This window comes from Pseudoalteromonas sp. SG41-1 (assembly GCF_014164575.1).
Classification (GTDB): Bacteria; Pseudomonadota; Gammaproteobacteria; order Enterobacterales; family Alteromonadaceae; genus Pseudoalteromonas; species Pseudoalteromonas rhizosphaerae.
In genome coordinates, this window is sequence record NZ_JACJFL010000007.1 from 1 (window position 1) to 57,671 (window position 57,671).

51 protein-coding genes, 1 other RNA gene and 1 pseudogene (1 of these 53 running past the window's edge) are annotated in these 57,671 nt (G+C 40.5%); 18 read left to right on the plus strand and 35 right to left on the minus strand.

Translation table 11 applies throughout. From position 1 onward, the window contains the following. Window positions 1-840: 840 nt before the first annotated feature. The 3 genes and pseudogenes from H5203_RS22815 to ssrA all read right to left on the minus strand — a co-directional run. Window positions 841-1,170: pseudogene (locus H5203_RS22815) on the minus strand (tyrosine-type recombinase/integrase); the annotation flags it as partial. A gap of 20 nt (window positions 1,171-1,190) precedes the next feature. Then, the gene (locus H5203_RS06600; RefSeq protein WP_145237156.1) at window positions 1,191-2,195 is read right to left on the minus strand and encodes a Fic family protein; all 1,005 of its coding nucleotides are present in this window, start codon (window positions 2,193-2,195) and stop codon (window positions 1,191-1,193) included. Between the two features lie 185 nt (window positions 2,196-2,380). After that, window positions 2,381-2,737, minus strand: a transfer-messenger RNA (tmRNA) gene (gene ssrA / locus H5203_RS06605). Between the two features lie 300 nt (window positions 2,738-3,037). On the opposite strand from ssrA, the gene H5203_RS06610 reads away from it, so the two are divergent. Beyond that, the gene (locus H5203_RS06610; RefSeq protein WP_145237159.1) at window positions 3,038-4,663 is read left to right on the plus strand and encodes a DUF342 domain-containing protein; all 1,626 of its coding nucleotides are present in this window, start codon (window positions 3,038-3,040) and stop codon (window positions 4,661-4,663) included. Here the strand turns inward: H5203_RS06610 and rnt are convergent. Further along, window positions 4,647-5,342 (minus strand): ribonuclease T, encoded by a 696-nt coding sequence (gene rnt, locus H5203_RS06615; RefSeq protein ID WP_145237162.1) that lies wholly within the window; start codon window positions 5,340-5,342, stop codon window positions 4,647-4,649. The two genes, H5203_RS06610 and rnt, sit on opposite strands and share 17 nt — an antisense overlap. A gap of 217 nt (window positions 5,343-5,559) precedes the next feature. Here rnt and H5203_RS06620 point away from each other — a divergent pair, with 217 nt between their 5' ends. Further along, complete coding sequence (locus H5203_RS06620) at window positions 5,560-6,438, plus strand: OmpA family protein (RefSeq protein WP_145237165.1); 879 nt, start codon at window positions 5,560-5,562, stop codon at window positions 6,436-6,438. 40 nt (window positions 6,439-6,478) lie between these two features. Here H5203_RS06620 and H5203_RS06625 read toward each other — a convergent pair whose 3' ends face one another. Then, window positions 6,479-7,381 (minus strand): DMT family transporter, encoded by a 903-nt coding sequence (locus H5203_RS06625; protein ID WP_145237168.1) that lies wholly within the window; start codon window positions 7,379-7,381, stop codon window positions 6,479-6,481. Between the two features lie 387 nt (window positions 7,382-7,768). On the opposite strand from H5203_RS06625, the gene H5203_RS06630 reads away from it, so the two are divergent. Next, window positions 7,769-8,968 carry an aromatic amino acid transport family protein gene (locus H5203_RS06630; protein WP_145237171.1) on the plus strand — a complete coding sequence of 400 codons (1,200 nt, stop codon included), beginning with the start codon at window positions 7,769-7,771 and terminating at the stop codon, window positions 8,966-8,968. Window positions 8,969-9,039: 71 nt separating this feature from the next. Here H5203_RS06630 and H5203_RS06635 read toward each other — a convergent pair whose 3' ends face one another. Continuing rightward, on the minus strand, window positions 9,040-12,030 hold the full coding sequence (locus H5203_RS06635) for an EAL domain-containing protein (RefSeq protein ID WP_145237174.1): 2,991 nt from the start codon (window positions 12,028-12,030) through the stop codon (window positions 9,040-9,042). A 360-nt stretch (window positions 12,031-12,390) separates the two neighbouring features. Between H5203_RS06635 and H5203_RS06640 the strand changes: the two genes are divergently transcribed. Further along, the gene (locus tag H5203_RS06640; protein ID WP_145237178.1) at window positions 12,391-13,548 is read left to right on the plus strand and encodes a chorismate mutase; all 1,158 of its coding nucleotides are present in this window, start codon (window positions 12,391-12,393) and stop codon (window positions 13,546-13,548) included. Window positions 13,549-13,618: 70 nt separating this feature from the next. Here H5203_RS06640 and tyrA read toward each other — a convergent pair whose 3' ends face one another. The 6 genes from tyrA to ffh all read right to left on the minus strand — a co-directional run bounded on the left by tyrA (window position 13,619) and on the right by ffh (window position 18,950). Continuing rightward, a complete protein-coding gene (gene tyrA / locus H5203_RS06645; protein WP_145237181.1) occupies window positions 13,619-14,752 on the minus strand; it encodes a bifunctional chorismate mutase/prephenate dehydrogenase in 1,134 nt (377 codons plus the stop codon). Window positions 14,753-15,346: 594 nt separating this feature from the next. Then, complete coding sequence (gene rplS, locus H5203_RS06650; RefSeq protein ID WP_002962189.1) at window positions 15,347-15,706, minus strand: 50S ribosomal protein L19; 360 nt, start codon at window positions 15,704-15,706, stop codon at window positions 15,347-15,349. 33 nt (window positions 15,707-15,739) lie between these two features. Continuing rightward, complete coding sequence (gene trmD, locus H5203_RS06655; protein ID WP_145237185.1) at window positions 15,740-16,507, minus strand: tRNA (guanosine(37)-N1)-methyltransferase TrmD; 768 nt, start codon at window positions 16,505-16,507, stop codon at window positions 15,740-15,742. Continuing rightward, a complete protein-coding gene (rimM, locus tag H5203_RS06660; RefSeq protein ID WP_145237188.1) occupies window positions 16,507-17,043 on the minus strand; it encodes a ribosome maturation factor RimM in 537 nt (178 codons plus the stop codon). Before rimM ends, trmD begins: the two co-directional genes overlap by 1 nt. A gap of 17 nt (window positions 17,044-17,060) precedes the next feature. Next, window positions 17,061-17,309, minus strand: coding sequence for a 30S ribosomal protein S16 (rpsP, locus tag H5203_RS06665; RefSeq protein WP_145237191.1), 249 nt, complete (start codon window positions 17,307-17,309; stop codon window positions 17,061-17,063). Window positions 17,310-17,570: 261 nt separating this feature from the next. Next, on the minus strand, window positions 17,571-18,950 hold the full coding sequence (gene ffh, locus H5203_RS06670; protein ID WP_182819522.1) for a signal recognition particle protein: 1,380 nt from the start codon (window positions 18,948-18,950) through the stop codon (window positions 17,571-17,573). A 273-nt stretch (window positions 18,951-19,223) separates the two neighbouring features. On the opposite strand from ffh, the gene H5203_RS06675 reads away from it, so the two are divergent. From H5203_RS06675 to H5203_RS06685, 3 genes are all read left to right on the plus strand, one after another. After that, the gene (locus H5203_RS06675; protein WP_145237197.1) at window positions 19,224-20,030 is read left to right on the plus strand and encodes an inner membrane protein YpjD; all 807 of its coding nucleotides are present in this window, start codon (window positions 19,224-19,226) and stop codon (window positions 20,028-20,030) included. 61 nt (window positions 20,031-20,091) lie between these two features. After that, complete coding sequence (locus H5203_RS06680; RefSeq protein ID WP_145237200.1) at window positions 20,092-21,360, plus strand: HlyC/CorC family transporter; 1,269 nt, start codon at window positions 20,092-20,094, stop codon at window positions 21,358-21,360. Between the two features lie 136 nt (window positions 21,361-21,496). Next, entirely contained in the window at window positions 21,497-22,333 is an 837-nt protein-coding gene (locus H5203_RS06685; RefSeq protein WP_145237203.1) for a mechanosensitive ion channel family protein, read from the plus strand. 55 nt (window positions 22,334-22,388) lie between these two features. Here the strand turns inward: H5203_RS06685 and H5203_RS06690 are convergent, their stop codons facing one another. Together H5203_RS06690 and gshA are read right to left on the minus strand one after the other, a co-directional pair. After that, on the minus strand, window positions 22,389-22,997 hold the full coding sequence (locus H5203_RS06690; RefSeq protein WP_145237206.1) for a hypothetical protein: 609 nt from the start codon (window positions 22,995-22,997) through the stop codon (window positions 22,389-22,391). A gap of 140 nt (window positions 22,998-23,137) precedes the next feature. Beyond that, a complete protein-coding gene (gene gshA / locus H5203_RS06695) occupies window positions 23,138-24,715 on the minus strand; it encodes a glutamate--cysteine ligase (protein WP_145237209.1) in 1,578 nt (525 codons plus the stop codon). Window positions 24,716-25,202: 487 nt separating this feature from the next. Here gshA and H5203_RS06700 point away from each other — a divergent pair, with 487 nt between their 5' ends. After that, a complete protein-coding gene (locus H5203_RS06700) occupies window positions 25,203-26,750 on the plus strand; it encodes a PAS domain-containing methyl-accepting chemotaxis protein (RefSeq protein WP_145237212.1) in 1,548 nt (515 codons plus the stop codon). A 111-nt stretch (window positions 26,751-26,861) separates the two neighbouring features. Here the strand turns inward: H5203_RS06700 and clpB are convergent, their stop codons facing one another. The 3 genes from clpB to rluD form a co-directional block, all read right to left on the minus strand. Further along, window positions 26,862-29,438 carry an ATP-dependent chaperone ClpB gene (clpB, locus tag H5203_RS06705; protein ID WP_145237215.1) on the minus strand — a complete coding sequence of 859 codons (2,577 nt, stop codon included), beginning with the start codon at window positions 29,436-29,438 and terminating at the stop codon, window positions 26,862-26,864. A 97-nt stretch (window positions 29,439-29,535) separates the two neighbouring features. Then, the gene (gene pgeF, locus H5203_RS06710; RefSeq protein ID WP_145237218.1) at window positions 29,536-30,261 is read right to left on the minus strand and encodes a peptidoglycan editing factor PgeF; all 726 of its coding nucleotides are present in this window, start codon (window positions 30,259-30,261) and stop codon (window positions 29,536-29,538) included. Window positions 30,262-30,270: 9 nt separating this feature from the next. After that, complete coding sequence (gene rluD / locus H5203_RS06715; protein ID WP_145237221.1) at window positions 30,271-31,248, minus strand: 23S rRNA pseudouridine(1911/1915/1917) synthase RluD; 978 nt, start codon at window positions 31,246-31,248, stop codon at window positions 30,271-30,273. 141 nt (window positions 31,249-31,389) lie between these two features. Here rluD and H5203_RS06720 point away from each other — a divergent pair, with 141 nt between their 5' ends. Continuing rightward, complete coding sequence (locus H5203_RS06720; RefSeq protein ID WP_145237224.1) at window positions 31,390-32,151, plus strand: outer membrane protein assembly factor BamD; 762 nt, start codon at window positions 31,390-31,392, stop codon at window positions 32,149-32,151. An 82-nt stretch (window positions 32,152-32,233) separates the two neighbouring features. Here the strand turns inward: H5203_RS06720 and glnB are convergent, their stop codons facing one another. Further along, the gene (gene glnB, locus H5203_RS06725) at window positions 32,234-32,572 is read right to left on the minus strand and encodes a nitrogen regulatory protein P-II (RefSeq protein WP_145237227.1); all 339 of its coding nucleotides are present in this window, start codon (window positions 32,570-32,572) and stop codon (window positions 32,234-32,236) included. Window positions 32,573-32,767: 195 nt separating this feature from the next. Between glnB and H5203_RS06730 the strand changes: the two genes are divergently transcribed. Together H5203_RS06730 and H5203_RS06735 are read left to right on the plus strand one after the other, a co-directional pair. Beyond that, complete coding sequence (locus tag H5203_RS06730; protein WP_145237230.1) at window positions 32,768-33,313, plus strand: GspH/FimT family pseudopilin; 546 nt, start codon at window positions 32,768-32,770, stop codon at window positions 33,311-33,313. A gap of 146 nt (window positions 33,314-33,459) precedes the next feature. Beyond that, entirely contained in the window at window positions 33,460-33,921 is a 462-nt protein-coding gene (locus H5203_RS06735; protein ID WP_182734403.1) for a GspH/FimT family protein, read from the plus strand. Window positions 33,922-33,943: 22 nt separating this feature from the next. On the opposite strand, the gene H5203_RS06740 is transcribed toward H5203_RS06735, so the two are convergent. From H5203_RS06740 to murJ, 13 genes are all read right to left on the minus strand, one after another. Beyond that, complete coding sequence (locus tag H5203_RS06740) at window positions 33,944-34,366, minus strand: type IV pilin protein (protein WP_145237238.1); 423 nt, start codon at window positions 34,364-34,366, stop codon at window positions 33,944-33,946. Continuing rightward, window positions 34,350-37,559, minus strand: a complete 3,210-nt coding sequence (locus tag H5203_RS06745; protein WP_145237241.1) for a pilus assembly protein — start codon at window positions 37,557-37,559, stop codon at window positions 34,350-34,352. The genes H5203_RS06740 and H5203_RS06745 overlap by 17 nt, the downstream gene beginning before the upstream one ends. A gap of 10 nt (window positions 37,560-37,569) precedes the next feature. Further along, window positions 37,570-38,052, minus strand: a complete 483-nt coding sequence (locus tag H5203_RS06750) for a pilus assembly protein PilX (protein ID WP_145237244.1) — start codon at window positions 38,050-38,052, stop codon at window positions 37,570-37,572. Then, window positions 38,040-39,029 carry a PilW family protein gene (locus H5203_RS06755; protein ID WP_145237247.1) on the minus strand — a complete coding sequence of 330 codons (990 nt, stop codon included), beginning with the start codon at window positions 39,027-39,029 and terminating at the stop codon, window positions 38,040-38,042. Before H5203_RS06755 ends, H5203_RS06750 begins: the two co-directional genes overlap by 13 nt. Window position 39,030: 1 nt before the next feature. Further along, window positions 39,031-39,591, minus strand: a complete 561-nt coding sequence (pilV, locus tag H5203_RS06760) for a type IV pilus modification protein PilV (protein WP_182819523.1) — start codon at window positions 39,589-39,591, stop codon at window positions 39,031-39,033. Window positions 39,592-39,724: 133 nt separating this feature from the next. Next, entirely contained in the window at window positions 39,725-40,426 is a 702-nt protein-coding gene (locus tag H5203_RS06765; RefSeq protein ID WP_145237253.1) for a LytTR family DNA-binding domain-containing protein, read from the minus strand. Continuing rightward, window positions 40,423-41,463: a sensor histidine kinase gene (locus tag H5203_RS06770; RefSeq protein WP_145237256.1), complete on the minus strand. Its 1,041-nt coding sequence runs from the start codon at window positions 41,461-41,463 to the stop codon at window positions 40,423-40,425. Before H5203_RS06770 ends, H5203_RS06765 begins: the two co-directional genes overlap by 4 nt. A gap of 38 nt (window positions 41,464-41,501) precedes the next feature. Then, entirely contained in the window at window positions 41,502-42,431 is a 930-nt protein-coding gene (gene ispH / locus H5203_RS06775) for a 4-hydroxy-3-methylbut-2-enyl diphosphate reductase (protein ID WP_145237259.1), read from the minus strand. Beyond that, window positions 42,431-42,871, minus strand: coding sequence for an FKBP-type peptidyl-prolyl cis-trans isomerase (fkpB, locus tag H5203_RS06780; RefSeq protein WP_145237262.1), 441 nt, complete (start codon window positions 42,869-42,871; stop codon window positions 42,431-42,433). Before fkpB ends, ispH begins: the two co-directional genes overlap by 1 nt. Continuing rightward, entirely contained in the window at window positions 42,868-43,368 is a 501-nt protein-coding gene (gene lspA, locus H5203_RS06785) for a signal peptidase II (protein ID WP_145237265.1), read from the minus strand. The genes fkpB and lspA overlap by 4 nt, the downstream gene beginning before the upstream one ends. A gap of 9 nt (window positions 43,369-43,377) precedes the next feature. Further along, complete coding sequence (ileS, locus tag H5203_RS06790; protein WP_145237269.1) at window positions 43,378-46,206, minus strand: isoleucine--tRNA ligase; 2,829 nt, start codon at window positions 46,204-46,206, stop codon at window positions 43,378-43,380. Window positions 46,207-46,231: 25 nt separating this feature from the next. Continuing rightward, window positions 46,232-47,158 (minus strand): bifunctional riboflavin kinase/FAD synthetase, encoded by a 927-nt coding sequence (ribF, locus tag H5203_RS06795; RefSeq protein ID WP_145237272.1) that lies wholly within the window; start codon window positions 47,156-47,158, stop codon window positions 46,232-46,234. Window positions 47,159-47,267: 109 nt separating this feature from the next. Next, on the minus strand, window positions 47,268-48,806 hold the full coding sequence (gene murJ / locus H5203_RS06800; RefSeq protein WP_392352530.1) for a murein biosynthesis integral membrane protein MurJ: 1,539 nt from the start codon (window positions 48,804-48,806) through the stop codon (window positions 47,268-47,270). A 297-nt stretch (window positions 48,807-49,103) separates the two neighbouring features. Here murJ and rpsT point away from each other — a divergent pair, with 297 nt between their 5' ends. Further along, a complete protein-coding gene (gene rpsT, locus H5203_RS06805) occupies window positions 49,104-49,364 on the plus strand; it encodes a 30S ribosomal protein S20 (protein ID WP_145237275.1) in 261 nt (86 codons plus the stop codon). A 92-nt stretch (window positions 49,365-49,456) separates the two neighbouring features. Here the strand turns inward: rpsT and H5203_RS06810 are convergent, their stop codons facing one another. After that, window positions 49,457-49,840 (minus strand): response regulator, encoded by a 384-nt coding sequence (locus tag H5203_RS06810; protein WP_145237278.1) that lies wholly within the window; start codon window positions 49,838-49,840, stop codon window positions 49,457-49,459. A 109-nt stretch (window positions 49,841-49,949) separates the two neighbouring features. On the opposite strand from H5203_RS06810, the gene H5203_RS06815 reads away from it, so the two are divergent. The 3 genes from H5203_RS06815 (at window position 49,950) to smrA (ending at window position 51,457) form a co-directional block, all read left to right on the plus strand. Further along, on the plus strand, window positions 49,950-50,399 hold the full coding sequence (locus H5203_RS06815; protein ID WP_145237281.1) for a hypothetical protein: 450 nt from the start codon (window positions 49,950-49,952) through the stop codon (window positions 50,397-50,399). Window positions 50,400-50,498: 99 nt separating this feature from the next. Then, window positions 50,499-50,744, plus strand: a complete 246-nt coding sequence (locus H5203_RS06820; protein WP_145237284.1) for a hypothetical protein — start codon at window positions 50,499-50,501, stop codon at window positions 50,742-50,744. 134 nt (window positions 50,745-50,878) lie between these two features. Further along, the gene (gene smrA / locus H5203_RS06825) at window positions 50,879-51,457 is read left to right on the plus strand and encodes a DNA endonuclease SmrA (RefSeq protein WP_145237288.1); all 579 of its coding nucleotides are present in this window, start codon (window positions 50,879-50,881) and stop codon (window positions 51,455-51,457) included. Between the two features lie 30 nt (window positions 51,458-51,487). On the opposite strand, the gene H5203_RS22820 is transcribed toward smrA, so the two are convergent. After that, window positions 51,488-51,619, minus strand: coding sequence for a hypothetical protein (locus H5203_RS22820; RefSeq protein ID WP_259401915.1), 132 nt, complete (start codon window positions 51,617-51,619; stop codon window positions 51,488-51,490). Window positions 51,620-51,717: 98 nt separating this feature from the next. Next, window positions 51,718-52,638, minus strand: coding sequence for a glyoxylate/hydroxypyruvate reductase A (locus H5203_RS06830; RefSeq protein WP_145237291.1), 921 nt, complete (start codon window positions 52,636-52,638; stop codon window positions 51,718-51,720). 169 nt (window positions 52,639-52,807) lie between these two features. Here H5203_RS06830 and H5203_RS06835 point away from each other — a divergent pair, with 169 nt between their 5' ends. The 3 genes from H5203_RS06835 (at window position 52,808) to H5203_RS06845 (ending at window position 57,013) form a co-directional block, all read left to right on the plus strand. Next, window positions 52,808-54,520, plus strand: a complete 1,713-nt coding sequence (locus H5203_RS06835; protein ID WP_145237294.1) for a lysophospholipid acyltransferase family protein — start codon at window positions 52,808-52,810, stop codon at window positions 54,518-54,520. Between the two features lie 152 nt (window positions 54,521-54,672). Continuing rightward, window positions 54,673-56,286, plus strand: coding sequence for an ATP-binding protein (locus H5203_RS06840; RefSeq protein ID WP_145237297.1), 1,614 nt, complete (start codon window positions 54,673-54,675; stop codon window positions 56,284-56,286). A gap of 19 nt (window positions 56,287-56,305) precedes the next feature. Next, window positions 56,306-57,013, plus strand: a complete 708-nt coding sequence (locus H5203_RS06845; RefSeq protein ID WP_145237300.1) for a response regulator transcription factor — start codon at window positions 56,306-56,308, stop codon at window positions 57,011-57,013. Window positions 57,014-57,136: 123 nt separating this feature from the next. Here H5203_RS06845 and H5203_RS06850 read toward each other — a convergent pair whose 3' ends face one another. Beyond that, window positions 57,137-57,671: the 3' portion of a hypothetical protein gene (locus H5203_RS06850; RefSeq protein ID WP_145237303.1), read on the minus strand. 137 nt of this gene lie beyond the right edge of the window; 535 of the gene's 672 nt are visible here — the last part of the coding sequence; its start codon lies off the right edge, out of view — the gene reads right to left on this strand; it ends in the stop codon at window positions 57,137-57,139.

The window sequence follows — 57,671 nt, forward strand, 5'->3', positions numbered from 1 at the left end:
AATCAGCTAAAAGCAGAAACAAGCTTTAATAAAGGCATGCCCGCAAAACAGAAAAAAGCTATGCGCAGTACAGATTACCTTGAAAAGATATTGAAATCATAGATTTTTTTCATGCTCTTGCCCTGTTAAATAATCAAGCTATAATTATTTAACTACGACAATGTTTCATTGTCATGGTTTGGCAAATAACGCAAAAAGCCATTCCGACCATTGTGTGTTAGACTGGGAGCGAATTATGGACACTAATCGTGGCACAAATATATATTTATACGTTTTAAAGTTGCAAAACTCTAAACTCTACGTTGGGCAATCTATAGACCCCGAAAAGCGTATTTTAAAGGTAAGGGGTCCGCATGGACTAAGCTGTTTCCTCCCACAGAAATTATCAAACAATGGGACAGCACGTTTACAGACTGGAAACAAGCAGAAGTCGAAGAAAACCGAATTACACTCACCCTAATGCAAAAGTTTGGGTGGAAGAATGTTCGAGGTGGTTATTGGTCAAATACTGACGAAAATGCTACGTTTAAAGGGCTAAAAAAACATATCTCTTTAATAAGGAAATTTGGTTTAAATATAAATGAAGTTGCCTAACCCCCCAATTAGATGCCCAAACTTACCCTGTTAATTCCTTGCGAGCCGTCTCTATCAATTTGACTTTTCAGTTCTGGCTCACAGTTTAACTTTATTAATTCGTAGTTTTCTTCAAATGCTGATGACAAAGGTGCTTCATCATCGATGTCATCGTTTATTTTAATATCCCAATTGAGTTATTAGCTTTGCTCATAAATTAATGCCTAAAAAATAATAATTATTATAACTAACCTACTGATGACAGTTTTAAAATATTTTCGGCCCTAACTTAATAGCGTCTTCTAAATGACTAGGTGCAAAGTGCGCGTAAAACATTGTTTGCTCAATCTTTGCATGCCTAAGCATCTGTTGTAACACTAAAATATTCCCCTGTTCATCATAAAATGACTTGCGAAAGTATGTCGTAAAACATGGCTACACTGCCCCTTTGGTAAATTAATATCAGTTTTATTTACCGCCCTTTCGACAATCAGCAAATAGTGGCCCTGACTTTTGGGGAATCTCATTAAACAACTTTTCACTAATTGGTACTGTGCGGTTCTTTTTCCCCTTGATATTAATAAAGGTGATGCGGTAGCTATCGCCACGCTTAACATCTACTTTAGAGAATCATGAACTTGCCAATACCCCGTTTTTTTAGCGCCAATTCGTTTAATCAACCCTGCTTCTTTTAGAATTTTAATGCGCCTTTCAATTGTTCTTACTGATTTACCAAGCTCATCTGACAATTGCATATGTGTAATATGCGTATTGTTAGTTATTAGCTTAATAACTTCCTTGTCTAGAGCTGTGAGTTTTAAACCGTCATTTAAACCGTCATTTAAACCGTCATTTAATGGAGTGTTATTCGCTTCTAAGATTGCGTCATAAATCATCTGCAGCATAAACTCTATAAAAGGAGCGCTATCGGTTTGGTGAGTACTTTGGCGAATCGCTAAATAGTAATTATCTTGATGTTGATACACCATGCTTTCTACAGGAATATTCACAAACACCTCATGCCACTTAGACAAAATTAGTGTTTGCCATAAACGCCCCATTCGCCCGTTACCATCAGAGAACGGGTGAATAAACTCAAGTTCATAATGAAATACACAACTAGCAATGAGTGGGTGCACATCACTGTGTTTTAGCCATTGCAGTAAATCTGCCATTAGTTTTGGTACGCGCTCAGCTTGCGGTGCCATGTGTACAACTTGCTCACCGGACATCACCCCTACGCCTTCTTGACGATACATACCCGCATCTTTAACTAAACCTTTCATCATCAACTGATGTGCTGCTAGTAGGTGTTTACTATTTGCTGGTTGCCATTTTGCAAGTGCATCGTAGGTACTGATTGCATTATGTGCTTCTTGTACTTCTTTAGGTGGTGCAATTATCCGTTTGCCATCGAGTATCGCGGTAATTTGCTGTTGTGTTAAGGTGCTGCCTTCAATTGCCAGTGACCCCTGTACAGTGCGCATACGATTAACTTTACGCAACCGCAGCAGTTTCTCTTGCTCTTGTTGTATGGTTAACCTTCCTATTTGCTCACTGATTTGCGCAACTAGAGTCAGTATTTTGTTGCTGAGGGTAAAAGGCGGTGTGTATTTAGGCATTATTTATATTCATTACTTAGGTAGTTAATTGACCTGTGGTTATTAAAATAGCATTTTAAAACTTTATTTGTACAGAAAACCCGCTGTTTTATATAAATGAAATCCATAAAAAAACCCACCAACCTGATTGCTCAAATTGCTGGGTTTTTTAGGGTTTTTAAATCAACGAATTTAAAAACCGATATTGGTGGAGCTGGGGGGATTTGAACCCCCGTCCGAAAAGCCTCGACCGTCGGTACTACATGTTTAGTATTGTCATTTAATTAACCTTTAAGTCCCGGACAAACACGGTAAGTAAAGGCGAGGCCGCTTAGTTTTAGCGCTTCAACCCCGGCCAGGGTTTCCGTCGCGATCAGGTGTTAGGGTGACACTCCAAAATCCAGTCCACAAGAATACATGGAAGGAGCGCTAGCCAGCCTAAGCTGCTAGAGAGTAGTTATCGTCGTTTGCGATTACTTTAAATTGCGGCTTTTTAACGAGGCAAACCGCACCTCGACATGCACCTTGGGCTTCTTGAATTCCGTCGAATCCTAATCAGCCCCTGAATTAGTAAACTCATTCAGAGCGTGCAGCCAGTATAACCGAGTAACGCGCTGATACTCAAGGCCCTTTTATGCTTTATTTTATATTGCTATGGCGTTGCTGATTAAATATGCAAATATATGTTAATCCTCTTCATTGCACCAAACAATAAAATAACATTTACTTAACATTGCTTAGGGGTTATGCTCAGCAGCGTGTTAGTTTGAAAATACCCAAAAACGGTTTAGTCGAGCAGCATGTAAATTAAAGCATCTAAATAAAAATAATAAAAACAGGCATATTACATAGGAAATCGATAAATGTCGTTGTTTATACATAACCCTGTAACGGGTTTTGTGTCACTGCTTGAGCACCCTAAAAATAGTGGTTTCCCAGTGACTAGCGCGCAACTTATTGAGTTAATCGAACAGTCCCCGTTCGCTGATTTCGATATAGTCAGTGCAAATATTGGTAAGTTATTCTCACCGAGCAAAAACTATCAGGATGATTCTTTAATTGTTGCTCGTGCACTCGATGCGTCGATATTCATTCAGGTTGATGAAAAAAATATGGTCGCTGAAGCCACATTAACCACTGCTAAAGGTGGGGCCTTAATGTCGATTGACAAGGCTCGCGAAGCACTCGTTGATGCTGGCGTATTACATGGCATTAGCACTCGTGCACTGGACAATTTTTTAGGTCAGCAATTTGACAAGCCTGCGGGTGTTTCCTATAGAGCGATTGTTGCTCATGGTCGTAGACCAAAAGAAGGCAGCGACGCTAAATTTGTACGTTTGTGCGCTACAGCACAAGATCGTGTATTGAGTCCACAAGCAAAAGAAGGTGGTAAGGTCGATATGCGCAATTTAGGCGCGATCATCACTGTAAAACCGGGCACTCCTCTAATGCAGCGTGTTGCTGCAACTCCTGGGGAAGATGGTTATACGGTATTTGGTGATGTGCTGCCCGCCATACCAGGTAAAGATCTACCATTACAACCATTTGAAGGCACTAAACTCGATCCAACTAATCCCAATGTACTGATTGCAGATTGTAAAGGTGTGCCTGTCGCCCTCCCGCGTGGCATGCGCGTTGATGACGTGTTGTGTTTTGATAATGTTGATATTGGCACCGGTCATGTTGATTTTGACGGCAGCGTAATTATCAGTGGCGATATAAAAGATGGTATGCACGTGCGTGCCAGTGGTGATATCACGGTATTGGGATTTGTTGAATCAGGCCAGATCGAAAGTGCCAGTGCGGTCACAATTATGCTCGGTGCAATTGGTCGTAAGCGTGAAAATGACGAAGCGTTTACTTGCAAAATTAAAGCCGCTCGGACTATTTCAATTGGCTATGCCCAGTATTGCCATATTCATAGCGAACAAGATCTCTTTATTGAACGACAAGCATTACATTGTGACTTGAGTGCTCGGCGGTTGATCCGCGTTGGTAAAGCAAATAATCCGCGCGGTAAAATTATTGGCGGCAATATTTTAGATGCCATGCGAATTGAAACCGGAGAGCTAGGTGCCCCATCGGGCACAAAAACCCGAGTTTTCATCGCGCAGTATTGGCATGACTTGAGACAAAAACAATTGCAAATTGCCGATTTTGAAAAACTGTTAGCCACTAAATCCGCAGCATTAAAGCAAGCACGTAAAAAAGCAGTTAAAATTCCAGCACCAGCAAAACGACAATTATTTTTAGACAAAATTAGTGCCAGCGAGCAACAAATTAATATTCGTATTGCCAACACCAAACGTAAAAAACATCTAGTAAAACAAAAAATAGCACAGCTTTTAGCTACTAGCCGTTTAAAAATTAATGAGTTAATGCATCCCGGTGTGGAGCTAAAAATCGCAAAAGATTCAAAACACTTTTCGCGTATTTATCCGCCCCACTTAGTTAAAATGAGCGAAGGTAAAATTACTCAGTCGTTTTAACGGCTGAGTCTTCGTTGTCACCAGCTTGCTCTGCATCTTCCGGCACTTCTGCAGCTAAAGGCCAGCCACCCAGCTGTTGCCAACGATTAACTATCAAACAATATAGCTCTGCCGTACGTTCGGTGTCATATAATGCTGAATGAGCCTGTTTGTTGTCAAATTCAATGCCAGCTGCACGACATGCTTTAGCAAGTACCGTTTGACCAAGTGCCAAACCCGCTAATGAGGTTGTGTCAAAACTAACAAACGGATGAAATGGCGTACGCTTAATATTATTACGTTCTATTGCTGCATTTAAAAAACCATGGTCGAACGCCGCATTATGAGCCACTATGACTGAACGTTGACAACCCGCAGCTTTTTGAGCTTTACGTACCACTTTACAAATTTCTTTGATCGCTTCCTCTTCAGATACTGCGCCACGTAATGGCGAGAAAGGATCAATACCATTAAAATCAATAGCGGCTTGTTCAATGTTTGCGCCTTCAAATGGCTCAACATGAAAATGCACAGTATGATCAATACTGAGTAGGCCTTCATCATCCATTTTTAATACTGACACCGCAATTTCTAACAGTGCATCGGTTACTTTATTAAAGCCTGCAGTTTCAACATCAATAACCACCGGGAAAAAGCCACGAAAGCGTTTTGCGAAAAGAGTTTGTTCAGTATTTGCCATAGTATTCTTGGTTTGCCAGAGTAAGCTGGCTATTATGTCAAAAATCATAGTGGCTAGGCTAGCGCTTTACAGATTAAATTAACACTTACATTTAGGCATATAACTTGCTTTACTTAACTAGAACTAGAGCTAGCTAACGACACCTTGATGACTGTTAGCCTCTGTAAATGCAGCTTTTGCCAAGATATTGGCGTAATAAATTGTTGGAGATCCCGTAATGAAGCTTTCAATGCTGTTTATCAGTCTAAGCATTGCAACTGCATGCCTTTCAGATACGGCCAGCGCTGCAATGCGCCAGTACACAGCCACGGCAGATAACTCACAATGGGAAGTTGTAAAAACAACTCGCTTACAATGCCAATTAAATCATGAAGTTCCATATTATGGCGAAGCTATTTTCAGCGCTACCGCGAGCAAAAATAAAGACCTGCTATTTAACTTGGATATGGTTGTCCGTCCTGACAATTACAGTATTGCTGGTTTAAAAGCAGTCCCGCCAATCTGGCGAGCAGGTTTACCAGCACGTGATATTGCTGACATGAAATTACTACGAAAATTTGACGGCGAACTGGGTAACAAAACGGCATGGGAAATGTTGACCGAGCTTGAAAAAGGCTACCAACCTACTTTTTATTACCAAGACTGGCAAAATAGTGCCGATAAAATTGCCGTTGGCTTATCGAACATTAATTTTAAACAAGCCTATTGGGCATTTTTACAATGCCGCGATGAATTACTGCCATACAGCTTTGAAGATATTTCCTTCACGATTATGAATTATCAACCAAATACCAGTAAACTTACTAAATCATCAAAACAACGTTTAGATAAAATTGCTGAGTATTTAAAGTACGATACGACGATTGCGGCTATTTCGATTGACTCATACACAGATAGCTACGGTGGTCGTTGGAACAACTTAGAGCTGTCTAAAAAACGAGCTCAAGCGATCAAAGAATATATGGTGAGCCTAGGAATTGATGAAACTAAAGTTGAAACGCAAGGCTTTGGTGAAAAACGTCACGTAGCGACTAACGATAATATTTTGGGCCGCGATAAAAACCGCCGCTTAGTGATACAAATTGAGAAAATGTAGCTAAAAGAAGTAATGCCTTTTAGCTACATGACGACTGTTGTTAAGGGTTAAGCTTTTTAAACGTGGCTCTTTTTTTCAACCAACCATCACCAAACTGAAACACCGCTAAGCTCAGTAATATGATGGCAGCACCAATAAGTAATTGTTGATCAATTGCTTCATTATTTAACCAGCCCCCTAAGCCAATCGCAAAGCTTGGTGTGATCAAGGTGGTTAGCGCCACGGTACTAGCTGGTAATTTTTGTAACACATGAAAATAAGCAAGCGAACCAACCAATGAGCCAAACACGCCCAAATACACAATTGACCACAGTGATTTTACTGTCCACGTACTCGTATTGAGCTCACCATCGAACAACCACCAAGTAATAAAAAATAAGGGCGTAACAAATACTAATGCACCAAATGTGGTCGCCATTGGATGAATAGCAATTTTTATTCGCTTGATCATCACCCCACTTAAACTAAAAAAGCACACAGCCATAAATACGTAAGCTAAACCCTGCATTTGCATCAATGAGCCTTGCATGTGTTTTTCACTTACCAAAAATAACCCCAATAGCGCAAATGCTAACGCAATTAGTTTAACAACGCTGAATTTTGGCTCGTTGAGTAATCGCTGTGCTAATAAACCAGATAAAATTGGTGCCAGACCAAACATTAATGATATCAGCCCTGATGGAACTGTTTTAGCTGCCATATAACTCAACAGCATGCCACCATATATGCCGATACTCGAATAACCATACAAAAAACACGCACGACGGTGCCAAGGGACACGAATATTAGCAATCGCCACAACTAATGCAGCCAGCACTAATCCTATCGACATCCGTAACAATACCGCGAGCGTTGGTGTAACAGACTCACTGCTCCAAACAATTCCCAAAGGCGTTGTTGACCAAATTAAGACCATTAAAAAATATGATGCTTTAACGCTCACAAGCGGATCCTTTTAGCAAAGTGGCGATAACAAAGAGGAAGGAGATACAGCACTAACCGCTTTGAAATCGCGGTTAGTAAAAAACAACTTAACCGCAGCGCAGCAATGGGCGCACAACTGATAGATTCAGCCATGGGCGCATGGTTAGGGCTCGGTTAACTTGTTGCATATAAATAGTATTCTTAATAATAAATTGAATTTATAGAAATAGCAGAACTGGTTAATAAGTCAACTGCTAGAGTGGTTTTTATACCAAAAACTGACTTCACAATGATGGCTTGTAAATCATAAGTTACATTTAATTTCTTTGATTTGTAACAAAACTATTTAAGTTTGTGCCAACTAGTTATATCTTGCCTGCCTCTCACGATGTTTTAGGGGCAAAAAGTGCTTAAAAATAAAACAATAGGCAGCATGTTAATTGTTGCAGGTACCACTATCGGCGCAGGGATGTTGGCGCTACCAATCGCTTCTGCGGGACTTGGCTTTACAACCGCATTAGCATTAATTATTTCAATATGGGCGTTAATGACTTATACCGCATTATTAATGCTCGAATTACATCAACATGCTGATCGCGATGCCACGCTAAATACGTTAGCAAAATCATGGCTAGGTAAACGCGGCCAATATCTGGCTAATTTTTCGGTGATGTTTTTATTCTATGCGCTTTGCTCAGCTTACATTGCAGGTGGTGGTGCGCAACTACAAGAAAAAATAAATAACGGCTTTAGCCTCGATATTGCTCCGCAAGTAGGTTCAATCATTCTAGCGATTGTAATAGGCACAGTTGTTACCTTAGGCACCAGTAAGGTCGATAAGCTAAACCGAGTGTTATTTAGCATCAAAATTGTGGTACTGGCGAGCTTATTTTATATGTTAACCCCGTATGTTCATGGCCAACATTTACTCGAAATGCCCATTGAACAAGGCCTTATTTTATCAGCTATTCCGGTAGTATTTACCTCTTTTGGTTTTCATGGTTCGATCCCATCGATCGTTAAATATGTTGGTTTAGATATTAAAACCTTACGCCGTGTCATGATCGCCGGAGCAGCTTTGCCGCTGGTTATTTACATTTTTTGGCAGTTGATCAGCCAAGGTATGATGAGTCAAGCTGAATTACTAAAAAGCTCTGGCTTACCAGGCTTTGTGGCAAGTATTGCCAGTATCGCTAATAACGCAGCTGTTGCCACTGCAGTTAACCTATTTGCAGACTTAGCACTGGCAACATCATTTTTAGGGGTGAGCCTAGGATTATTTGATTTCTTTGCTGATGCCTTTAAAAAAGGAGATGGTAATAAAGATCGGATAAAAACAGCCCTCATTACTTTTATCCCGCCATTAGGATTTGCATTGTTTTACCCACAAGGTTTTATTATGGCGCTTGGCTATGCAGCTATCGCTTTAGTCGTACTAGCAGTGTTTTTACCCGTAGCAATGGTTTATAAGCAGCGTAGCAGCGATAAAGGCGGCTATACAGTGCGTGGTGGTAATTTTGGTCTGGCAGTAGCGGCGCTTTGCGGCGTGCTTATTATCAGCGCCCAAGGGCTGCAGATGGCAGGTTTAATCCCCGCGATAGGTTAATGCAAAAAGGCACCTAAATGGTGCCTTTTGGTATTTTAACTAACTTGAGTTAGATTAAACATGTGTTTAACTCAATCATCAAGCTTTGCAAATAGCTTTGGCAAATCTTGCTCTGCTATAGGCGGGCTGTAGTAATAACCTTGCACTATAAAGCAGTTATTGTTTTGTAAAAACTCCACTTGCTCTATAGTCTCAACGCCTTCGGCTACCACATTCAATTTTAGCTTTTGTGCCATCGCTATAATTGCCGCAGTGATCTCCATGTCATTTGGATCATCCGGTATATCTTTAACAAACGAGCGATCAACTTTTAAAATATCAACCGGAAAACGTTTTAAGTAGCTCAATGACGAATAACCCGTGCCAAAGTCATCTATCGATATTGACACCCCAAGCGCTTTTAACTGATGTAATTGCGAAATTGCCGCTTCCACATTCCCCATTAGCATGCTTTCGGTTAATTCCAGGTGTAACTGCTTAGCCGGCACCTTGGTTTTCTTAATAATCGATGCCAACAACGGCACTAACTTAGCATCTTTAAACTGACGAGCAGAGAGGTTAATCGAAATATTATTTTCTCGCCCTTGCGCTGCTAATCTTGCTGCAAACTCACACGCTTCTTGTAGCACCCAAGCACCTAACTCAACTATTAAACCTGTTGCCTCAGCTATTGGGATAAACTTGGTAGGCGGGATCATCCCTTCAGTTGGGTGGAACCAGCGGATCAAGGCTTCATAACCGACCACATGCTGCGTGCGACTATCAACTTGTGGTTGATAAAAAATCACAAATTGCCGAGCTTTGATTGCTAAGCGCAGTTCATTTTCAATAAACAGCCGCTCATTCGCAGCGGCATCAAGTTCTTGACTATAAAAGTGATAAGTATTGCGCCCTTTTGCTTTGGCCTCATACATAGCTAAATCAGCGTGTTTTAATAACTGGTCTTCTTCTTGGCTATCGTATGGCGCCATTGTGATGCCAATACTAGCACTAATAATGACCTCGTTATTGCCAAGCATAATTGGCACATTCAATGTTTTTTGAATAGTGTTAGCGACATCCATTGCATGCTCTTGACGCTCAATACCACTAAGTAAAACTGCAAACTCATCGCCACCTAAACGGGCAATTGTATCTTCCGCACGCAGTCGTTTTTTCAAACGGTTAGCAACTTCAACTAATAGCTGATCACCGGCATCATGACCAAGTGTGTCGTTAATACGCTTAAACTCATCTAAATCAAAATAGAATAAAGCAAACGCATAATGGCCACGCTCTGCAAGCGCCATTGACTTACGTAATTGCATTCTAAAGAAAGTACGGTTAGCCAGCCCTGTTAAGGTGTCGAAATAAGCCAATTGCTCCATTTTTCGCTGGCTTTCTTTAACAAACGAAATATCTTGTGCTGAGGCAACATAACTGGTGATGCTGCCACCGTCTTCGCGAATTGGTGAGATACTGAGCGATACCCAGATTGGCTTTTTATCTAAACCTTGGATCAAAGTATCGCCACGCCAATAATTTCGGCTGCGTAAATCGATATCAATGTCATCAACCAAAATAGCCATTTCTTTGGCGATAATGCTTAATAGCGGTGACTGCATAAAATGGTTTTCTTCAAACCCAGTCATTTCTAACATTTTTGGATTGACGTATTCAATCACGAAGTTTTGATCGGTGATCACTACGCCCGTGCCTGAGAAAGCAACTGCTTTAGATAATCGGTTAGCGGCTTTTTCGGCAATTTCTTTTTCTGTAATACGCTGATTCAGACCATCAATAAGCTTACGAATTTCAATCGCCATATCGCGAAAAGAACCATTTAAAGTACCAATTTCATCTTTGTTTTCTTTTGGAAATTCAATTTGTAAGTGCCCTTTGCCAAAACTGGTTACCGCATAAACTAAAGAATGAATACGGCGTAAAACGAGTTGGTAAAGTGCTTGATGTAATAACAGTGCGACTAAAATGGCATATAAAATAAACAATCCAAAAAACTTCACCTTTAGCTCTTCAAGCGCTGAAAGTGCTGATGAACGTTTTTTGTAAATACCAATATACCAGTCTAAATTATCAACTTTACGAATATTAATGATGTGCGTTTCACCATCTTGTACAAAAGAGTCTGCGTATTCTGGTAAATGCATTTTGATAGTCTGATTGATCAGCTCTTGTAGATCGCCATTAACAAAATCATGAGTACGTAATGGTTTGCCTGCTTTACCGTAGGTTTCGTAAAGATTTTTATTCAGATCAGGATGAGCAAGTAATTGCCCTTGGCTATCAAAAACAAATAAGTGCTGCTCCTTATCACCGATCGGTAATTGCGAAATAAGCGTATCGAGTGCTAAATCGCTGCCAGTAACACCTAAAAATTCATTTTCAAGATAAACTGGCACCAGTAAACTCACCACCCATTTATGCCAAATTTTATCGTAGTAAACTTTAGACCACACAGCCGAACGGGTTGGATTAAGCGCTTCTTTAGCGTAATTAAAACTTTGATTATCAATAAACTGATGAGAGCCTGGAACATTCAGAGCCCAATTAGGTGGCGCAATACGGATAAAATTATCTTTGGTGATTAAATAAAAGTTAAAGAAATCTTGGATCAAGGTAGGCGCTACGATTTTCCATAACGATTCAGAATCATTAATGAGTTTTTTATAAAAAGGTGAGTACTTATCTTGTGGCATAAAAGCCGCAGATAAACCATCATCAGAGGCGCTGCGAATACTGCCATCGGGGTCAAAGCTGAGCTGCGCACTTTGGCTACTGAGCAATTGCGAGGAATTATAGAATAATTGGCTAGAGACGACGTTATTCGCTTGCTCCGCAATATTAATTTTGGTTTTCACCAGAGTATTAAACTGACGGATCAGACGTTCGCTGGAATGCTTGAGAACTTCATGTTCTTCAAATACCAATTGTTTTTCTTCTGATTTTAGCATCAACACCGCCGCACAGATCCCAGCAATTAAACAAATTGCCGAAATTAACAGCGAAAGCTTCATACTCAACGAATTTACACCAAAGCGTGATGGTGGGCGTCTATACACCACAGGACAACCTTATTTTTAATAATTATTTTTATTTAAATTCACCTAAATAAATATACCAGATCCCTATTTAGATTTATAAATTTTTCGTTGAAATTACTGAAAAAATCCCATATCAAAAATAAACTATCCTTTGGCGGCGATAAAACCCGCTAGAGTGTTGACTTTATAGCCCACTCTCCATACATTAAGAGTATGAATATAATATTTTCGCAATTACATTTTTCGTTTTTTAGCTTCTTTAGATAGAAGAGGCTTACCTGTTTGCGAGATTAAATCAACCGAATAGCAAAGCCTCCCAATTGGGAGGCTTTTTTGTTTTTATTACCCAAAAGGTAATTTTTTGGAATGAGGAACCCAAAAATGACTAATGATGTACTTAATTCACTTAGACACGATATCAATGAAATTGATTCTGACCTATTAGTGCTATTAGCAAAACGTCGCCGTATTAGCCACGGCGTTGTAGAATATAAGATTGCTAATAATAAACCGATACGTGATGAGGCCCGTGAACTTGCCTTGTTAGAGAAACTCATCGGTTATGGTAAGTCTCTTGGTTTGGACGCTTATTATGTGAATAACGTTTTCCAAACAATTTTAGAAGATTCAGTACTTAATCAACAAGCCATGTTACAGAAGAACTTAAACCCAGATGCTATGAGTGAAACACACCGTGTTGCTTATTTAGGTGGTCAGGGTTCATACAGCCAACTTGCTTGTCATAAATATTTTAGCCGTCGCCCAGGTAAACTTGTTGAAATGGGCTGCTCTAGCTTTGAGCAGATCACTGGTAAAGTTGAAAATGGTCAAGCAGATTTTGGCTTATTACCCATTGAAAACACCAGCTCAGGCAGTATTAACGAAGTGTTTGATTTACTGCAACACGCACAAGTCTCCATCGTTGGTGAAGTAACCCACAGTGTTGAACATTGTTTACTGGTCACACCGGGTACTGAGCTTAGTCAGATCAGTAAGATTTTTGCTCACCCGCAACCATTCGCTCAATGTAGTCGCTTTTTACAAGGCTTAGGTGATATTCAACATGAAACCTGCGATTCAACCTCAAGCGCTCTGCAATTAGCATTAGATACCCCTAATAGCGCAGCAATTGGTTCAGCTCAAGCGGGTAAAAATGTGGGTTTAGAAGTAATTAAATCAGGCCTTGCGAATCAACGTGAAAATCATAGCCGTTTTATTGTGGTTGCCCGTAAGCCTCTTTATGTATCAAAACAGATCCCGACTAAAACCAGTTTAATTATGGCAACCAAGCAACAAGCAGGTTCTTTGGCTGATGCATTGATGATTTTCAAAGAACACAATATCAACTTAGTAAAACTAGAATCACGCCCAGTCCCAGGCAACCCGTGGGAAGAAGTATTTTATGTGGATTTAGAAGCAAACCTGGTTGATAACCATGTTAAACAAGCCTTAGAAGAGCTAAAAGAGCACACCCAATATGTACGCGTACTGGGCTGTTACCAAAGTGAATCGCTGCAAGCTGTGAATATAGAAAGTTAAGCGCTAAGTAAAATATAAAAAAGGGCTAAAATTAGCCCTTTTTCATTATCTACTTTTCACACAGCGGTTATCAATCAAGAACTTTCGCATCGTTAGCTTTGTTTAACAGGCTGCGACTTTGCGTTAAGAAATGCGCAGTAGCATCTGAAAAATATGCTTTTGCATCCGCAAATGAATCAATTAAAGCGGCCTTATCACCCGCTTTTAATTTGGCCAAGGTACTTGCAAACGTGTCTTGGTATTGTGCAAGTAATGGCTCTACGTTATCAAATTGCGCTAGCATGATGTCAGAATAAAGCTCTGGTGATTGTGCGAATAAGCGCCCTACCATCATCAACTCTAATTGGTAAATCGGTGACGAACAACTGCGGAGCTCTTCGAGGGTATGACCTTGTTTTGCTAAAAACTGGCCGTATACAAAAGTGGTTAAATGGCGCATAACCTGAATAATTTGCATAGCTTCATCGTGCTTTTGCGCATCGAGTTCAACAAGTTGACAGCCCCACACTTGCAGTTGCGATAATAAACCTTGGGCAATCTCATGGTTACGGCCTTCGCAAACCACCACTGTTTGCTTTACCCAATGAGAAATATCAGGACCAAACATTGGATGTAAACCGACTACAGGACCGCTATGCACTGCTTTTAATACTTTTAACGGTGCTTGCTTAACTGAAGTAATATCAACTAATAAACAATCATCATCGAGCTTAGGTAAGGCAGTGACCACTGTTTCTAAGGCATTAATTGGCACACTGATCATCACCAGTTTTGCACCTGCTAATATTTCTTGCGCGTTACTTTGCTGTTCTTTGTCGAGTATTCTAACTTCATACCCTGAGCGGATAAATTGCTGAGCAAACAATTGCCCCATAGCGCCTTGACCACCAACAATCACAATAGGTGATAACTGTGGCGCGCTACATGCTAATTTAGCCTGTTGATTTTGGTAAGCTTCGCGCATCATACGGCGTAGGATATCTTCCACCAATTCAGGATTAACACCTTGGTTAATCGCTTCTTGGCGACGAGCAGCTAATAAAGTAGCTTCACGGTCAGGCGCATGCAGTGGCGCACCCGTTTGTTGTTTGATTGCGCCGATCTGCTCGGTAATACTATTACGTCTAGCCAGCAGTGCAACCAACTGGGCATCACATTCATCGATCCCCTCTCTTAACTTATCTAACTCTTTTATATCCGCCACGCGACTACCACCTTAGAAACTGCAATTTCGTACATTTAAATTTACATAAAAGTAAACTAATCAATACGATAAATACTAACAGGATCGCTTAGTTGTTAAAAGGCTAAATAAGCAAAAGAATGGGATTTGGGATTTGGGATTTGAGATTTGGGATTTGAGTTTTAAGTACTAAGCCATAAGTTATAAGTTGGCCTAATTGTATTTGATTTATGAGTAATTCTTGGATGGGTATTTTTTTACTGGACTTCTCTGTGCTCTAATACCAATCGTGTTAAGTTACTGAGCATTTATAGCGACAGATAAATACAGTGATAACAAGGCGTAAATTTTGACACGTAGTTGTTCTACTTGAAAAAATTATAACGCAGTTAGCGCTTTATTTAGCTCGCTAGAATGGTTAAATATTTAAGTCGATTGGTATAATCAAGCTATGGTGATCACTTTAACGTTGAGCAATCTTAATCTTTTAACTTTACCCTCACTAGCCTTCTAATTCGATAACTTTACCCTAACTAACTTACCATCTCTAAAAACCAAAACGGGTTGCAGCCCGAAGGTTGCAACCCGTTTTTTTGCGTTGATAAACAGCGCGTATTAGTTAAGTTTTTCTCTAATACGTGCAGATTTACCAGAACGCTCACGTAGATAGTAAAGTTTCGCACGGCGAACTGCACCGCGACGCTTAACTGCTACGCTATCGATAAGAGGGCTGTGCGTTTGGAATACACGCTCAACACCTTCACCGTTCGAAATTTTACGAACTGTGAATGCTGAGTGAAGACCACGGTTACGCTTAGCGATTACAACACCTTCAAAGGCCTGTAGACGCTCTTTAGCACCTTCTTTTACTTTTACCTGTACAACCACTGTATCACCAGGGCCAAATGCAGGTACGTCTGTTTTAAGCTGCTCATCTTCAAGCGCTTTAATAATATTTTGGTTTACTTTTGCCATTATGTTTCTCACTTTCCTAGGTGTAACTGTCTTCTAGCCACAAGCTTTTTGGTACTCTTGCTGAAATTTCGCGAGTAATACCGCTTGCTCCTCAGTCAGAGCTAGGTTATGCAACAAGTCAGGACGGCGTAACCAAGTTCTGCCTAATGACTGCATCAGCCGCCATTTTGCTATCTCTTGGTGGTTTCCGCTGAGTAATACAGCAGGCACCTGTTTGTCGTCCAATGTTTCTGGCCGTGTATAGTGAGGACAATCCAGCAAGCCATCCGAAAATGAGTCTTGCTCTGCTGACTGGTTGTGTCCTAATACGCCCGGCACTAATCGCGCTACTGCGTCAATTAATGTCATGGCTGGTAGTTCACCACCACTCAAAATAAAATCACCAATTGACCATTCTTCGTCAACGTATGATTCTATTATTCTCTCGTCTATACCTTCATAGCGACCGGCAATTAAAATCAGTTTTTTAGAGCTTGCGAGTTCGCTTGCCCCTTGCTGATCTAATTTGCGCCCTTGCGGGGACATATAAATTACTTTTGCACCATCGCCTGCCGCCTGTTTGGCGTCAAGAATGGCTTGCTTTAGTGGTTCAACCATCATTAACATACCTGGACCGCCCCCGTAAGGACGATCATCCACGGTCCTATGCTTATCAATAGCATAATCTCGTGGGTTCCAGCAGTTAAAGTCGATCAGACCATTTTTTACTGCTCGACCAGTTACACCTTGCGTTGTAATGGCATCAAACATGTCCGGGAAAAGGCTGATAACCCCTACCCACAACGAACTCGTTTGACTCATTAAAAGCCAGGATCCCAGTCTACTGTAATTTCTTTTACATCGTGCTTAATCTCTTTGATAACTGAATCAGTTAAAAACGGAATTAAACGCTCTGCTTGGCCAAATGCATCTTTATTGTTTGCTTTCACAACCAATACGTCATTTGAGCCTGTCTCCATCAGGTCATCAACTATGCCTAAGTCATAACCTTTATCGGTTACAACAGACATGCCAATGAGATCTCGCCAATAGAACTCACCTTGCGGGAGTTCTGGTAATTGCGCTGCATCCATTGAGATTTCTGCATGGGTATAAGCCATTGCTTCGTCTCGATCGTTTACTTGCGCAAATTTAGCGATAAAGCCTTTGTTGTGGCGACGCCAGTCGACCACTTCTAAGGTCTGCCATTTACCTTGCTGCCCTATCAACCACGGGCTGAAATCGAAGATCCCTATGGGATCATCAGTAAATGAATGTACCTTAAGCCAGCCCTTTATACCATATGGGGCACCGAGCTTTCCTACGACAATTATTGATGAGGTGTTCTCTTGACTCATGGTTACACTTACGCCTATTAAGCCGCTTTACGAGCGTCTTTAACTAACTTATTTACGCGATCTGAAAGAGATGCGCCCTGACCTACCCAGTGTTCTACACGAGATAAATCTAAACGTACTTTTTCTTCTTGACCACTAGCAATTGGGTTAAAAAAGCCTACTTTCTCGATGAAGCGACCGTCACGCGAGAAACGGCTATCCGCAACCACAATTTGATAGAAAGGGCGTTTTTTAGCGCCACCACGTTGCAAACGAATAGTTACCATACCGTCCTCTAAATAGATTGACTGTTTTCATTAATAAGATTTACTCCCCAGTATGGGGAGCTGGGGAATTGTACGAGTTTTTAGCAACAATGCAAGTAAGAAGTGACTCGAAATGACTGTTAAGTTGATTAAACTATGATCTACGCGTTAAATCAGGCTATATAGAACTTTCAACGCATAATTTATCTACAAAAAAAGAGGCTATTTGCCTCTCTTTTTAGTTAACTGATTAGCTACATCTGCATGGCGTCAGTTAAAACATTAAAATTTAGAGCCACCGCCACCCATCATTCCTGGTGGTAACATGCCTTTCATGCCGCGCATCATTTTCATCATGCCGCCTTTACCTTTCATTTTTTTCATCATTTTTTGCATCTGCGTAAACTGTTTTAACAGCTTATTGATCTCTTGTACTTGCGTACCAGAGCCCGCTGCAATACGCTTTTTACGAGAGCCTTTAATGATCTCTGGACGTGCACGCTCTTTTTTCGTCATTGAGCTGATGATCGCTTCCATCTGAATAAAGGTTTTATCACCCATCTGACCTTTCACTGCATCAGGCAGGTTTTGCATACCAGGTAATTTATCAAGCATTGACATCATGCCGCCCATGCTTTTCATTTGCTTTAATTGATCAGCAAAATCATCAAGAGTAAATCCATCACCTTTAAATACTTTTTCAGCAACTTTTGCAGCTTGCTCTTTATCGACTTTCATTTCGACTTCTTCGATCAATGAAAGTACATCCCCCATACCAAGTATACGCGATGCGATACGATCTGGATGGAAAGGCTCAAGCGCATCAGTGCGCTCACCAACACCCATAAACTTAATAGGTTTGCCGGTAATATGACGGATTGATAGTGCAGCACCACCGCGCGCATCACCATCAGTCTTGGTTAGTATCACACCGGTCAGAGGTAATGCTTCATCAAACGCTTTGGCAGTATTGGCAGCATCTTGACCTGTCATGGCATCAACCACAAACAAGGTTTCGATTGGGTTAATAGCATGATGAAGATTTTTAATCTCGTCCATCATGTCATTATCAACATGCAAACGACCTGCGGTATCAACTAATACAACATCGATAAATTTCTTTTTCGCATGAGAAATAGCAGCCTTTGCAATATCAACCGGCTGTTGTGAAATATCACTTGGGAAAAACTCAACACCTACTTCATCGGCCAGTGTTTCCAACTGTTTAATAGCCGCAGGACGATAAACGTCGGCACTGACTACTAATACTGATTTCTTTTTACGTTCTTTTAAAAATTTGGCAAGCTTAGCAACACTGGTCGTTTTACCCGCACCTTGCAGACCCGCCATCATTACAACGGCTGGCGGTTGTGCGTTTAGGCTCAACTCTTCGTTTGCTTCACCCATGGCTTTTTCAAGCTCTTCGCGAACGATTTTAATGAACACTTGCCCAGGACTTAGGCTCTTAGTTACTTCAATACCTACCGCGCGCTCTTTAACTTGTTTAACAAACTCACGAACAACGGGTAAAGCGACGTCGGCTTCTAAAAAAGCCATACGCACTTCGCGTAGTGTATCTTTTATATTGTCTTCAGTAAGGCGTCCACGGCCGCTGATATTCTTTAAGGTTTTACCTAATCGTTCTTGGAGGTTCTCAAACATGTAAAGGTTCCGATCAAACGTGATATACCAATTTCCCAAACAACGTTATTGCCGCAAGTTTAGCACTTACTATTAATAGCGCTGATTTCATATAATCAGTATTAATAAAATTTTAATTAAAAACAGTATACCGTAAATGGTGGCGCACAATACAGTGTTCAAGTGAGCTGTTTGAGTTTCTTTTTACAAACTCTATGCATTTGCCTCACTATAAAATACAATGCCCTTACTCTAACAAGGAATATTTGACTCAAATTGAGTGGCCCAAGCACTATGCTGATTATTAGTTTAACTATTATTGCCAGTTTATTTTATATCTTCGCGACGTCTCACGTGCTGTCTCGGTTATTTCACCAACAAGGTCCGAGCCAAAAGCTGACGGTTATCCTCAGCACGGTGGCAATTTTAGCCCACATGTTATTACTGGTGAATTCAGTGTTTCGCGCCGATGGCCAAGATTTAAGTATTGTTAATGTATCACTATTAACCTGCTGGGTGATTGTGGTCTCTGTCACTACGGTGTCATTAAAATTCCCTGCCACATTATTACTGCCTGTTGTCTATGGCTTTGCTGCTTTGCTAACAATTGCCAGCTTATTTATCCCGCATCATATTTTATTGCAAAGTATTGATGTTGAAATAGGTTTAGTCACTCATATTTCGCTTTCCCTGCTTGCATACTGTGTGTTAATTATTGCCACTTTATATGGCGTACAGTTTTACTTTATTGATAAACGTTTAAAACGAAAAGACTTAGCGATTGTGCATAGCCATTTACCGCCATTAATGGTGGTTGAACGCCAGCTATATCACTTATTAACACTAGGCACGGTTTTGTTAACCTTAGCGTTATTATCTGGTTTTATTTTTCTTGATGGCATGTTTGCTAGTGAATTTATTCATAAAACTGTTTTATCATTAATTGCTTGGGCTATGTTTGCAACGGTGACAATTGGTCACTTAAAGCAAGGCTGGCGTGGGAAACCGGTCGTACTAGCTATCATGGCTGCTGCTTTTGTTTTAACGCTGGCTTATTTTGGCAGTCGTTTTGTGCAAGAGGTGATCCTGAATAAGTTTTAACTTGACTCAGGCAGCTCACTCCCGCTTAATACGCATTGGTTAAATAAAAAAGGATCCTTCTTTGGACGACATATCTACAAGTGTTTTGTTTATAATACTTGGAATACTCATACTTTGTTCTGCATATTTTTCTGGTTCTGAAACGGGCATTATGTCAATTAACAGAATCCGCTTACGCCACCTTGCTAAAGAAAATCACCGCGCAGCAAAGCGTGTCAACAAACTTTTGAGCCGTCCTGATAGACTTATTGGCCTTATCCTCATCGGTAATAACTTGGTGAATATTGCTGCCGCGCAGGTTGCAACCATTATCGGTATTCGTTTATATGGTGATTTAGGTATCGCTATTGCCACTGGCGCACTAACTTTAGTAGTGCTTATATTTGCAGAAGTAACGCCTAAAACGCTAGCTGCGCTTTACCCTGAAAAAGTTGCCTTTCCTAGTTCGGTGATACTCAAAGGGTTACTAAAAATTCTCTTTCCATTTGTCGTCGTCGTTAACTGGATGACCAATGGCATATTACGCCTATTTGGTATTAGTGCTGCACAAATAGATGAGCACAGCATGAGTAAAGAAGAATTAAAAACGGTGCTGAATGAATCGGGTGCGCTGATCCCCGCGCGTCACCAAAGTATGTTGACCTCCATTTTAGATTTAGAGCAAGTCACTGTCGAAGATATTATGATCCCGCGCAACGAAATTGTTGCCATTGATATCAATGATGACTGGAAACTAATTAGTAAACAGCTTACCCATGCACAACACACGCGAGTACTTTTATATCGTGACCAAATTGATGATGCGGTAGGCTTTATTCACTCACGGGATGCACTGCGGTTATTAACGAAAGAGCAATTTGATAAACCATCATTGCTTCGCGCAGTTCGTGAGATTTATTTTATTCCTGAAGGTACGTCGCTCAATACTCAGCTATTTAAATTTCAGCAATCAAAAGAGCGTATCGGTTTAGTAGTTGATGAATATGGTGATATTCAAGGATTAGTTACCCTCGAAGATATTCTTGAAGAAGTGGTCGGTGACTTTACCACTACGCAAACACGTACTCCAAGTGAAGAAGTTGTGTCACAAGATGATGGCTCATTTTTAGTTGATGGCGGTGCTAACGTACGCGATCTAAACAAAGAAATGGATTGGGAGTTCCCTCTTGATGGCCCGAAAACATTAAGTGGCTTAATTGTCGAATACTTAGAAGACATTCCTGATGCCAACTTGAGTTTGCGTATTGCAGGCTATCCGATTGAAGTTGTTGAAGTAAAAGAGAACATGATCAAACTGGTGCGCATTCAAGCGAACAAGCGCAAAATATAAGCAATATCTGTAGAGTAACCTATGGTTACTCTACTCCCTCAGCTCATCCCCGCAACAAATTTTTTGTTCATTATTCTCTATAAAGTGTTAATTATTAGGCTATTATATTTGTAACTTTATAGATGTGGAAAATGCAATGGAAGATATCTCTATCGAGACCCTGTACACCAAAGCGATTGAAATGCTAATGACCTATGGCCCTCGATTTTTATTGGCAATCTTTGTTTTAATTGTTGGTTGGTGGTTTGTTGGCCGTATTGCCAGTATGGCTGAAAAATCAATGGCAAAGGTAAAATTTGAAGCCGGATTAAGTCATTTTTTGGTCTCCTTCTTATCGGTTATTTTAAAGTTGCTATTACTGATCTCAGTCGCATCAATGATTGGTATAGAAACAACCTCGTTCATTGCTATGCTCGGTGCTGCAGGCTTAGCGGTCGGTATGGCATTACAAGGCAGCCTAGCGAATTTCGCCGGTGGTGTGCTGATCTTATTTTTTAAACCATTTAAAATTGGTGATGTCATTGAAGCCCAAGGCTATATGGGTAAAGTGGTTGAAATTCAAATATTTGTTACCGTACTACTCACTTATGATAATGAAAAAATTATTATCCCAAATGGTGCACTTTCTAATGGCTGTGTAAAAAACAAGTTTGCAGAACCAACTCGCCGCGTCGATATTGAGTTTGGTATTAGCTACAGTGATGATGTGCTTAAAGCGCGAGAAGTACTAATGGGCGTGTTAAATAGCTACGAGTTAGTACTCAAAGATGAAGCAAAACAACCGGTTGTGCATGTAAGTCAGCATGGCGATAGCCATATCGGCATGTTGGTCTGGGCATGGGTTGATTCTGAAAATTACTGGCCAGTGTATTTTGGTTTATACGAACGCGTTAAAATTGCCTTCGATAAAGAAAATATTACCATTCCATTCCCACAGCGCGATGTACATATTCATCAATTCCCAGGGAAATAAACTAATACTAAAAAGCCCGCTGTGCGGGCTTTTTAAAATCTTGAATCTTGTCAGATCAGCTAAATAACCTTTCTAACCACCCTTTATCTAAATCGTCTTCACAACGTTTAAGCTGAGCCGCATAGCGACTTGCACGATTTTTTACTTTATTAGCCACTGCCATTAACCACTTTTTATTTTTATAGGTGCCGCGTTTATAACCGCCCCAGCCTTCGTGGTAATTTAGGTATTGCGCGTAGGCATCCCACTTCGAGATGCCATTAACTTTATGAGTCTTATAAACAAACCAGCCCATAAAGTCGATAGCGTCATCAAAATCATCGCGATCGGCGCCGCTATTACCCGTTTCACGAATATAATCAGACCAGGTGGGAGTTTTTGCTTGTGAGTAGCCGTAAGCTGAACTTGCTCGCCCTGTGGGAATGACCCACAAAAAATATTCCATTGGCGGTGCAGCATCGTGTTTAAAGGAGCTTTCTTGATACATCATGCTCATTAGTACATGTTTAGGTGAGCCCCATTTTTCTTGGGCATCTTTTGCGTCATAGTACCAATCGCTTTTTTCTTCAAAAATTTTACATATATCATTAGGTTGCTTTGGAGGGGCTGTTGCGCAACCAGTTAACAGAGCCCCCAGCGATAAAATAATTAAACTATTTTTCATTTTTTTTTATGCTCGCTGAACTTTTTATAAAAATATAAGTCATATTTTATGAATGCGCAGTTTAGCATTGTTTATCCCTGAAGAATCTTTACGCAGCCAACTTGGGCTGCGTTTTTTTGCCTGCTTACTTAGCTACAAACTTACTTAGTGGCAAAATAATCATCTAAAAATGCATTAAATGTTTGATTATCAGCGGCTTTCAACTCGCGTTCAGCAATAACTGACTGATCTGCTTGTTGTTTTAAATAGCTGTCTGAATACACTTTATATGGCGTATCTTGATGTTGTTGCTGGTAACTTTTTGCCAACGATAAGGCAAAATAACCATTATCAATACCAGACCCTTTCAGTTGACTAACGTAGCGCCCTGAGTATGTTAATTCAGGATCTGCTATCCATTGGCTTAATCGAGTAATCGTTTCGCTGTAATAGCTAACGCCGTAAGCATTATCCATGTAGGCTGCAACTTGTTGTAACTGTGCGAAGATCTCTGCTCCCCACGTTGCTAGACTGCATGAATTACCAGAGCGGTTTAACATCACTTCTAAAGCGCGACCTTGGCTTACAACCGTATCTAAATTTTCGGTGCTCCGCTGTTGCGAATCCCAATCCATTGTTGGAGAATCTTTCAATAAGCAATAAGTCAGAAAAACATCTAGGAAATGAATTTGCTCAATATCAATTCCCGTTGCTGCAAATGGATTTACATCTAAAGCTCGGATTTCAATATACTCAATACCGCCACGTAACAGTGCGTCGGTCGGTGTTTCGCCACTTTTAGCATTGCGCTTAGGACGAATTGGCGAATAAAATTCGTTTTCAATCTGCAATACATTTTTATTCAATTGTTTAGGCTGGGCATCTTTATAATCAGCAAGCTGACCATAAATATCTGACGGTGAATGAATCGCACTTTTTAATCCTGCTACATATTCATCTAGTGAGTTATACAATACTTTTAGTGATGACTGAGCACTGTTGGTATAACCCAAATTACCTAAGCGCAAAGCTGTACCCACTTCAAGATAAAGCGTGCCTTTACCTAGCTTTTTAAAAGGAAGATCCGTACTGCGCCCTTGTAAAAATGAATTACACAGCGCTGGCGATGCTCCAAATAAATAACTGATCAGCCATAGTTCTCGCTTGAAGTTACGGATCAGTCCTAAATAACCGGCCGAAATAAACTCTTGTAATGAGCCAGTATCGCCTTTAATCGTTTGTAAGCTCAGCCAAAATGACTCTGGAAACGATATATTAAAGTGCACACCGGCAATCGCTTGCATCATGCTGCCATAACGATTTTTAAGACCTTCGCGGTACAAGGTTTTCATGCGTCCAATATTAGAATCACCAAATTGAGCTAATACAATGTCATCTTGGTGTTCTATAAAACACGGCATACTGATAGGCCATAATAATTCATCGCCCATCTGCGATAGGGTAAACTTTTGTAAGTCTTGTAGCTGATTTAACGTTTCTTCAGCAGATTCACTAACGGGTGTTATAAACTCCAATAAAGACTCAGAAAAATCAGTGGTGATATGCCCGTTAGTTAACGCACAACCAACCCCTTTTGGATGACCTTGCTGTGAAATTACACCATTTGGCTTGATCCGCAACGCTTCTCTTTCAATACCGCGTTGAATGCCTTTAATTGCGTATTTATGCTGTTCTGGGGCTAGCGCTGCTAACGCTTTAGTTAAATCATGTGTAGTCAAAAATGCTTCCTCGAGCCACGTGGCCTAATCCTAAGTCAATGGGGGCAAATTGATAATACTCAAGGTTTAATAATGGCATAACTCTAATTTCCACTATTTACCAAGAAGGTCACCGTATGTTTGTAAAGCAAACTTGCTGCGGGCCGTTAAGCTAACACCCAAATTTTTACTAATCTTGCCATTGTAAGAGCTAATATACAATTGCTTTAATGACACCACTGTTATGCGAGATGCTGACTAATTAATTGTTTACTATCTGCAATCCATCTCTGAGACTTACCGACTTATCAAACTAGAACCATAATATCTATGTATATATTCAGCAATTACACGATTACGAATACAGCTTTTACAAGTTTCTTTGTTCTAGATCACTAAAAAGTTATTTAAGATCAATTTTGCACCTGTGAACACTGAACCTGCTATCATTACGTTTGTATGAACTTTATAATCATCACTAATAATAAAGCATGTTTAAGGACTACCTATGCGTCGGGGTCAGCAGTTAATAAACGAAGAAGTCACCTTTTCAGATCACCAGCAGCTCGTCTCTACTACAGATGTACGTGGAGTGATAACCTATGCGAATAAAGAATTTTGCAATATCGCTGGCTTCAACCTTGAAGAACTCATTGGCAAAAATCATAATATTGTTCGCCACCCAGATATGCCCAAAGCGGCATTTAAAGAAATGTGGGAAAAACTTAAACAAGGCCATTCATGGCGCGGGATGGTAAAGAATCGCTGCAAGGATGGCCGCTATTATTGGGTTGATGCATTTGTTACTCCTATTTTTGAACATGGTCAACTCGTTGGCTATCAATCAGTACGAACAAAACCGAGCGAACAACTAAAACGACGAGCACAAAGCCTATACACTAAAATAATTGCCGGTAAATCGTTGTCTTCTTGGCGTGAATGGGTCGGTGTTCGCCAAAGTGCAGCCCTACTGATTGGCTTAATTGGTTTAGTACTATTAGCAGCTTTTGTATCTATTTCTGTTGCACTGATAACCGCGCTATTTAGTTTACTAATTATGCTATTAAATTATGATGAATTAGTTTTCACACCAGCAGCACTGAAACAGCTCAAGGTAGATAATGATTCTGTATCCCGCTATGTCTATGTCGGCCATTATCCATTTAGTATTAGTGAATATAACCAGCAAATGCTTAATGCTAAATTACGTACCGTATTAGGACGAGTAAAAGATACGACTGTCACGTTTACCGGTATTGCGGCTAATCTAGACCAACAATCAGCATTAACTGAAAAAGGCATTGCCGCACAAGGACAACGCCTTGGCCAAATGGCCACCGCAATGTCACAAATGAGCGCAACCATAGGTGAAATATCGGGCAACACTCATCATACCGCTGAAAAAGTAAATATTACTTACCAAAGCTGCACTGATATAAAACTACACATTGCAGACAATAGTGCCATGGTGTCTGATCTTGCTTTACAAGTTGAACAAGCGGCAAGTACCGCAAATTCCCTTGCAACCGAGGCGGATAAAATAGGTCAAGTAATGACTGAAATCGAAGGCATTGCAGAGCAAACCAATTTGCTGGCATTAAATGCTGCAATTGAAGCCGCGCGTGCTGGTGAACATGGCCGAGGCTTTGCGGTAGTTGCCGATGAAGTGCGTGCATTATCTTCTCGTACTCAACGTGCTACTGCACAAATTCATAGCTCTATTAAAGAAATTCAAGATACCCTGTTTAGCTGGTCCACGGTCATGAAAAACACCAAGGCGCAAGCCGATGAATGTGTAAATACCACCGGACATACCCAAGTTGAACTGGATAGCATCTTCGCGCAAATAAGTGAAATATCGCAACTAGCGACACAAATATCTGCTGCCGCCGAGCAACAACAAACTGTCAGCCTCGATATTAGCGACAACATTACACAAATAAAAGGTTACAGTGACGAGAACTTAACGTTGAGCTTTAATGTCGCTAAAGGTGCTGCACAGCTTGTCGAAGGCTCACGTAAAGTTAACGATATTTTACTGACTTTTAAGGTTTAATTAAGCGCGGCTAAATGATAGGGGTTTATCTTTAATATTTACTTTATAACTTTTTATTCGCAGCGAGTTTAAGGCCAGCATATTCACTGGCCTTAAAACTCAGTTAATCAGTTAGCGTGATGAGAACACTAAACCATTTTCGTCAGCATCAATTACTATCATGTCACCACTTTGATATTCACCTGCGAGTAACTTCTGCGATAATGGGTTTTCAATGGTATGTTGAATAGCCCGTTTGAGTGGTCGTGCACCATAAACCGGGTCAAAACCACTGGCTGCAATTCGATCAAGAGCTGCATCACTTATTTGTAACAAGTAACCCATTCCTGTTAGGCGCTCACGTAACTTGCTTAACTGAATATCTGCAATCTCTTTGATATGTTCATTAGCAAGTGGGTGGAATACTACGGTTTCATCAATACGGTTAATAAATTCAGGTCTAAACTCATTAACCAAAACCCCCATCACTTTTTCTTTTAACGCTGCATAATCGTTGTTACCGGTTTGATCTTGAATAATATCTGAGCCTAAATTTGAGGTCATGATGATCACCGTATTTTTAAAATCAACAGTACGACCTTGGCCATCCGTTAAACGACCATCATCTAACACTTGCAGCAGAATATTAAATACATCAGGATGTGCCTTTTCGATTTCATCAAGCAAAATTACAGAATATGGACGACGACGAACAGCTTCTGTTAAGTAGCCACCTTCTTCATAACCAACATAGCCCGGAGGCGCGCCAACTAAGCGAGCAACTGAGTGCTTTTCCATAAACTCAGACATATCAATTCGCACCATCGCGCTTTCAGTATCAAACATATATCCAGCTAACGCTTTAGTCAGCTCAGTTTTACCGACCCCGGTTGGGCCTAAAAATAAAAACGAACCGATTGGCCTATTTGGATCTGCAAGCCCTGCCCGTGAACGACGAATCGCATTCGCCACTGCCACTACCGCTTCGTCTTGACCGATCACTTTATGGTGTAAATGTTCTTCCATTTGCAGCAGTTTTTCACGCTCACCTTGAAGCATGCGCGATACAGGAATACCAGTCCAACGTGAAAGTATCTCAGCAATTTCATCTTCACCCACTTGGTTTTTAAGTAAGCTCATTTCTTGCATTTCAGCTTGTGAAGCTAAGTCGAGTTTACGTTCCAATTCTGGAATGCGGCCGTATTGCAGCTCTGACATACGTTGTAGATCAGTGGCACGGCGGGCAACATCTAAGTCTAATCGCGCTTGTTCAAGTTCAGCCTTAATTACTTGAGTACCTTGCAAAGAGGCTTTCTCAGCTGTCCATACTTCATCAAGTTCACGGTACTGGGCTTCAAGATCGGTGATCAGCTCCTGCATCTCAGAACGACGCTTTTGGCTGGCGTCATCTTTCTCTTTAGCAAGTGCATTATCTTCGAGTTTTAGCTGGATGATACGGCGCTCTAATTTATCTAATGATTCTGGTTTTGAATCGATTTGTAGGCGAATAGACGAACCCGCTTCATCAATTAAATCAATGGCTTTATCCGGTAGCTGGCGATCGCTAATGTAGCGGTGCGATAAATGCGCTGCGGCAACAATGGCTGGATCGGTAATTTCAACACAGTGATGTAACTCGTAACGCTCTTTCAAGCCTCGAAGAATCGCTATGGTATCTTCTACTGATGGTTCTTCAACAAGCACCTTTTGAAAACGACGTTCTAAAGCGGCATCTTTTTCAATATATTTACGATACTCATCAAGGGTTGTAGCACCGACACAATGCAGTTCACCTCGAGCCAATGCAGGTTTGAGCATATTACCCGCATCCATTGCACCATCAGATTTACCGGCGCCCACCATAGTATGAATTTCGTCAATAAACAAAATCACTTGGCCTTCTTCTTTAGCCAATTCATTAAGCACTGACTTTAAACGTTCTTCAAACTCACCACGGTATTTTGCACCGGCCACCAAGGCTCCTAAATCAAGCGATAACACACGTTTGTTTTTCAAGCCTTCAGGCACTTCGCCATTAATAATACGCTGCGCGAGCCCTTCAGCTATAGCGGTTTTACCGACACCGGGTTCGCCAATCAACACGGGGTTATTTTTAGTACGCCGTTGTAATACTTGGATCGTGCGGCGAATTTCATCATCGCGGCCAATAACAGGATCAAGTTTACCCTGCTCTGCACGCTCAGTTAAATCGATAGTAAACTTTTTCAGCGCTTGACGGGTATCTTCGGCATTCGGATCATCAACTTTTTGACCACCGCGAATAGCTTGTATTGCTGCTTCTATTTTAGTGCTGGTCATATTTAAAGCGCGGAAGATATCACCCAATGGCCCTTTATCATCACACGCTGCTAATACAAATAACTCACTGGAGATGTATTTATCTTTACGCTTTTGCGCGTACTTATCGCATAAGTTGATCAGTGAAACCATGTTATTTGACAACTGCACGTCGCCGCCAACACCTTCCACTTTAAATAGCTTTTCTATCTCTTGTGATAACTTGGTATTAAGTTCATCGGCACTCACACTGGCTTGGGCTAATAACGCACGCACACTTGAGCCACTTTGCTGCAAGAGTGAATACATTAAATGTACTGGTTCAATAAATTGATGATCACGACCAAGCGCTAATGACTGAGCGTCAGAGAGCGCAGATTGAAATTTACTGGTAAATCGATCTAAACGCATAAGGGGTTACCTATTAAAAAAACTAATTACTTAATTAATGGGTATGCTCGGCACTTTGATCAAGGCTTAGGAGAAAATATACTCACTGAATAGACTATTACTTGCGCCAGATCAAAGAAGCCATACGGCCTGTTTGACCATCTCGACGGTATGAGAAGAATTGTTCGCTATTGCTAACTGTACAGTACTCACCACCACTAATATTTCTTATGCCTAGATTAATAAGCTGTGTGGTTGCGAGCAGATAAATATCCGCTAAATATTTACCATCCGCCTGCGCCACAAATGCAGTGTGATGAGATGCTGATTGTTCACAGAAAAGCGCTTTTACTTCACTGCCAACCTCAAACTTTGCAGCACCTATGGCAGGACCTAACCACGCTATAATTTGTTCTGCAGGGCTGCTAAAGTGACGCAAAGTATTAGCGATAATACCCGCATGCAAACCGCGCCAGCCACCATGAATAGCAGCCACCTCATCACCACTTTCACTGGTAAGTAAAACCGGCAAGCAATCTGCTGTCATAATTGCCAGTGGTTGATTTTTTAATCGGGTATACAGCGCATCCGCATCATAATTAGCCTGTGGGTCAAAATACTCATCCACAACAACGACTTCACTGCTATGGATCTGATTAAGCCACACCGGTGCTTTAGGAAGCTGAGCAGCTAAAAGTGCGCGATTCGTTAATACCGCTTGCTGATCATCGCCCACATGTAGGCCTAAGTTTAAACTCATAAAAGGCGCATGCGATACACCGCCCTGACGAGTTGTACTGAGAGCACCTACATTGGTTGGCGCTGTCCAATTAGGATAAAGCATTAAAGCAGCTTAAAAATCGATATTTGGATTAGCTTTGGTGTCTTCACGAAGTACGTGCGTCATGGCAACCATGTCATCAGGAATTGGCGCCTGCCAAGTCATCATTTCACCCGTAATTGGGTGTGCGATACTTAGCTTTACCGCGTGCAATGCTTGACGATTAAATTCACGTAACATTTGGAACAATTCAGGTGTTGCGCCTTTTGGTGGACGTGGACGACCGCCATAGGCTTTATCACCAATCAATGGATGATTAATAAATGCCATATGCACACGAATTTGGTGAGTTCGGCCAGTTTCTAAACGAAGACGTAATCGCGTATGCGCACGGAATTTTTCAGCAACACGAAAATGCGTAATTGCTGGTTTACCCTGCTCATGCACAGCCATGTGTGTACGCTGCGTAGGATGGCGACCAATTGGTTTTTCAACCATACCACCTGCGGTCATGGTGCCATTACAAATTGCTTCATACTCACGCGTGAAGTTTTCACGCTTCTGTAATGCTTTAACTAAATGTGTTTGCGCCTGAATTGTTTTAGCTACCACCATCAAACCGGTAGTATCTTTATCTAGACGATGCACAATACCTGCGCGCGGAACATTAATGATATCTGGATAATGATGCAACAATGCATTGAGCACTGTGCCATCAGGATTACCGGCACCAGGGTGCACAACTAAACCCATAGGTTTGTTGATAACCAAAATATCATCATCTTCATAAACGATGTTTAATTTGATATCTTGCGCTAAGTATTCACGTGGGGCTTCAATGCTAGTTTCAACATTGACTGTTTCACCACCAAAGAGTTTCTCTCTCGGGGTGTTTAAAATTTCACCATCCACGGTGATTTTATCATCCAAAATCCACGTTTTTATACGTGAACGTGAATAATCAGGGAACAATTGTGCCAATACTTGGTCTAGACGTTTACCGCCTAACTCAGTTGGCACCTCGGCTTGAAGAGAAATTTGCTCTGACATTAGTAACTTTACCCAATTTACCAGTGCAAGCTGTGCTCGACTGGGTTAGAATCGCTTTTAATAAAAGCATTATATAATAAGCATAGTTTACTCGGTTTTACCCACTTGGCCTAGCCGAAGACATCGAAGGTAACAAATAAAATGATAAATAGAATAGGGAAACGTGCATTCGCCATTGTTTTTACAGTTTCATTACTTGGTTTAGGTGCCTGTTCGTCAGCACCTGATGCAGAAGATATCCAACGCGTTCCTAATAAATCAGCGCAAGCGTTGTATGATGATGCCAAACAAACACTTGATTCAGGCTTGTACGCGCGTGCAATTGAGCTTTTGAGTGCGATTGATTCACGCTATCCGTTTGGGCCTATGTCAAAACAAGTACAAATGGATTTAGTCTACGCCCATTACCAAGCGGGTAATACTGAACAAGCACTTGCAACAATTGACCGTTTTATTCGCCTAAATCCAAACCACAAAGATTTAGACTATATGTACTACATGCGTGGTTTAGTAAATATTAAAGCCGATAAAAACGCATTCCAAGAGTATTTTGGTGTTGATAGAGCCGACCGTGATGCTAATCGTACCCGTGTTGCCTTTACTGATTTATCAACCTTAGTCAATCGCTTCCCTGATAGTAGCTATGCCCCTGAAGCAAAAAGACGTTTAGTTTGGTTACTCAACAAAATGGCACGTTACGAGTTGAAAGTTGCTGATTACTACTATGAACGTGAAGCTTACTTAGCAGCAGCAAATCGCGGTAAATACGTCGTAGAACATTATTCTCAAAGTAGTTATTTAAATGAAGCACTGGAAATGATGGAAAAAAGCTACAACAAGCTTGGTTTACCAGAATTAAGTAAACACGCCAAAATGACCCGAGAGTTAAATAAAAAGAAATAAATTAACATATACAAAAAAGGCGCTACTGATTGTTTATAAGTAGCGCCTTTTTTATGTCTGACTTTTAATCTCAGATAATAAATTAGATCGCGTCTTCATCTTCTTCAGCAGTACGAATACGTACTACACGCTCAACGTCAGTGACGAAAATCTTACCATCGCCAATTTTACCTGTTTGTGCTGTTTTAACGATCACTTCAATAGCACGGTCAACATCGTCATCACCAAGGACAATATCAAGCTTTACTTTTGGTAAAAAATCAACCATGTATTCAGCGCCACGATAAAGCTCAGTATGTCCTTTTTGACGGCCAAAACCTTTCACTTCACTGACGGTCATGCCAGTAATACCGACATCAGACAACGCTTCACGAACATCATCAAGTTTAAATGGTTTAATTATTGCTTCAATTTTCTTCATTATTAGTCGCTACTCTTATATTGCCAATTGAATCGATTTTAGACAATCCTGCACTTCATAGCAAACAAAGCAATTGAATTACGGTGATTTAATCGTCAGCAATGGTATGATTATATCAATTGGAACAATTATGTTTAAAATAAGTTCTTCAAAGTGCGCTGATTTACTCAGCGCACTCCAGTACCAGAGGTGAACATGAACAAACAACAACATGGCTTTACATTACTTGAGGTGATGGTCACCCTTGCGATAGTCGGAATTTTAGCCTCAATCGCTTTTTGGAATAGTAGCGACATGCTTGAAAATAACCGAGCTGAAAATTATTTGCTGGAGTTAAAACGTAACATCAACTTTGCTCGCGCAAAAGCCACAAGTACCGATTCATTGATCGTTGTGTGCAGTGGTAATACAACCAGCATAGAAAATGACAAAAAAGTGACCTGCTTAGATAGTTGGAATGACGGCTCTATAATCGTCTTTTATGATAGTAATAGTAATGGCGATCATAACCCACGCAGAGGAGACCGAATTCTCAGAGTTATGGAAGAAGTCCCTGACAATAATCAATTAACATTTTCAGGTGATAATTCATTGATATTTGATGCAAGTGGTCGTATTACCTCTAACCCAGGCACATTCATCTACTGTCCAAATAAAGATAACAAAAACAATAAAGCACTGACAATCAGCCAATCTGGTACGGCATTTTATAACGGAGATACGAGCGGCACCTGTGATTAAATTTCGCTCTATATTTGCATCTGATTTAGGGTCAACTAAGCTTAATCTACTTGTCATAATTGAGAACTTCAAGGATGAAGGATATAAACAACGGAGCAAAGCGACTAGGAACCACGTTGATTGAAACTATGGTAGTGTTAAGCATTATGTCAATAATGTGCCACTTAGTTTTATTTAATTATCAGCCATTACTCATAAATATCCGCCTTGACAACCATATCGCAAAAGTAAATCGAGCTATTGGCTTATCCCGTTTAAGCGCAGTATCTTATGGCGCAAACGTAACATTTTGCGCCCTTAAAAATAATCAATGCCATAGCGATAATTGGCACAAAGAACTTACTGTGTTTACTGATACTAACAAGGTAGGTAAATTTGATGGTAAAGATAAGGTTCTATTTTACATTGAACCAACACACTCTGAAGATATGCTCACCTACCCTAGGCCATTTATTACTTTTCGATATAACGGCACACCCATGGGCTTTCATAACGGTACATTTATATATTGTCCTAAGTATAAACAAGCAAGCCACAAAGGGCTTGCTATATCTATAAGCTATACTGGCAGAACGAAGATTAAAAATACCTCAAAATGCCAAGAGTAACCAAAAATAAAGCCATTACAAACTATTTACCCCAGCACATTGCAGAATTCGCTTTCGGTGTTGCGGTTTTTAGTCCTGCATCATCAATAACAAAGGTCTTACAGTCATCATCTTTTAATGGAGGACCAGCAACTGGAGTTGCTGTAAAGCTAAATGTCCCTGCATCGTTATCGACTTCAACCTCAATAGTATAAAAACCATGCTCAGTTGGTGTCGTTACACCAATATTTGCTAAATCATTTGTATATTCTCGATTATCAACAAAGAACTGCTCTTGCCGATTAGCCGCATCAAGTAATGACGTGATTGCTTCTGTGCGAGCAGTCCGTTTAACATGTTCAAAATAGCTTGGTAGAGCAATTGAGGCAATAATGCCTAATATTGCTACAGTGATCATGAGCTCAATTAATGTAAACCCTCGCTGCATGTTATTTTTGGTTGTCATTATTCTCTCGCTTATAGATAAAGGTTTGTTGAGTTTTAAAACCAAAGCCAATGGGCACCGCATCACTCACAAGCTTAATTTTGCCATCTTCATCAAACGTAATGCCTGGCCCTAGGATCTCTTTTGGTATAAATGGGTTTTTCGCACTAAATTCATCTTCAGTCGCTTTAGTTTGCTTTACTCCTGGTCCTAGTAATAAAAACTGGCTTTGTTCATTACATGCTTTACCATCACTGTCGCAAACTTCTGAGGTGCCAAAATAAAGTTGCGGTGTATCTGGTACATCATTGCTCGTGACATAACGCAATTGGTTATATACCTTGCTTCCGTAGTGCAAGTGAAATGCATATAAACCGCCACTTCCTCCACTTAAAGAACATTGGTTAATCGTGGCATCTGCTGAAGCTGGTGTGAAACTTGTAAAATAAGCAACTCCTCCAACTACAGTTGCAGCTGCGAGCGACTTTTCACCACTGCGAGGAAGATCATAATACCAACCGCTTTTTTTACTAAGCTTCACTTCCTCTTCTGTAAACTGCTCAATATCATCTAGCGCATTTGCAAAAGGATCACTATTTACATTCATTAAATCACTAGGCGTAATAGTCTCAGGAATGTCATCTCCTATAAATGACATGGTCACAGTATTAATATCACGGATCATATACAATTGATCTTGTACCGTTGTTAGTGTTGGCTTTGGTCTATTACCACTACCAATTAATATTGCGTCAAATGGGGTATCCTCGCGGATTATACTTGTTTGATTATTGCTTGTGGTACTGGTTACCTTGCTAAACATTGTACGTGCTACGGTCGCCTTATAAAAAAAGCGCCTATCTTGACTAGAAATTGCTCCCCCCAATTTAGCAAGTTCGAAATGGGTCCAAGGGTTTTTACTGTCGGTCGGGTTTGCACTTGGCATATCTACACGCCAAATACTACCCGCAGTATCTGTTGCATATAAGCGATCTATAAAACCGTCATAATCTGAATCAAGTATCGAAACTGTTGCTGCAATACTATGTTTTCCTTTAAAGCCTGTTTTAGGCGTTAATTCCCAAACCAAGCTACCGTCTGATGCATTGACGATATATATACCGCGCCCTTTCGTATCATTACTGAGTGATACATTGTCTTTATTAGTATCAAAACCAGCACCAAAAATTAACACTGGCTCTTTCTTTCCCTTAATATATGACACAGTTGGAGCAGACCAAGTTTGTGCTAACTCTTTATAAACTCCACTGCCACCTTGAATTGTCCACATTAATTTTGGTACATCTGGATTAGTAATATCTAATGCATAATATTGGTTACCACCACGTCGCATACCGAAGAATGCCCACACGCGATCACCAGCTTCAACAACACCATCACGATCAGCATCATCAAAAAATACAGTAATTGGGCCGTCAACACCGTACACTTTGGTGTCTGCTAGATTATTACGTAATGGAGTTAAAATTTTATATAAACTACTTGGAATAAATGACCATGTTTCGCTAACATCCTTACCTTTATCTTGGAACATATGCAGAAAACCAGCATTAGTACCAATCAATATGCGAATGTCACCACTACCATAATCAATCGTAACTGGCTTTGAGTGTAATGGATCACCAAATATATCTTTTCGTTGATCACGCCGAGAGCTATCTTTATCTTCATCATCAACATCTACCCCTCTAGCCCATTCAATAGTTGAACCAACACTATTGATATCTGTGCCAAAGCTAGTAGCAACCTTAGCAAGACTACCGAATGCGGTTTGCAACGTTGAGCTTTGAAACTCAATCAATCCTCCTTTAGGGGAATCTGTATAAACAGTTCGCTCTGCTAAATTGGTAAGGTGTAAATTGACACCACCACTTTCTACCGAATTACCATCAGGTGGAGTGTTCTCGGGTAACCAAAATGTCGATGCGGTTGACTTAATCAACCCATCGTCGTTCAGTGCAGGGGTCGAATTGGCATCAACTATTTCAGTTCCTGACACTTTTAATTTTTTCAAATTACCACGCCAGCGAGCGCCGGTTTCAGGGTAAAACATAGCGTAATATATAGATTCTCGACTACGAGTTTGATCAACATTATTACTAGCTATGGAAGGTGAAGTAAAAGTATCGTTTACTTCACGGATATTGGTGATGAATTTTTTAAATGCATCAGCTAATTGCTCTGCAGTATCTGCATATTCGTATTGACCACCACCGAGTGTAGCGGTTTCCTCTAGTAGTTTTTTACCAGAGCTACTCATCCCCGATCCAAAGCCCACGGTATATACACGGCCGGTTTCGTGAATATCGGGAGTTTGAGGATACAAATCAACAACGACCTCTTCGATGTTAGCCTTTTTATTCGCGTCTACACCATGAATTACTTTAGCTAACTGATGTAAGTAGTTACTGTAGATGTAATCATTATTATTTAAATAACGACCGAAATATGACTTATATGCTTCACTTATCGCACCGTCACTATTATTATCACTTCCAGCAGATGGATCACCGTCCGTCATATAAATTATATTTACTGAGTTATCACAGCGCTTAGCTTCCTCTACACTATCTGCAAAAGGTGAAATATACGAATAACTATATTTATCTTGCCATTCATACCTACAATTCCACCCCCAGTTGTTACATTTACGAACTTGCTCTCTTCCCGCATAGACTTTACTCTCAACATTTGTATCCCTACTGCTCTCACTGAGATTTAGCGCATAGTGCAAACCTTTCCCTGTAATATACAAATATGCTTCCCAAAGAGTTTCAGCTAATGGAGTACCACCATCGGCGGGTAGGTTATCTATTGATGCTTTTATAGCATTGTGTGAGCTACCAATACCATTCAATATATAACCGCCATCAGTACTGTTATAGCGCATAAGCCCAAAATCGATGTCAGGGTTACCGGTGATCAACTCAGTCATAGCATCTTTAGCCACTCCAAGTCGACTGTCATTACATACCTTCCAGCCACCATTATTATATTGACCACAATCTTTACCTGTTTTGGATGAAAACGCCATACTGCCAGAGGTATCAAAAATCAATAAAACTCGCGCTCTTTCGTCTATTTCTACATTATGGTTTACATATAATTCAATATCTTCCGCATAGCATTGCATACTTAAAAGTACCGCGATACTAAGTGAAATATTCATAACTAACTTTTTAAACTTGATCATATTTACTCACTTAACCGCCAGTATTTAAGCTTGCCATTTCCTGAGCAATGCCTGATGTTACTGTTATAGTATGTCTGCTTTTTGAGCCAAACGTAATGGTACTGTTTACCTGCACCATATTGCACGAAATGCCCGCTGTAAAATTAAACTTTCGAGGACATGGTAAGTCTAGTGCACCATTATTTAAATTACTCATCGTACTTGTTGTATCATCTATCTGAGGCAGTTCAAGCGTGCCATTTGGTATTTGAGCTCGAGTATATAGAAAATGACTTGTGCCGCCCTTGTTAGCCTCACCTGCAATCAATTGTTGTACGTTACCCATTAATAAATTTTCAGCTTCTTCTCGCTCAAATGCAGCATTAGTAATTTTTATATCTACACTACTACTGCTCATAAGTGTCACCGCAATGCCAGTGACAGCGACCACCATAATCAAAGCAACGACCAACACAATTCCTTGCTGTTTGGCAGCTGGTTTTAAATACGCCATAAGTTAGCCCCCACATTATTTAAGCGAATAGTTGTTGTAAATAAAGCTCGACGAAACCTGTCATTAAACCTAAGCACTCGTTGACCTGCATCCTCACCTAAAGTATACGTTTGATTGAGCTGATTTAAATCTGCATATTCTTGTAATGACCGCACCAGTATAAAAACTTGTACGGTTAATATTCCTCGGCGGTTTTCCCAATCTGTTGCTGTCATCATTCCTACGCTTCGATAAGCATCCACACGGCCGTCATTATTTGTATCTAGCCCAAATAAAAAACGCATGTTTTCAACACCTTCCATAATAGTCTCAGTAATCATTTGGTCTTTTCTGGCGCTAAGTCGGCGTCGCATTAGTACCGGCACATTGATATTTTGTCCATTGACTTGATAAGTTTGTTCATCAATGTAATAAACGTGGTGACGATAACGCCAAATCGTTGCATTGCCGTTTATAGTCCCAGCAGCTATTGGGCCTTTGCGAAATTCAGCTCGCTCTTGCTCAGCTATAAAGTAATAATTACTTGAACTGGTATCAGCAGGATCAATTTGCAGACCCTCTAGAAATTTCACCTGTAAGATATCTGTTGTATCGTTTGAATCTGTAATACAGTTCAACTGCGCGCCTCCAGTTGATTCAAGTGCAAATACCGAACGAAAATTACTATTTGCATTATTAACGGGGAAACTACCGTTATTAAGTCCAGAAAAACAATCACCAGTAGGGTTGGTTAGAGTTGTGGTATTTTCTTTCGAAAATGAATCTTCGTAGAATGTCCCCCAAAAACCGATTTGCTCTATATCGCGCTGCATAATATTTAATGCTAAACGACCCGTTTCTTGTAATTCACCAATTACCATAGTATCTCTGGTCGTTACTTTCATACTTATGTAAGTAAACATAACTCCGCCGAGCACTAAACCACCAATAAAAAGTGCGATCATCATTTCGACTAAAGTGAAACCTCGCTGCTTCATGCTAGCTCCTTGAATAAACATAGCTTTTTAGTACCATAACGCGGCGGGTATTACTTTCTTCGCCACATGTTATTTTTTTTGTCTCAGCATTAGCAGTGATCTCTTGACGTCCCCGCCAACTTACCACGACTTGAATATTAAACCCTCTGCCACCATTACCTGCCGCTACAGTATTTTCTATACACACAGTGGCGTCATCGAGCGCGCCAGTATTTTCACGGGCTTGTATTGCACGGATCCATTGTTGACGATCTAGAGCAGCTATTTGAGCTGAGCTACATGTATTGGTGTAACATGTTCGAGACTGTTCTAGTGCTGTGTTACTGGTGAATGTGCCATTATACTGAGTGATTGACGCAACTCGGTCATTTGCTCGTATCCGTTGAATAATGTCATTACCTAAAGCAACTGCTGCTGCTCGTTGCATAGAGTCGAAGCTGGCTTGTTTTGCTTTTGCTTGTAATGCGACCGCACCGAGTAGGCCAAAGCTTAAAATCACAAACGCAATTAAAACCTCTATTAACGTAAAACCATGTTGCGATGTATGCTTGATGGACCTCATATTACACCCAATATAAAACTACCTGATTATAAGGATATGCTAATAATATGTAGATACAAGATGGGTTAGGATGAACGGTTATATTTGTTGATGAATGGTTAACTATGCATTTTTGCTGCAAAATTTAATGTGCTTAAAGATGCTCTTTTACTGTTTTATAAGCGCGTCTACTTACTGGTAATAAACAACTGCAACCTTCTAATAAAACCACATGACTGCCATCTTCAGCTTTTTTTAGAGCGATTAGCCGGGACAGATTAATCACTATCTTGCGGTGAATTCGTAATAACTGTGTAGGATAATCCTGCTCGAGTTGTTTTAAGCTTTGATCAAGCAATGCCTCACCGTTAGTAAAAACTAAACGCGTGTATTTCTCTTCAGCTATAATATAACAAACATCCTCTAATGCCACACTGCGTGTCACCCCCGCAAGCTGATAACTGATTGCCGCTGGACGTTGCTTTTGTAGATGGGCGCGTGTTAAACGACCTAGTTGATCTATTGTTTTTGCTAGATTTTGCTCCGTCACAGGTTTTACTAAATAACCCGCGGCACTGAGTTGCAAAGCTTCTAAGGCATGCTCAGGATGAGCGGTGACGAAAATAATAGCCGGAGGGACAGACAACTTGTTCAATTGTGTTGCAACTTCTAAACCGCTCATAGCAGGCATATCAACATCCAGAAATACAATATCAGGAGCCTGCAGCTTCACTTGTTGCAAAGCCTCGTTGCCATTACTTGCTTGTGCTGCATGGTTATAGTCTGGGTAATGAGCAAGTAATCGCTGTAAGCGAGCACGTGCTAGTGGCTCATCATCAACTATGAGTACCTTCATGCTTGCTCCTTGGCATTATTAATAGCCAAAGGCAGTACTAACTTTACCCGAAAAATATCACCTCGTGTTGTCATTGTCAGCTTTGCATGACCTTGATAATAAAGATCTAACCGCTGGCGAATATTATTCAGCGCCATGCCATTACCTGAGCGTTTCTGCTGCTGCGACGAGATTGGATTTTCAACTAAAATGACTAACGAGCGTTTACTAATATGTAACTCGACGTAAATTATAGCGCCAGTCAATGAAGGCTCAACACCGTGACAAACAGCATTCTCTAGCAGTGGTTGTAATGTTAAGCACGGAATAGTTATCTCTGGCAATTGCTCCGGTAATTGCCAGTTGACTTGTAAACGATCAGCAAACCGCCAACTTTCAAGCGCAATATATTGCTGAGTCAGTGCGATTTCATCACTTAGTGCAGTCTCTTTCCCCACTCGCATTGCCGCTTGAGATAATGCCGCGAGCGCTAAAATCGCTTGCTCTGCAGCTTGAGGATCATAATGAGTAAGCTCCGCTGCGGTATTGAGGCTGTTGTATAAAAAATGCGGACGAATACGTGCCTGTAAGGCATCTAGCTCTGCGCGAGCCAACGCATTAGTTTGCTGGTCTTTTTCAAAATGAATAGTTAAAAATTGAATAAATAATGCGGTGACTAAAAAAGCGACTAATAAGTTTCTTAAAATAAACTGATAAGTATGTTGTTGTGCAATAAAGTCGCCTCCATAGGTCACTAACAATCCGCTGAAAACCGCCGTTGTAAGTAGTAATGAAGCCATTAAAGCACTTAATTGCCAAGGCTGACCCAAGTTTGCAAGTGGTTTACGCAGTAAGTAAAGCCAAGTTAGACTAGACAAAAATGTGAGATGTAAAAACAGGCTGATCCCGCCGAGGCGGATCCAAATGTCATCCGCAGTTGCAGGAGCGAAAGCTAGTATAGTGGCGATAACTTGCGCAACGACTAAAGTAGCAAGTACGCCGCGTTCTTTAAACAGCGCCGCAAAAAGCAAAGTATTGGTTTGCACCGACTTGCTCATTGCGCGCTCCTTAATAATGTCCTGTCAGTACGCTAAGGTTAGCGTAGCTCAACGGGTACAGCAAATACGATATTCTCTACTTCGCCAGGGTTTTCAATAACCTGTTTACCGCCTAATTCTTTAAGGCGGTTAATCACTTGTTGTACAAGCACTTCAGGGGCTGATGCACCCGCGGTAACACCAACCGCATTGACATTAGCAAACCATTGATCTTCAACATTACTGGCGTCATCAATTAAGTAAGCAACAGTACCCATTTTATCAGCAAGTTCACGTAACCGATTTGAATTTGAGCTATTTTTAGCACCAACAACTAATAACACATCTACTTTATCAGCTAAGTCACGTACCGCATCTTGGCGATTTTGTGTGGCGTAACAAATATCGTCTTTACGTGGGCCATCAATCGCTGGAAACTTACTTCTTAAGCCATCTATAACATCTGCGGTATCATCTACCGATAATGTAGTTTGGCTACAATAAAATAAGTTATTTGGATTTTTCACGTTTAGTTTGGCAACATCTTCAGGCGTTTCAACTAAATAAATACCACCTTTAGCGTTATCGTATTGCCCCATGGTGCCTTCAACTTCAGGGTGACCATGATGACCAATTAAAATACACTCGATACCTTTACGACTAGCGCGGGTCACTTCCATATGCACTTTAGTGACCAATGGACATGTTGCATCAAATACTTTTAAATCTCGACGCTTAGCTTCACTGCGTACAGCTTGTGACACGCCATGGGCACTAAAAATAACAATGCTGTCGTCTGGCACTTGATCCAATTCTTCAACAAACACCGCACCACGTCTTTTCAAACCATCTACCACGTAGCGGTTATGGACAACTTCATGGCGCACATAGATCGGTTTTTCAAAGACATCTAACGCACGTTCAACGATACTAATCGCACGGTCGACTCCCGCACAAAAACCGCGCGGATTTGCCAATAAAATTTCCATTACCCGTTCACCTCTAAAATATCAACTTCAAAAGTTAAACGTTGACCTGCAAGCGGATGATTAAAATCGATGGTCACAGACTCACCCTGCACTTCACGAACAACTCCTGGTAATTCGGTACCATCAGGTTGAGTAAACGCAATAATAGAGCCAATTTTTGCCGGCGTTTCTGGGCCAAACTTACTACGGTCTACATAGTAAATATTATCTGGGTTTGGTTGACCAAAAGCATCTTCTGGCTCAAGTTCAAATGACTTGCTGTCACCAGACGCTAAACCAAATAAGCATTTTTCAAAGTTAGCCGTTAGACTACCATCACCCATCGTTAATTTTGCAGGCTTATTATGCACTTTGGTTGAATCTGCCGCAGAACCATCCGATAGCTTAATTGAGAAATGAAAAATAACCTCTGATTTTTCACCTATAACTGCTTGGCTCATGCTTTTTGCTCCTTAGGACTTTCGCCAGTAAAGGCATCAAATAATAATAATGCGGCACCAATACAAATCGCACTGTCGGCAATATTGAACGCAGGAAAATTCCAGCTTTCATAATAAAAGTGTAAAAAGTCAATCACATAACCATGGCTGATACGGTCATATAAATTGCCAATTGCGCCCGCTAATACTAACGAGTAAGCACTGCATAAAATTTTATTAGTGGCAGGTAAACGTTTTAGCCACCAGATCAATAATACGCTGATTGAAATAGCAATAACGCTTAAAAACCAACGTTGCCAACCACCCGCTTCACTTAAAAAACTAAAAGCTGCGCCATAGTTATGCACATAGGTTAAATTGAAAAATGGCAATATATCAATTGATTCGCGTAAATTCATGGTTTTAACAACCAGTGTTTTACTGGCAAAGTCTGCTACTAAAAGTAGCAAACTTAACCAAAGCCACACTAAACCACTTTTTTGGGCTAGTTTGCTCACTTCCTACTCCTATGCGAATTGGCGTGTTTCGCCTTCGCCATCTACGTTGCTAACACAACGACCACAAATTTCTGGATGCGCAGGATTTGCACCTACATCATCACAGTAATGCCAACAACGTTCGCACTTTTGTGCATCGGTAGCTGATACGCTGATGTATAAGCCTTCAATTTCAGTTGTTTGAGTTGCATCTGGTTGTGTATCAACAGCTGTAACAGTAACGTTAGATGTTAAGAATACAAAGCGAAGCTCATCACCCAAAGCTGCTAATTTAGCTGCAAGCTCTGCATTGGCAAAAATATTCACATTAGCTTGGAGTGTCGCACCGATCACGTCTTCTTTACGTGCACCTTCTAACACACGGTTTACTTCATCACGCACAGTAAGAATCGTTAACCAATCGTCATTACTAAACTGGCCTTCGCCAACCGCTTTTAAGCCATCATACCAAACTGAAGTAAACACATATTGGTCACGTTCACCTGGCAGTGCTTGCCAAATCTCTTGTGCGGTAAAGCTCATGATTGGCGCCATCCAGCGAGTCATAGCTTCGGCAATATGATATAGAGCTGTTTGACATGAACGACGGGCATGACTATCACTTTTCGCTGTGTATTGACGGTCTTTGATCACATCTAAATAGAATGAACCAAGCTCACCAGTACAGAAATTCATTAGCTTTTGCGTTACTTGGAGCATTTGGTAACTTTCGTAAGCCGCCAAAATTTCATCTTGTAATTGCGCCGCACGGCCAACAATCCAACGATCAAGTTCAACCATGTCATCAATAGCTACTTGGTCAGTTTTAGGATCAAAACCACTTAAGTTAGCGAGTAAGTAACGGCTAGTGTTACGAATACGACGGTAGCGATCCGCAGAACGGTTGAAGATTTCATCTGATACGGTCATTTCTGCAGTGTAATCAGTTGAAGCAACCCACAAGCGTAAAATATCTGCACCGAGTTTATTCATCACATTCTGTGGTGAAATAACGTTACCTAGCGATTTTGACATCTTACGGCCGTTTTCATCAACAGTGAAACCGTGAGTTAGCACTTGACGATATGGTGCATGACCATTAATTGCCACTGACGTCATCATTGATGACATAAACCAACCGCGGTGTTGATCTGAGCCTTCTAAGTATAAATCAGCTGGACCAACTAAATCTTCGCGAGCATCAACCACACAGGCGTGCGTTACACCAGAATCAAACCATACATCTAATGTATCTTGCACTTTCATGTATTGCTGAGCATCAGCTTCACCAAGTAAAGTTGCAGGCTCTAAGTCATACCATGCTTGAATACCGGATTTTTCAACCAGCAGGGCTGCTTTTTCAATCAAAGCTTGAGTATCAGGATGAAGAGCACCGGTGTCTTTATCAACAAACAGTGCAATTGGAACACCCCAGGTACGTTGACGCGAAATACACCAATCCGGGCGACCTTCAACCATGTTTGCTATGCGGCTTTCGCCCCATTCTGGCAACCACTGAGTGTTTTTAATCTCTTTTAATGAATCTTGGCGCAAATTAGCTTGATCCATACTAATGAACCACTGCGGCGTTGCACGGAAAATAATTGGCGTTTTATGACGCCAGCAATGCGGGTAACTGTGCGTTAAGGCATGGTGATGCATAAGCGCATTACGCTCAGTCAGCACATCAACTACACTCGCATTGGCTTTGAATACATGTTGACCTGCAAAAAGCTCAGTGTCAGGTAAATAAACACCATTTGCACCAACCGGGTTAGCCACCTCTAAGCCGTATTGTAGACCTGCCACGAAATCTTCTTGACCGTGGCCAGGTGCTGTATGCACGATACCCGTACCAGAATCAGTAGTAACATGATCGGCCACAATCACTGGTACATTAAAATCATAAAATGGATGCGCCACTTGTAAATTTTCAAGTGCTGAACCCGTTACATAACCTAATACGTGAAAGTGCTTAAAGCCGTAGCGATCCATTGCATCTTTAACTAGCTCTGACCCTATAATCAAACGCTGCTGCGCGCCTTCATCATCAACTTGCACTAAGGCATATTCTAGTTCAGCATGTACGGCAACCGCACGGTTAGCTGGCAGTGTCCATGGTGTAGTTGTCCAGATCACTGTACTGACTGTACCTTTACCTTCATGATCGGCTTTTAAATCAAAGGCACTAACAACGGCCGCTTGATCAACAAACTCAAAACGCACATCAATCGCTGGTGATTGCTTATCTTGATATTCAACCTCAGCCTCGGCCAAAGCAGAACCACAATCAGTACACCAATGCACAGGCTTTGCGCCTTTGTGTAAATGGCCTTTTTCGATGATACGTCCAAGCACACGAATTGCGTTTGCTTCGAAGTCAAAATTCATGGTTAAGTAAGGCTTATCCCAATCAGCAAATACGCCTAAACGTTTAAAATCAACTTTTTGGCCTTCAACTTGTTTTTTAGCGTATTCACGACATTTCTCACGGAATTCTGCAGCCGTGACTTTCACGCCTGGCTTACCCACTTTTTTCTCTACCATTAATTCAATCGGTAGACCATGGCAATCCCAACCAGGTACGTAAGGCGCATCAAAATCAGATAAGGTTTTTGATTTAACAATAATATCTTTTAGAATTTTATTTACTGAATGACCTAAATGGATATCGCCGTTCGCATACGGAGGGCCGTCATGCAAAATAAAGGTTTTTTTACCTTTCTTAGCGTTGCGAATTTGACCGTACAGGTCGTCTTCATACCATGTCTTAAGCATTTTTGGCTCACGTTGTGCCAAATTGCCGCGCATTGGAAACGTCGTTTCCGGTAAATTCAAAGTATGCTTGTAGTCGCTCATTAATCCTAGTTTCCGTATCGGCTACCTAATTTAAACCAAAACACTGTTTAGCGGCAGCAACATCAGTTGCTATTTGTGCCGTCAATTGTGTTAATGTCTCGAATTTTTTCTCATCGCGAAGCTTTTTAATTAACTCCACGTGCATAAACTGTCCATAAATATCTTGCGCAAAGTCGAACAGATGAACTTCTAATAATGCGCGTGTTCCATTAAATGTGGGTTTGTTGCCAATATTTGCAACCCCATACACTGTTTTATCGTTTAACGTTACTTGTACCGCAAACACCCCATTTACAGGGCATACTTGCCGCTTTAACGCAATATTTGCAGTCCTAAACCCTAATTCACGACCGCGTTTCCAGCCATGGATCACTCGCCCTGATATTGCGTAATCATGACCTAGCATCGCTTTGGCTTGCGCTAACTGACCTTCAGCTAATGCTTGGCGGATCAAGGTGCTGCTTACTCTAGCATTTAATTGCCGAAAACTCGCGGTGCTTTTTACATCCATATGAGCCGCGAGGCCCATTTTTTTTAGTAAATTAAAGTCACCTTGACGTCTTTTACCAAAGCGAAAATCATCACCTACGGTTAGCGCTTTGACACCCAACTTGTTGATCAGTATCTCTGTTACAAATTGCTCTGCTTGCATATTGGCAAATTGCTGATTAAAACTAATACAAATTACCCGTTCAACGCCTAACTTTGCTAACAAACCTAGCTTGTCGCGTAACCGCGTTAATCGAGCTGGCGCATTATCTCTGGCAAAAAACTCTTGTGGCTGAGGCTCAAATAACATTACCGTACTCGGTAAGTTATATTTTTTAGCGTCATTGAGTAATCCATTGAGTACTTCACCATGACCTAAGTGCACACCATCAAAATTACCAATGGTCAACACACAACCATAATGCTGTGTGCGAATATTGTGGATACCTCTAATTAACTCCATGCCACCTAATGCCTTTGTAAGCGTTATGTACCGAGTAAAATTTCACTTGGGTTACAGAATCACCGATTATACCCAAACCACTTCAAGATGCGAGTTTCAGTTGATTTTTTTAGTCTGATTGAGCACTAACAACGTTTTTTATGGTATTTAGTCTTACCCCGAGTAAAAACAACACTAAAAAGTACACCCCCCCTGCCAGAGCAAGTAAACCTATCAATAAAACAACTTGCTCACTAAAATGCCACTGACGCCATAAAAACTGTGTCGCAGCGTACCAAACTACAGCCCCCATCAATAAGGCGGCGAGCAAACATTTGCAGGTAAACAATAAACTAAAACGCGAAAACTGATAAACCTGCTCTTTGCTTAATTGACGATAAAGCAGGTACGCATTACAACTGGCCGACATTGAAGTCGCAAGCGCCAATCCTAAGTAACCTATAAATGGTGCTAACATAATATTAAAGACCATGTTCAACACCAGCGTAATAATGCCAATACGCACCGGAGTTTTAGTGTCTTGACGTGCATAAAATCCCGGCGCTAAAACTTTGATCAACATAAAACTGACAAGCCCAACAGAGTAAGCCATCACCCCTAAACTCACGGCCTGAACATGATCGACATCACCTTGACTAAACGCGCCATGATCAAATAATACAGAGATGATTAACGGGCTAATGATCATCAAACCAATCATCGCAGGTAAGCCTAAAAAGATCACAAACCGTACTCCCCAGTCTAAGGTGTGCTGAAAATCGCTGCTTTTTTCGCTGCTATGTAATTTAGATAGCGCAGGTAAAATAACCGTCGCGATACCAATGCCAAATAACCCCAGTGGAAATTCTATTAGGCGGTCAGAATAATATAACCAAGCAATTGACCCTGTCATTAACAATGACGCAATCATGGTATCAAGCAGTAGATTAATTTGACTAATAGATACCCCAAACAACGCCGGTAACATTAACTTACGGACTTTTTTTACATTTTCGTCCTGCCAGGCCCAACGTGGTTTACTGAGCATTTTCGCTCGGTACAGAAACGGCAATTGAAACAATAACTGCACCACTCCACCGACAAACACACCAATAGCTAACGAATAAGCACCAACCGAGAATTTATCGTGTAATAAGATTGCACAGGCAATAATCGAAATATTCAACAGCACTGGCGTAAAGGCCGCAACAGCAAAACGATTATAAACATTCATCACCGCGCCACTTAGTGCAACAAGACTTACAAAAAATAAATAGGGGAACGTTAGCTTAAGTAAGCTACTGGCTAATACAAATTTTTCACCGTCTGGGCCACCTTGCCACCACTCAATAAACCACCCAGTACCAAATAGTGCTGCAATAATTGGCGATGCAATTACACCGATAATAGTTACAACCAGTAAAATAGTACCAAGTGTGCCAGCGGCTTGAGCAACAAACAGCCTGACTTTGTCGTCTCCTTGTTGCTGTTTGATTTCCGACAAAACTGGCACAAATGCTTGCGCAAATGCCCCTTCAGCAAATAAGCGGCGCAAAAAGTTGGGAATACGATTAGCGAATAAAAAAACGTCGGCGGCAGCACCTGCGCCAAGTAAATTTGCGACAACAGCATCTCGCACTAATCCTAAAACACGCGATATCATTGTCATTGCACTTACAATCATACCGGAACGAAATAATCCTTTTGCCACACTAAACCTGCTTTAAAACCAACGATAAAACCAATTATGCCACAGTCTTTTTTATAAATCGCTCTAAAGCACTAGGCTGAACTCACCGCCTTTGTTACAATAGCGGTATTAACTGTGCTAGAGCGGCAAATTGATGTTCGTTATATAGGAGCAGTTTTTCTTGGTATGTCAAATTTTTATTGACATTCACGATTAAAAAAGGCATATTCCACGGCCTTTAAATTAAGCTTATTTTAAGATTGTTAGGAGCAAACCTTGGCTAACATCAAGTCTGCAAAAAAACGCGCTATCACTAGCGAAAAAAACCGTCAGCATAACGCAAGCCGTCGTTCAATGATGCGTACATACTTCAAAAAAGTAGTTGTTGCTATTGAAGCGGGCGACAAGGAAGCTGCACAGCAAGCTTTCGCAGTTGCTACACCTATTTTAGACCGTTATGCAACTAAAGGTCTAATTCACAAAAACAAAGCAGCTCGTCATAAGAGCCGCATAGCAGCTAAGATCAAAGCGCTATAATTTGTTTTTGCTAGAATATAAAAAACCGGTCTTGACCGGTTTTTTTATATCTATCATTTAACGCTTAAAATTATTTAAACACTATTGTTGCGTTAAACAACGTCTAATTCTGGATAAAACTTTTTCAACATTGCCGCTATTTTCTTCGGTGTAAATGGTTTTACCACAAATCCTTTAGCCCCTTTATCGATTGCATCTTTAACATTCTCAACCGTTGAGTGAGCCGATACCATAACGACATTAGTTTGTGGGTTTATTTCATTGATCTGCGCGATAATCTCTTTACCATCACCGTCTGGCAACTCAATATCTAAAAAAATAATATTATAATCGGCCGCTTGGCAAGCACTTATACATTGCGCAGCTGTCGACGCTTCTCTAACATTTTCAATACCTAAGTGCATTAATGTTTGATGGAGAAAGCTGCGCACTGTTCCCACATCATCCACTATTAAAATTGAAAGCTGCGTATTCATTGTTGATCCCCGTAGGTTATGAACTAGGTTTAAGTTATTATGCTTAATAACTTTTCTAATTTAATAATCTCATTATAGAGAGCTCTGCTTAAAAGGCCAGATTTGCTTTATGTCAAATAATATAAAAAAACAATCCTTGCTAGGAAAAACGCCTCAACGAAAAAAACCAACGGCACCAACTAACAAGCGAAAAGCGCCTGCTCAGGCAAACGTCACGCAAGCACAAACACAAACTGCTAGTAGTGAATTAACTGAAACAAAAAAAAGCCGCACAGGCATTATTGTAGCGGGTGTTATTGTGTTTGCTATTTTAGTTATCCCCAAACCACAGTTATTAACCTATGAAAAATTAGGATTAGTAACGCAAAGTGTATATTGGCCGGGACTGTTTGGTTATGGCGCCATGTTATTTGACTCAAATTTGCAGCCAAATGCCGATTTAGCGCGTAATAGCCTTTATTTATGTCAAAACAATAAGCAACCAGATACTTGTCAAAAATATCGAGTAACCGAACAAGCCGGCTTTTTTTCTGCATTACAAAAATTAATTTTGGATTAAAAAAACTAATCTGAAAATATAAAATTACTTGGTTGAAAGGTGCGCAAAATATCAACATAATGGCGCTCCTTTTTTCAACACTTGAACAACGATACAACCATGCTAAACGAGCTAGATTGGCTTTTAAATATTATCCTGTTAGCCCTAGGATTAGGGGCGTTTTTTATCAATCAATTAACAATACTGCGTGTAGCGGCGATCAGCGCCTGTGCTTTACTGTTTTTGTCATTTAGCTTGGATTTAATGTCGTCGAGTGTTATTTCAAACATGAGTTTAGTGTTGATAAACACGTTTTACTTGTTCAAGGTTTATACCTTTGGGCAATTAAATGTGCCGCAAAATTAATATCTCTCCCTAGATAATTTTATGTACCCTACCGGGCTTTGCTCGGTAGGGTATTTTTTTGCGCGAATAGAACTTGGGCAGCAAAATGAACTAAGTTAAAATCATCGGCGTATTATGCTACTTTGGGTATCACTATGCCTTTAACTGACTCTGATTTATTTTTAACGTCTATGGAAGACGTTGCTCGCCTAGATCACGATACGATCGAACCATCACAACACTTAACTGGCCCCTCTTTAGCCCAGCAACAAAAACGCAAAGCCGCAGAATTAAATTTAAACATCGATGAAAATTATCTACGTAGTGAATTAGTCGAGCTATTAGAGCCTAATGCACTATTGAGTTATAAAAATGCGGGAGTGCAAGATGCTGTATTTAAAAATCTTCGATTAGCTAAGTATCAGCTTGATGCGACACTTGACTTACATGGCCAAACACTAAAAAACGCACGCCAAGCCTTATTTGAATTTATAACTGATTGCCAAAAACGTAATATTCGTGTGGTAGTGATCCGCCACGGCACTGGTATCAAAAACAAAAAGACCCCTGGGGTGTTAAAAAGTTATACCAATAAATGGCTACAAGAAATTGACTGCGTATTAGCCTTTCATAGTGCACTTAGGCATCATGGTGGCAGTGGTGCAAGCTATGTGTTAATTAAAAAAAGTGATGAGAAGAAGAGTGAGAACCGGGAGCGTCATAGTAAACGCTAACCCGGCTTCGTTATCAATTGTTGGTTCTATTTATTCTGTTTGGCTTTGTAAAACAGGAGCTTGTTCACTTGCATTAGCTTGATTACACCATGCAGACACACCCATTAAGACCACTGAAATAACGATAATACTAAATTTAACGCCTGTTTGATGCTGTTTCATTGTACACCTTATTATTATTGTTAGTGTTTTTTGAGTTAACTAGACTAACTAAAATTACAGATGTTAACAAGATGTACTACGCTATTGTCGCTGAACTTTTAATAACCTTTTGTTCTATCAACCTGATTATTTAATTTAAGGCCTGTTTTCATACGTTGTACATTATTAGCAATCTGCTGCGTTACAGTTTCCAGATCAGACAATGCCGCGCAATGGGGAGTCATTGTAACCGCTGAATGATGCCAAAAAGGATGCTCTGCAGCTAATGGCTCTTGTGCAAAAACATCCAATGTTGCTCCTCTTATAATTTGATTATCTAATGCCCAAAGTAAATCGTCTGCAACGACGTGCTGGCCTCGCGCTACATTGATGAGCACGGCATGACTTGGTAGCTGCATTAATAAGTTGCGATTAATAAAGCCCTTCGTTTGCGTGGTTAGTGGTAATAAACACACGAGATAATCAGCCTGTGCTAACAAACTTGGTAATTCACTTACTTGATGAATACAATTTACTTCGGGTATATTTTTAGGGCTTTGTGAAAATGCACTTACGGTAAAATTATTAGCCAGTAAACGTTTAGCGCAGCTTTGTCCTAACTCACCAAAACCTAAAATCACAACATGATTATGACTATAAGCGCGTTTTGGCAGCCATTGTCGTTGTTGTTGCTTAATCACATAGTCTTTAAGCCTTAACTTATGCGCTAAAATATGGGTAAGCACATACTCTGCCATATCATGAGCTAAATTTTCATCAACGATGCGTGTCACAATGACATTGTCAGGGAGTAAGTTTAAATCAATGCTATCGACCCCTGCGCCAAATGAAGAAACTACTTTTAAATTAGGTAGTTGTGCCCACATATCTGCAGGTGCCAGCCAAGCAAGCACAAATTCAACATCCTCTAAGTTATCACAGTCTGGCCACTGTGAAATTTTTACACCTGGTAATTTAGTCGCTAACGCAGTAATAATTTTACTGCAATCACGTCCACTAATCGCAACGAGTACGCTCATGTTATGCCTATAGAGTTGTTGATTTGCAAAGAGTATAACCTTTGTTAAAACATTTAATCTAATCGAATTACTGCTCGGCTCTTTAAAAAGTCACACAACTGCAACCTAATTGTCATGGCAAGCTTTTACTCTGGCGATATATTGATCACCATATGCAAACGAGGTAATTATGATCAGTGTTGATAAAGTAATCGCAGCAAATCTACCACAATTAGAAAACTCACCTAAAGTAAAAAGTTTAGTTAAAAAAGGGTTAGGTTATTTGCTTCACGAACAAGAATTTGTTGCATTTGGTGATGCCTACCCGCACTTACAAGGCATTGAGTTTGTTGAGCAAGTGTTGGATGAACTAGATTTTGATACTCGCTACAAGCCAAAGCAGATTGAGAATATTCCTAGTGAGGGTAAGTTAGTTATTGTTGCTAACCACCCTATTGGCTCTTTAGATGCACTGGCATTAATTAAAGTATTATCAAGTGTTCGTAAGGATTTAAAGGTCGTTGCCAATCGCATGTTAATGTCAGTTACGCCAATGCACTCATTATTACTGCCGGTCGATAATTTATCGGGTGACAGTAAAAAGCAAGAACTCAATAATATCCACCAGCACCTTAAAGAAGCTGGGGCCATTCTCATTTTCCCAGCAGGTGAAGTGTCGCGTTTAAGCCCTACCGGAATTAAAGATTGCAAGTGGAATAGTGGTTTTTTACGGATCGCAAAAAAAGCCAATGCGCCAATTTTACCGATTTTTATTAAAGCCAAAAATAGCCCACTTTTTTATGGCACATCGATGATTTACAAGCCTTTAGCGAGTTTATTACTGGTTAAAGAAATGTTTAAACAACGACAAAAATCATTAGAGTTTGAAATTGGCGCATCGATACCTCCAGAGTCTTATTTAATTGAAAACCTTAAAGACAAAGAAGTAGTCAATCTGATCCGTAAGCAGCTTTATGCACTTACCTCAAAGAAAACCTTACCGCTTAAAACACAAGCACCCATCGCCTCCTCAGAATGCCGCAAGGAACTAAAAAAAGCCATCGAACAGTGTGAGCTATTAGGCACAACTCAAGACGGCATGCAGATATACCTTTATCAATATCAAGGCAGCTCAGCGATTTTCAGAGAGCTTGGCCGGTTACGAGAGATTTCGTTTCGCACTGTTGGTGAAGGCAGTGGTAAGCGTCGTGATATTGATAAGTACGATATGGATTATCAGCACTTGGTTTTATGGGACGGCTCACAACTTGAATTGGTTGGCGCATACCGACTTGCTTGTGCTCAAGCTATTATTGATAAACACGGCCGCAAAGGTTTATATACTGATAGCTTATTTTCTTACAGTGATGCAATGACTCCTTACTTTGCTGCAGGTATTGAACTGGGTCGCAGCTTTGTACAACCTAAATACTGGGGTCGTAAAAGTCTTGATTATTTATGGTATGGGATTGGCGCGTTTGTGAAAAATTATCCTCAGTATCGCTACCTCTATGGCGCAGTCAGTGTCTCTAACGCGTTGCCAGAACCAGCCAAAGCCATGTTAGTTCATTATTATCAGCATTATTACGGCGCTAAGCAGGTTATAGCTACACCTAATAATGAGTTCAAACTCACAGAGCAGCAACTCATACAGTGCGCAAATCTATTTAGCGGTGATGATGTCAAAGAAGACTTTGTTGAGCTCAAACATGTGCTCGCAAACATGGGTGCCCAAGTACCCACTTTATTTAAACAATACACCGAACTATGTGAGCCTGGCGGCGTACAGTTTTTAAGTTTTAGTGTTGATCCTGATTTCAATAATTGTATTGATGGCTTAGTGCTTGTTGATCTTGAAAAAGTAAAAGAAGGCAAAGCAAAAAGATATTTAGGAAAGAACTAAGAACGCAAAGGTGTATAAAATAAGGACGACCAGCCATCTAGCTTATTTACTATACCCGTAACGTGAATTTGTGTTCGCTGTATGCTATCAAAAGTAGTTTTTATGTGCAGATATGATAAAGTGGTTGTACACAAATTGTTGACAGAACAGCTATGAAAAGGTCCCTGCTATTTTTATCTTTTATCATTATTTTTTCGGTAGTTAGCATTCAATTATTGGTGATACCTCATTTTGAAAGTAACGTCAGGTACCCTACTGAAAAATGGGCTTTAGAGTTTTTAACATCAGGCTCTACGGATCTTCTTGCACAACAATTACAATCCATACCTAAACACCAGAGAATGGCCTACTTACAAAACATACAAGCTAATTTTGGCTTTGAACTTACTTTACAAGACTATCAACAAAGTGATTTTTCAAGTGAGCAACAATCTTGGCTCGCAGAGGATAAAATTTGGGGTGATCCGCAAACAGATTTAGCATATCGAAAAATAGATGACGAACAGCTATTAGTAATTGTAAAACCCAATACGGTTCCTAAGCATCTGATCAACGAAGCGCAACGTTGGATGATGGGCTCTTTTTACCTACTGAATAATATGCTGATGCAACACCCACAGCAGAGCTGGCCGTCGATAATTGATTCGCTCAGTGATGATTTTACATATCCCGTTGCACTGATGACATTGAGTGAGTTAACTTACACAGAGCAACAAATAGCCCAATTAAAAACAGGAGCTATTGTGACCATATCAACTGCGGATTCTGATTTTATTGGCTATCCCGCCGACATTGCCGTACAGCGCATCAAAAATAGCGATAAAGTAATTGTACTTGGCCCTTTTAGCCCTCAACTAAAGGGCAAAGTGGTGTACATGTTAAGTATCTTTTATTTTATATTCGGCTTTTTTCTGCTTATACCAATTATAATATGGTTAATTCCTGGCTGGCGCTCTATGTTATCGCTCAATAAAGTGGCGATATTACTTGGACAAGGTAAATTTGATGCTCGCGCTAAGCTAATTCGTTTTAGCCATCTAAACCACTTGTCCAAAACGTTTAATACCATGGCCGAAAAAATACAACGCCTTATCTCTTCTCATAAAACTCTGATCAATGCTGTATCACATGAATTGCGAACTCCCATCGCACGCATTGAATTCAATGTTGAATTACTTAGAAATAGTACAACCAATGACTATCAACTAGGGCAACTAGAGCGGATTGAATTATCTTTGAATGAACTAAATTCATTAGTGTCAGAAATGCTTACACATGCTCGATTTGAGCGCGAAATACCCACTCTTACATTTGCAACCGTTGAACTTAATCATTGGATAAAACAAGAGTTAATCTGTTGGCAAGAAGCCAACCCTGATACTGAGATTGTTTTACTTGAACAAGGCGCTTGCCATGCAATGATTGATAAGTTTTATATGAGCCGTGCATTAAGTAATTTAATGCGCAATGCCATAGCGTATGGAAGAAACCATATTCAAGTAAGCTATGAACAAACCGCAAAAGGCTGGCTGATTTGTGTTGCTGATAACGGTGATGGTATTCCTTTACCCTGTGCTGAGAAGGTATTTGAACCATTCTATCGAGAAGATCAAAGTCGTAATTTGCAAGTCGGTGGAACCGGACTAGGCCTTGCAATCGTTAAACAAATTTTAGGCTGGCATGAAGGAACCGCGAGTGTTGAGCCATCCAGCTTAGGTGGTGCATGTTTCATACTAAATTGGCCAGCCAAACGCACACATCGATAATCCACATAGAGAACAAGAAATGAAAACAAAGATTTTAGTGGTAGAAGATGATTTACCGCTTGCTGAGTCAATTCAAGAGTATTTAACGATTGAAGGCTATCAGGTTGAAATAGAATCAAATGGCGAGCATGCGGTCTCCCGTATTCTTCAGTGGCAGCCAGCTCTGGTGCTGCTTGACGTTATGTTACCGAACAAGGATGGCTTAACGGTATGCCGCGAAGTAAGGCAGTCATACAGCGGCTATATTTTGATGTTTACTGCACGAGAAGAAGAAATTGATCAGGTTGTAGGGCTTGAAATTGGTGCCGACGATTATTTATTAAAGCCGGTGAAACCTCGCTTACTACTGGCAAAAATTAAAGCTTTTTTAAGACGTGGACATCCCACAGATCCACTCGCCATAAAGCCACAAACGAAAGAGTCTATAACGTTTGGGCAATTAATCATTAATACGCACAACCGAACTGTCTCTTTAGCAACGCAACATATCCAGCTCACAGACGGCGAATATGACGTACTGCTACTGCTTGCTAAAAATGCAGGAGTTATTCTGTCACGTAGTGACATTGTTGAAAAAATAAAAGGTTATCACTATGATGGAATTGAACGTGGTGTTGATAATCATATTAGCCAGTTACGCAAGAAGCTCGGTGATAATGCGCGTAACCCAATAAAAATTAAGACTATCCGTTCCAAAGGCTACTTATTTGTAGTTAGTGCGTGGTAGTTCTAGGTGGATATGGCGCTATATCTCCAACATGGGAGTAGCGCCTTTGAGAGACTTGAACTGTGGATAATACATCTATCTCAGCAACTATTTCACACTAACCAGAGGAGTTTTAATCTAAAGTTATTCTTCAGCCATTACTCGTTTACCATTACTATCGACAACTAATAAATATGAAGCGCCAAAATTACCCGCACATAAATCGATAGCCTGATTGGCAACTTTTAGGCCATTAGCACAATTACTCACCGCTAAGAACGCTGTGACACTGCCCTTTTTTGTAGTTAATACTTTTTTATCATCAATTGACACATCATACTCGCCGTTGGCAAATAAACGCACATTAAATACATCTGCAGTATTGTTTTGTTTTTTATCAATGACAGACAAAGCCCGCTTACCTGAAGATTGCCAAGCAATTACCCATAAATCGTCGTTATTACTCAAGGTTGTATTTATGCGTTCCTCTTTATTCGCATTGATACTATCTTTAACTCCCAAGTTAATCATGTTATTGATTGCTTTATAACTGTAGTTATAGCGACTACCCACAGCATTGGCCTCTACATCGCCCGCAGCGATATTATCACTATCGAATAAACCACTGTAGCCGGTGCTAATACTCCTTTTTTTGACATGAAAGTCAGCCATATAATCC

Excerpts from the sequence above, each read along its gene's own strand:
- H5203_RS06600 (WP_145237156.1), bottom strand. The coding sequence starts at position 2,195 with ATGCCTAAATACACACCGCCTTTTACCCTCAGCAACAAAATACTGACT.
- H5203_RS06610 (WP_145237159.1), top strand. The coding sequence starts at position 3,038 with ATGTCGTTGTTTATACATAACCCTGTAACGGGTTTTGTGTCACTGCTT.
- rnt (WP_145237162.1), bottom strand. The coding sequence starts at position 5,342 with ATGGCAAATACTGAACAAACTCTTTTCGCAAAACGCTTTCGTGGCTTT.
- H5203_RS06620 (WP_145237165.1), top strand. The coding sequence starts at position 5,560 with ATGAAGCTTTCAATGCTGTTTATCAGTCTAAGCATTGCAACTGCATGC.
- H5203_RS06640 (WP_145237178.1), top strand. The coding sequence starts at position 12,391 with ATGACTAATGATGTACTTAATTCACTTAGACACGATATCAATGAAATT.
- rplS (WP_002962189.1), bottom strand. The coding sequence starts at position 15,706 with ATGGCAAAAGTAAACCAAAATATTATTAAAGCGCTTGAAGATGAGCAG.
- trmD (WP_145237185.1), bottom strand. The coding sequence starts at position 16,507 with ATGAGTCAAACGAGTTCGTTGTGGGTAGGGGTTATCAGCCTTTTCCCG.
- rimM (WP_145237188.1), bottom strand. The coding sequence starts at position 17,043 with ATGAGTCAAGAGAACACCTCATCAATAATTGTCGTAGGAAAGCTCGGT.
- rpsP (WP_145237191.1), bottom strand. The coding sequence starts at position 17,309 with ATGGTAACTATTCGTTTGCAACGTGGTGGCGCTAAAAAACGCCCTTTC.
- ffh (WP_182819522.1), bottom strand. The coding sequence starts at position 18,950 with ATGTTTGAGAACCTCCAAGAACGATTAGGTAAAACCTTAAAGAATATC.
- H5203_RS06675 (WP_145237197.1), top strand. The coding sequence starts at position 19,224 with ATGCTGATTATTAGTTTAACTATTATTGCCAGTTTATTTTATATCTTC.
- H5203_RS06685 (WP_145237203.1), top strand. The coding sequence starts at position 21,497 with ATGGAAGATATCTCTATCGAGACCCTGTACACCAAAGCGATTGAAATG.
- H5203_RS06690 (WP_145237206.1), bottom strand. The coding sequence starts at position 22,997 with ATGAAAAATAGTTTAATTATTTTATCGCTGGGGGCTCTGTTAACTGGT.
- H5203_RS06700 (WP_145237212.1), top strand. The coding sequence starts at position 25,203 with ATGCGTCGGGGTCAGCAGTTAATAAACGAAGAAGTCACCTTTTCAGAT.
- clpB (WP_145237215.1), bottom strand. The coding sequence starts at position 29,438 with ATGCGTTTAGATCGATTTACCAGTAAATTTCAATCTGCGCTCTCTGAC.
- pgeF (WP_145237218.1), bottom strand. The coding sequence starts at position 30,261 with ATGCTTTATCCTAATTGGACAGCGCCAACCAATGTAGGTGCTCTCAGT.
- rluD (WP_145237221.1), bottom strand. The coding sequence starts at position 31,248 with ATGTCAGAGCAAATTTCTCTTCAAGCCGAGGTGCCAACTGAGTTAGGC.
- H5203_RS06720 (WP_145237224.1), top strand. The coding sequence starts at position 31,390 with ATGATAAATAGAATAGGGAAACGTGCATTCGCCATTGTTTTTACAGTT.
- glnB (WP_145237227.1), bottom strand. The coding sequence starts at position 32,572 with ATGAAGAAAATTGAAGCAATAATTAAACCATTTAAACTTGATGATGTT.
- H5203_RS06730 (WP_145237230.1), top strand. The coding sequence starts at position 32,768 with ATGAACAAACAACAACATGGCTTTACATTACTTGAGGTGATGGTCACC.
- H5203_RS06735 (WP_182734403.1), top strand. The coding sequence starts at position 33,460 with ATGTCAATAATGTGCCACTTAGTTTTATTTAATTATCAGCCATTACTC.
- H5203_RS06740 (WP_145237238.1), bottom strand. The coding sequence starts at position 34,366 with ATGACAACCAAAAATAACATGCAGCGAGGGTTTACATTAATTGAGCTC.
- H5203_RS06745 (WP_145237241.1), bottom strand. The coding sequence starts at position 37,559 with ATGATCAAGTTTAAAAAGTTAGTTATGAATATTTCACTTAGTATCGCG.
- H5203_RS06750 (WP_145237244.1), bottom strand. The coding sequence starts at position 38,052 with ATGGCGTATTTAAAACCAGCTGCCAAACAGCAAGGAATTGTGTTGGTC.
- H5203_RS06755 (WP_145237247.1), bottom strand. The coding sequence starts at position 39,029 with ATGAAGCAGCGAGGTTTCACTTTAGTCGAAATGATGATCGCACTTTTT.
- pilV (WP_182819523.1), bottom strand. The coding sequence starts at position 39,591 with ATGAGGTCCATCAAGCATACATCGCAACATGGTTTTACGTTAATAGAG.
- H5203_RS06765 (WP_145237253.1), bottom strand. The coding sequence starts at position 40,426 with ATGAAGGTACTCATAGTTGATGATGAGCCACTAGCACGTGCTCGCTTA.
- H5203_RS06770 (WP_145237256.1), bottom strand. The coding sequence starts at position 41,463 with ATGAGCAAGTCGGTGCAAACCAATACTTTGCTTTTTGCGGCGCTGTTT.
- ispH (WP_145237259.1), bottom strand. The coding sequence starts at position 42,431 with ATGGAAATTTTATTGGCAAATCCGCGCGGTTTTTGTGCGGGAGTCGAC.
- fkpB (WP_145237262.1), bottom strand. The coding sequence starts at position 42,871 with ATGAGCCAAGCAGTTATAGGTGAAAAATCAGAGGTTATTTTTCATTTC.
- ileS (WP_145237269.1), bottom strand. The coding sequence starts at position 46,206 with ATGAGCGACTACAAGCATACTTTGAATTTACCGGAAACGACGTTTCCA.
- ribF (WP_145237272.1), bottom strand. The coding sequence starts at position 47,158 with ATGGAGTTAATTAGAGGTATCCACAATATTCGCACACAGCATTATGGT.
- murJ (WP_392352530.1), bottom strand. The coding sequence starts at position 48,806 with ATGACAATGATATCGCGTGTTTTAGGATTAGTGCGAGATGCTGTTGTC.
- H5203_RS06810 (WP_145237278.1), bottom strand. The coding sequence starts at position 49,840 with ATGAATACGCAGCTTTCAATTTTAATAGTGGATGATGTGGGAACAGTG.
- H5203_RS06815 (WP_145237281.1), top strand. The coding sequence starts at position 49,950 with ATGTCAAATAATATAAAAAAACAATCCTTGCTAGGAAAAACGCCTCAA.
- H5203_RS06820 (WP_145237284.1), top strand. The coding sequence starts at position 50,499 with ATGCTAAACGAGCTAGATTGGCTTTTAAATATTATCCTGTTAGCCCTA.
- smrA (WP_145237288.1), top strand. The coding sequence starts at position 50,879 with ATGCCTTTAACTGACTCTGATTTATTTTTAACGTCTATGGAAGACGTT.
- H5203_RS22820 (WP_259401915.1), bottom strand. The coding sequence starts at position 51,619 with ATGAAACAGCATCAAACAGGCGTTAAATTTAGTATTATCGTTATTTCA.
- H5203_RS06830 (WP_145237291.1), bottom strand. The coding sequence starts at position 52,638 with ATGAGCGTACTCGTTGCGATTAGTGGACGTGATTGCAGTAAAATTATT.
- H5203_RS06835 (WP_145237294.1), top strand. The coding sequence starts at position 52,808 with ATGATCAGTGTTGATAAAGTAATCGCAGCAAATCTACCACAATTAGAA.
- H5203_RS06840 (WP_145237297.1), top strand. The coding sequence starts at position 54,673 with ATGAAAAGGTCCCTGCTATTTTTATCTTTTATCATTATTTTTTCGGTA.
- H5203_RS06845 (WP_145237300.1), top strand. The coding sequence starts at position 56,306 with ATGAAAACAAAGATTTTAGTGGTAGAAGATGATTTACCGCTTGCTGAG.